The organism is Hufsiella arboris, from assembly GCF_009834875.1.
In the GTDB taxonomy this organism is placed as follows: Bacteria; Bacteroidota; Bacteroidia; order Sphingobacteriales; family Sphingobacteriaceae; genus Hufsiella_A; species Hufsiella_A arboris.
On record NZ_WVHT01000006.1, the window covers coordinates 1 to 57,671 of the forward strand.

Annotated in this window: 44 protein-coding genes and 1 riboswitch (1 of these 45 running past the window's edge); of the genes, 27 read left to right on the forward strand and 17 right to left on the reverse strand. The window is 44.2% G+C overall.

From position 1 onward, the window contains the following. The first annotated feature begins 295 nt into the window (after window positions 1-295). The 5 genes from GS399_RS13095 (at window position 296) to GS399_RS13115 (ending at window position 3,856) form a co-directional block, all read left to right on the forward strand. On the forward strand, window positions 296-1,318 hold the full coding sequence (locus tag GS399_RS13095; RefSeq protein ID WP_160845360.1) for an LLM class flavin-dependent oxidoreductase: 1,023 nt from the start codon (window positions 296-298) through the stop codon (window positions 1,316-1,318). A gap of 164 nt (window positions 1,319-1,482) precedes the next feature. After that, complete coding sequence (locus tag GS399_RS13100; RefSeq protein WP_160845103.1) at window positions 1,483-1,662, forward strand: hypothetical protein; 180 nt, start codon at window positions 1,483-1,485, stop codon at window positions 1,660-1,662. A 229-nt stretch (window positions 1,663-1,891) separates the two neighbouring features. Then, window positions 1,892-2,467 carry a dihydrofolate reductase family protein gene (locus tag GS399_RS13105; protein ID WP_160845104.1) on the forward strand — a complete coding sequence of 192 codons (576 nt, stop codon included), beginning with the start codon at window positions 1,892-1,894 and terminating at the stop codon, window positions 2,465-2,467. Between the two features lie 6 nt (window positions 2,468-2,473). Next, entirely contained in the window at window positions 2,474-3,334 is an 861-nt protein-coding gene (locus tag GS399_RS13110) for an aspartyl protease family protein (protein ID WP_160845105.1), read from the forward strand. A 48-nt stretch (window positions 3,335-3,382) separates the two neighbouring features. Next, entirely contained in the window at window positions 3,383-3,856 is a 474-nt protein-coding gene (locus GS399_RS13115; protein ID WP_237487946.1) for a YybH family protein, read from the forward strand. A gap of 426 nt (window positions 3,857-4,282) precedes the next feature. Here GS399_RS13115 and GS399_RS13125 read toward each other — a convergent pair whose 3' ends face one another. Beyond that, on the reverse strand, window positions 4,283-7,147 hold the full coding sequence (locus GS399_RS13125; protein WP_160845107.1) for a PAS domain-containing protein: 2,865 nt from the start codon (window positions 7,145-7,147) through the stop codon (window positions 4,283-4,285). A gap of 264 nt (window positions 7,148-7,411) precedes the next feature. Between GS399_RS13125 and GS399_RS13130 the strand changes: the two genes are divergently transcribed. The 6 genes from GS399_RS13130 (at window position 7,412) to GS399_RS13155 (ending at window position 15,106) form a co-directional block, all read left to right on the forward strand. After that, window positions 7,412-7,678, forward strand: a complete 267-nt coding sequence (locus GS399_RS13130) for a hypothetical protein (RefSeq protein WP_237487947.1) — start codon at window positions 7,412-7,414, stop codon at window positions 7,676-7,678. Between the two features lie 567 nt (window positions 7,679-8,245). After that, window positions 8,246-9,286 (forward strand): ComEC/Rec2 family competence protein, encoded by a 1,041-nt coding sequence (locus tag GS399_RS13135; RefSeq protein WP_160845108.1) that lies wholly within the window; start codon window positions 8,246-8,248, stop codon window positions 9,284-9,286. A 5-nt stretch (window positions 9,287-9,291) separates the two neighbouring features. Then, on the forward strand, window positions 9,292-10,590 hold the full coding sequence (locus tag GS399_RS13140; protein WP_160845109.1) for an ABC-three component system protein: 1,299 nt from the start codon (window positions 9,292-9,294) through the stop codon (window positions 10,588-10,590). Further along, on the forward strand, window positions 10,577-11,143 hold the full coding sequence (locus GS399_RS13145) for an ABC-three component system middle component 1 (RefSeq protein WP_160845110.1): 567 nt from the start codon (window positions 10,577-10,579) through the stop codon (window positions 11,141-11,143). Before GS399_RS13140 ends, GS399_RS13145 begins: the two co-directional genes overlap by 14 nt. After that, on the forward strand, window positions 11,124-14,234 hold the full coding sequence (locus GS399_RS13150; RefSeq protein WP_160845111.1) for an AAA family ATPase: 3,111 nt from the start codon (window positions 11,124-11,126) through the stop codon (window positions 14,232-14,234). The genes GS399_RS13145 and GS399_RS13150 overlap by 20 nt, the downstream gene beginning before the upstream one ends. 575 nt (window positions 14,235-14,809) lie before the next feature. Next, window positions 14,810-15,106: a hypothetical protein gene (locus GS399_RS13155; protein WP_160845112.1), complete on the forward strand. Its 297-nt coding sequence runs from the start codon at window positions 14,810-14,812 to the stop codon at window positions 15,104-15,106. Window positions 15,107-15,943: 837 nt separating this feature from the next. On the opposite strand, the gene GS399_RS13160 is transcribed toward GS399_RS13155, so the two are convergent. Beyond that, a complete protein-coding gene (locus GS399_RS13160; protein ID WP_160845113.1) occupies window positions 15,944-16,753 on the reverse strand; it encodes a class I SAM-dependent methyltransferase in 810 nt (269 codons plus the stop codon). 630 nt (window positions 16,754-17,383) lie between these two features. Here GS399_RS13160 and GS399_RS13165 point away from each other — a divergent pair. The 6 genes from GS399_RS13165 (at window position 17,384) to GS399_RS13190 (ending at window position 28,032) form a co-directional block, all read left to right on the forward strand. Continuing rightward, window positions 17,384-18,847, forward strand: a complete 1,464-nt coding sequence (locus tag GS399_RS13165) for a sulfatase (RefSeq protein ID WP_160845114.1) — start codon at window positions 17,384-17,386, stop codon at window positions 18,845-18,847. A gap of 142 nt (window positions 18,848-18,989) precedes the next feature. Next, window positions 18,990-20,390 carry a sialate O-acetylesterase gene (locus GS399_RS13170; RefSeq protein WP_160845115.1) on the forward strand — a complete coding sequence of 467 codons (1,401 nt, stop codon included), beginning with the start codon at window positions 18,990-18,992 and terminating at the stop codon, window positions 20,388-20,390. A 541-nt stretch (window positions 20,391-20,931) separates the two neighbouring features. Next, window positions 20,932-21,228, forward strand: coding sequence for a hypothetical protein (locus GS399_RS13175; protein ID WP_160845116.1), 297 nt, complete (start codon window positions 20,932-20,934; stop codon window positions 21,226-21,228). Between the two features lie 177 nt (window positions 21,229-21,405). Further along, window positions 21,406-21,609, forward strand: coding sequence for a hypothetical protein (locus GS399_RS13180; protein WP_160845117.1), 204 nt, complete (start codon window positions 21,406-21,408; stop codon window positions 21,607-21,609). A gap of 395 nt (window positions 21,610-22,004) precedes the next feature. After that, window positions 22,005-25,466, forward strand: coding sequence for an ABC transporter permease (locus tag GS399_RS13185; RefSeq protein ID WP_160845118.1), 3,462 nt, complete (start codon window positions 22,005-22,007; stop codon window positions 25,464-25,466). Between the two features lie 1,453 nt (window positions 25,467-26,919). Continuing rightward, window positions 26,920-28,032 carry a helix-turn-helix domain-containing protein gene (locus GS399_RS13190; RefSeq protein WP_160845119.1) on the forward strand — a complete coding sequence of 371 codons (1,113 nt, stop codon included), beginning with the start codon at window positions 26,920-26,922 and terminating at the stop codon, window positions 28,030-28,032. A gap of 675 nt (window positions 28,033-28,707) precedes the next feature. On the opposite strand, the gene GS399_RS13195 is transcribed toward GS399_RS13190, so the two are convergent. Beyond that, a complete protein-coding gene (locus GS399_RS13195) occupies window positions 28,708-29,259 on the reverse strand; it encodes an REP-associated tyrosine transposase (protein WP_160845120.1) in 552 nt (183 codons plus the stop codon). Window positions 29,260-29,754: 495 nt separating this feature from the next. Here GS399_RS13195 and GS399_RS13200 point away from each other — a divergent pair, with 495 nt between their 5' ends. The 3 genes from GS399_RS13200 to GS399_RS13210 all read left to right on the forward strand — a co-directional run bounded on the left by GS399_RS13200 (window position 29,755) and on the right by GS399_RS13210 (window position 33,336). Next, the gene (locus tag GS399_RS13200; RefSeq protein ID WP_160845121.1) at window positions 29,755-30,417 is read left to right on the forward strand and encodes a hypothetical protein; all 663 of its coding nucleotides are present in this window, start codon (window positions 29,755-29,757) and stop codon (window positions 30,415-30,417) included. A 10-nt stretch (window positions 30,418-30,427) separates the two neighbouring features. Further along, window positions 30,428-31,354 carry a hypothetical protein gene (locus GS399_RS13205; protein WP_160845122.1) on the forward strand — a complete coding sequence of 309 codons (927 nt, stop codon included), beginning with the start codon at window positions 30,428-30,430 and terminating at the stop codon, window positions 31,352-31,354. A gap of 83 nt (window positions 31,355-31,437) precedes the next feature. Beyond that, window positions 31,438-33,336: a serine hydrolase domain-containing protein gene (locus GS399_RS13210; RefSeq protein ID WP_160845123.1), complete on the forward strand. Its 1,899-nt coding sequence runs from the start codon at window positions 31,438-31,440 to the stop codon at window positions 33,334-33,336. A gap of 111 nt (window positions 33,337-33,447) precedes the next feature. Here GS399_RS13210 and GS399_RS13215 read toward each other — a convergent pair whose 3' ends face one another. The 3 genes from GS399_RS13215 to GS399_RS13225 all read right to left on the reverse strand — a co-directional run bounded on the left by GS399_RS13215 (window position 33,448) and on the right by GS399_RS13225 (window position 35,608). Continuing rightward, window positions 33,448-34,128, reverse strand: a complete 681-nt coding sequence (locus GS399_RS13215; protein WP_160845124.1) for a DinB family protein — start codon at window positions 34,126-34,128, stop codon at window positions 33,448-33,450. Window positions 34,129-34,486: 358 nt separating this feature from the next. Continuing rightward, a complete protein-coding gene (locus tag GS399_RS13220) occupies window positions 34,487-34,951 on the reverse strand; it encodes a VOC family protein (RefSeq protein WP_160845125.1) in 465 nt (154 codons plus the stop codon). Between the two features lie 456 nt (window positions 34,952-35,407). Further along, complete coding sequence (locus GS399_RS13225) at window positions 35,408-35,608, reverse strand: hypothetical protein (RefSeq protein WP_160845126.1); 201 nt, start codon at window positions 35,606-35,608, stop codon at window positions 35,408-35,410. Between the two features lie 550 nt (window positions 35,609-36,158). Here GS399_RS13225 and GS399_RS13230 point away from each other — a divergent pair. Genes GS399_RS13230 through GS399_RS13240 form a run of 3 tightly spaced genes read left to right on the forward strand, consistent with a single transcriptional unit; the run spans window position 36,159 to window position 37,432 of the window. Beyond that, window positions 36,159-36,638: an RNA polymerase sigma factor gene (locus tag GS399_RS13230; protein WP_202409461.1), complete on the forward strand. Its 480-nt coding sequence runs from the start codon at window positions 36,159-36,161 to the stop codon at window positions 36,636-36,638. After that, window positions 36,622-37,206 (forward strand): hypothetical protein, encoded by a 585-nt coding sequence (locus GS399_RS13235; RefSeq protein WP_160845127.1) that lies wholly within the window; start codon window positions 36,622-36,624, stop codon window positions 37,204-37,206. Before GS399_RS13230 ends, GS399_RS13235 begins: the two co-directional genes overlap by 17 nt. A 1-nt stretch (window position 37,207) precedes the next feature. Continuing rightward, complete coding sequence (locus GS399_RS13240; protein WP_160845128.1) at window positions 37,208-37,432, forward strand: hypothetical protein; 225 nt, start codon at window positions 37,208-37,210, stop codon at window positions 37,430-37,432. Window positions 37,433-37,768: 336 nt separating this feature from the next. Here the strand turns inward: GS399_RS13240 and GS399_RS13245 are convergent, their stop codons facing one another. Together GS399_RS13245 and GS399_RS13250 are read right to left on the reverse strand one after the other, a co-directional pair. Then, window positions 37,769-38,683: a hypothetical protein gene (locus GS399_RS13245; protein WP_160845129.1), complete on the reverse strand. Its 915-nt coding sequence runs from the start codon at window positions 38,681-38,683 to the stop codon at window positions 37,769-37,771. 811 nt (window positions 38,684-39,494) lie between these two features. After that, window positions 39,495-40,727, reverse strand: a complete 1,233-nt coding sequence (locus GS399_RS13250) for a sugar MFS transporter (RefSeq protein ID WP_160845130.1) — start codon at window positions 40,725-40,727, stop codon at window positions 39,495-39,497. Window positions 40,728-40,995: 268 nt separating this feature from the next. Between GS399_RS13250 and GS399_RS13255 the strand changes: the two genes are divergently transcribed. Next, the gene (locus tag GS399_RS13255; protein ID WP_160845131.1) at window positions 40,996-43,377 is read left to right on the forward strand and encodes an ABC transporter permease; all 2,382 of its coding nucleotides are present in this window, start codon (window positions 40,996-40,998) and stop codon (window positions 43,375-43,377) included. Window positions 43,378-43,558: 181 nt separating this feature from the next. Beyond that, window positions 43,559-43,942 carry a transmembrane 220 family protein gene (locus GS399_RS13260; protein ID WP_160845132.1) on the forward strand — a complete coding sequence of 128 codons (384 nt, stop codon included), beginning with the start codon at window positions 43,559-43,561 and terminating at the stop codon, window positions 43,940-43,942. 89 nt (window positions 43,943-44,031) lie between these two features. Here GS399_RS13260 and GS399_RS13265 read toward each other — a convergent pair whose 3' ends face one another. The 7 genes from GS399_RS13265 to GS399_RS13295 form a co-directional block, all read right to left on the reverse strand. Next, the gene (locus GS399_RS13265; protein ID WP_160845133.1) at window positions 44,032-45,147 is read right to left on the reverse strand and encodes an alpha/beta hydrolase; all 1,116 of its coding nucleotides are present in this window, start codon (window positions 45,145-45,147) and stop codon (window positions 44,032-44,034) included. A gap of 27 nt (window positions 45,148-45,174) precedes the next feature. After that, window positions 45,175-46,119: an ABC transporter substrate-binding protein gene (locus GS399_RS13270; RefSeq protein WP_160845134.1), complete on the reverse strand. Its 945-nt coding sequence runs from the start codon at window positions 46,117-46,119 to the stop codon at window positions 45,175-45,177. Between the two features lie 95 nt (window positions 46,120-46,214). Beyond that, window positions 46,215-46,778, reverse strand: coding sequence for a DUF6580 family putative transport protein (locus GS399_RS13275; protein ID WP_160845135.1), 564 nt, complete (start codon window positions 46,776-46,778; stop codon window positions 46,215-46,217). Window positions 46,779-46,793: 15 nt separating this feature from the next. Continuing rightward, window positions 46,794-47,867: a YncE family protein gene (locus GS399_RS13280; protein WP_160845136.1), complete on the reverse strand. Its 1,074-nt coding sequence runs from the start codon at window positions 47,865-47,867 to the stop codon at window positions 46,794-46,796. 8 nt (window positions 47,868-47,875) lie between these two features. After that, complete coding sequence (locus GS399_RS13285) at window positions 47,876-49,831, reverse strand: TonB-dependent receptor plug domain-containing protein (protein ID WP_160845137.1); 1,956 nt, start codon at window positions 49,829-49,831, stop codon at window positions 47,876-47,878. 112 nt (window positions 49,832-49,943) lie between these two features. Continuing rightward, a riboswitch (cobalamin riboswitch) is annotated at window positions 49,944-50,141 on the reverse strand. Between the two features lie 115 nt (window positions 50,142-50,256). Next, complete coding sequence (locus GS399_RS13290) at window positions 50,257-52,206, reverse strand: sigma 54-interacting response regulator (protein ID WP_160845138.1); 1,950 nt, start codon at window positions 52,204-52,206, stop codon at window positions 50,257-50,259. A gap of 449 nt (window positions 52,207-52,655) precedes the next feature. Further along, the gene (locus tag GS399_RS13295) at window positions 52,656-52,994 is read right to left on the reverse strand and encodes a zinc ribbon domain-containing protein YjdM (RefSeq protein ID WP_160845139.1); all 339 of its coding nucleotides are present in this window, start codon (window positions 52,992-52,994) and stop codon (window positions 52,656-52,658) included. 262 nt (window positions 52,995-53,256) lie between these two features. Here GS399_RS13295 and GS399_RS13300 point away from each other — a divergent pair, with 262 nt between their 5' ends. Further along, window positions 53,257-55,236, forward strand: coding sequence for an AAA family ATPase (locus tag GS399_RS13300; RefSeq protein WP_160845140.1), 1,980 nt, complete (start codon window positions 53,257-53,259; stop codon window positions 55,234-55,236). 180 nt (window positions 55,237-55,416) lie between these two features. Here GS399_RS13300 and GS399_RS13305 read toward each other — a convergent pair whose 3' ends face one another. Together GS399_RS13305 and GS399_RS13310 are read right to left on the reverse strand one after the other, a co-directional pair. Then, window positions 55,417-56,211 (reverse strand): phosphatase PAP2 family protein, encoded by a 795-nt coding sequence (locus GS399_RS13305; protein ID WP_160845141.1) that lies wholly within the window; start codon window positions 56,209-56,211, stop codon window positions 55,417-55,419. Between the two features lie 52 nt (window positions 56,212-56,263). Beyond that, window positions 56,264-57,025, reverse strand: a complete 762-nt coding sequence (locus GS399_RS13310; protein WP_160845142.1) for a phosphatase PAP2 family protein — start codon at window positions 57,023-57,025, stop codon at window positions 56,264-56,266. A gap of 211 nt (window positions 57,026-57,236) precedes the next feature. Between GS399_RS13310 and GS399_RS13315 the strand changes: the two genes are divergently transcribed. After that, on the forward strand, window positions 57,237-57,671 hold the beginning of the coding sequence (locus tag GS399_RS13315; protein WP_160845143.1) for a TonB-dependent receptor. It continues 1,956 nt past the right edge of the window; 435 of the gene's 2,391 nt are visible here — the first part of the coding sequence; the start codon lies at window positions 57,237-57,239; its stop codon lies beyond the right edge, outside the window.

Below are 57,671 nucleotides of genomic sequence, written 5' to 3' on the forward strand. Positions count from 1 at the left end.
TATAGAAATATTTGCGCCATGCCACTATAGCACGGCCTGCTTCGGCGCTTAGCAGGTCGGCGTGAAATCCGGGCGCGGTGGGCCGAAAAGAAATGCGGGCCATGCGTTAGACTGTGCGGCTGAAGCTTATTTCTTTTCTTGAACTTTTGGCAACTTTTGTTTCAAGACAAAAGTGGCTAGCCATCGGGCGGCAATGAGCCCGACTGACATTCATAAATCACTGCCGTTGATATTAAGCGAGCTCCGACAAAGCCGAGCATTTCTAATGGTCGTCGACGATCTTTATCTTTACTTTATGAAGAAAATCGGCTTCCTTTCTTTCGGGCATTGGTCTAACCATCCACAATATGAAACACGTACTGCCGGCGACACGCTGCTGCAATCCATTGAACTGGCTGTCGCGGCGGAGGAACTGGGTTTGGACGGTGCTTATTTCCGCGTGCACCACTTTGCGCGCCAGCTGGCCTCGCCCTTCCCTTTGCTGGCAGCCATCGGCGCTAAGACGAATAATATAGAGATCGGCACCGGTGTGATCGATATGCGCTATGAGAATCCAATGTATATGGTGGAAGATGCCGGCGCTGCCGACCTTATCGCGGGCGGGCGTTTACAACTGGGCATCAGCCGGGGATCTCCCGAGCAGGTGATCGAGGGCTGGCGCTATTTTGGTTACGAACCGGAAGCCGGACAAACCGATGCGGAAATGGGCCGCGAAAAAGCGCTGCAGTTTTTAGATAAGCTGAGTGGTGTTGGGTTTGCCAAGCCTAACCCCAATCCTATGTTCCCCAACCCGCCGGGCTTGTTGCGCCTCGAGCCGCATTCGCCGGGACTGCGCGAACGCATCTGGTGGGGCGCTGCCTCCAATGCTACCGCCGTTTGGGCGGCCGAGCAGGGCATGAACCTGCAAAGCTCTACCTTAAAGTTCGACGAGAGCGGCGAACCTTTTCATATCCAGCAAGCTAAACAGATTCGTTTATACAAAGAGGCTTGGAAAAAGGCCGGGCACGAGCGTGAACCACGGGTTTCCGTGAGCCGCTCTATTTTTGCCTTAGTAAACGACCAGGACCGCTATTACTTCGGACAGCAAGGCAGATCGGCTGATAGTTTCGGTTATATCGAAGCGGACACGCGGGCCGTCTTCGGTAAAAGTTATGCCGCCGAACCGGATCAGCTGATCAAAGAACTGGAGAAAGACGAGGCCATCCGGGAGGCTGATACGCTGTTGCTGACCATTCCGAATACGCTGGGCGTGGAATACAATGTGCATGTACTGGAGGCGATATTGGAGCATGTGGCACCGGGGATGGGTTGGCGGTAAGAGTAAATTATAACACTCGACTGCATTGTAATCGAAAGTACTATCCTACCGTTTCAAAGACTTACGTCGATTAAGTAAATGATCTTTCGGATGAGAGACGGCGGAATTCCATAAAAATTAGAACTAATATTTCGCTGCAATCGATACACGTTGAATCCTCGCAAATGCGAGGACTAGACGGCGTATTGGCAGCCATTGGACTTATCATCATCATGTTATCGGCCATTGGTGTTCACTTGAATAATAACGATCCTTTAGCTGATTCCTTCGATGCCATAACCCAGCTGGTGTACTTATTCATCTTATTAGGGATGTACAGAATCCATTCTATCTATTCAGAATAATAACTGTAAGCAGAAGATACAATGAAACGCTATTCTCGAAGTTCCACAATATGACGAGCTCTAAAATAGGTAAACAGCAAATATTACGCTATGAACGGTGTTCATGTTATCCCAAATGATTTAACGATTACCATCCTTACTAATCGTTGATATGATTTGAATCGATATCCTGTTGTTAGTTTCTTTAAGAACTTTTAAATCAACATTTAACCAAATAAACATTGCAAAAATGAAAAAAGTAATACTCAGTATTACCATGTCGCTTGATGGCTTTATTGCCGGGCCAAATGTGTCCAAAGAAACTCCGCTGGGTGTGAACGGCCTGTCGCTGCATCATTGGATATTCGGCGGCAAGCAAAAAGCCGACGGTGACACACTCTCAGATCTCGTAGATAATTGCGGTGCCGTGATAACCGGAAGCAAAACTTACAAAACCGCCATAGACGGCGCCTGGGAAGGTGAAAGTCCATTTAACGTGCCGGCATTTATTTTAAGCTCAAAACCGATAGATGCAGTAAAAGGATTTGATGTGGTTACCGACGGCATCGAATCCGCTTTATCCAAAGCAAAAAAAGTCGCAGGCGATAAAAATGTCTGGATCATGGGCGGGGCAAATGTAGCTCAGCAATATTTTTACAGCAACCTGCTTGATGAGTTTCATTTACATATTGCGCCGGTTATACTTGGCAGCGGAACTCCGCTTTTCAAGAGTGATAGCGCTCAAAATGTAAATCTAAAAAAAGAGAGTACTATTGAAACACCGGCTGCAACTCATTTATTTTTTTCTGTCGGAGATCCTAAATAAACCTGTATGAGCCTTAAGATAAAACATACCCTGACCTTACTCATCCTGTTCATTGGCTTTTCAGCCAGCTCGCAGGTCAGCTCTGTTCCATTTACGCTGATGGAGTCGGGGCACATAATTATTAAAGCTAAAGTTGATGGCGTAGAGGGGAAGTTTATTTTTGATACAGGCGCGGGCCTGAACCTGTTTTTCGACAAGTTCGCGAAACGGTTAAAAGCTCAGCAAACCAACAACTATTTTACTGCCCACCGGGCTACCGGCGAAAGTTTAACTGTCCCGCTTTACCACTCGGAGAGCCTGGCTATCGGGACGCTTAATTTTTCAAATCAACTATACACGACCTACAACATCGATGCCGGCGACATCGACGGCTTGATATCATTACAGCCGTTTCAAAACACGCCCGTTACTATTGATTTCGAAAGTAAAATAATTTCTTTTAACAACAAGCCGGAAGTTGGTAAGTCGAAGTTTATCGATATTCAAATAGCTGATTACGCAGGTAAATCGCTCGATATTTTTACCAATGTTAAGCTAAATGACCAGGTAACGATCCAGGTTCTTTTAGATTCAGGCGCAGGCAAATCTTCATTTTGGTTCAACTCCCGGTTGATGGACATGTTAAAGCTTGATAAAAATTCATTTGAGGTTTTAAAAAAGAAGGATGAGTTCGATGCAACTAAAACCCGGCTATTTTACACAGGTAAAATTAACACCTTGCGAACGGAAAATAACTCAGCGAGCATCGATAATCCGAAATCCATATTCGTTGAAAATTTAATCTACGAAGGCAAAACCGGTATTGACTGGTTGGGAAAGAAGATCACAATAAGTCTTCCGGATAAAAAAATATTCCTTATCGATTAACAATGCTGCTTAAGTGCGGAATCAAAAAGTAAACACTATAACTAACTCATGAAAATCATCATTCAATTATTAATTATGGCAGTTTTTTCAACCAATGCCTATACACAAGAGGTAACGGATTCCGCAGCATTAAGAGAGTCATTAGACAAAGCGACCGCTGCTATCAGAAATGCCTTCGAGAAAGGTGATGCGGCTTTAGTAGGGCGATTGCACAGTCCGAACGTTGTAAAATATTTCGGCGGGAACCATATGGTAAAAGGCAGGGAAGCAGTAGCAAAAGGTGCGAGCGCCTGGTTCCAAAACTCAAAAGTAGAATTTATTGAAAATACAGTGGAGAGCACAGAATTTATAGGAAAGATCGCCATACAGACAGGAATTTTTGCAATCAAATCAACTCCGAAAAACGGCGGCGACTCTTCAATAGTCAGGGGACGCTCAATGGTTGTTTACATGCAAGACAAAAGCAGTCCGACAGGTTGGTTGACCATACGTGAAATCACACAGGAAGCGCCGCCTAAATAATGGGGTAATGGTTTTTTTGAGCGATTATCCCCTACTCTGGCAAGCTTACGAACCGCGCAAGGGAAAGATGCCGCGCCGTTAACCTGAAGCGGGCCGTCTTCGGTAAATTTATACCGCCGAACCGGATCAGCTGATCAAAGAACTGGAGAAAGATGAAGCCATCCGGGAAGCGGATACGCTGTTGCTGACCATTCCGAATACTTTGGGCGTGCACTATAATGTGCATGTGCTGTCGGCGATATTGGAACATGTTCACCCGAAGATGAGGTGGCGGTGATAGATGGTTGGAAAACTAATATTTCGCAAGAAGCAAAGGGTTAGAAAATCCTCGCAAAATGCGAGGACTAGACGGGGAAGAAACAATCGCTATAAAAGATAATCATGTTTTACAAACGACTTAACCAGTAAGTCTAACCGAAAAAAAGTCTATACCTGACCGTTATTCGCCAAAGGAATGTCAAACAAAAAAGTTGAACCTTCATTCAAAGCACTCTTCACCAAGATGTTACCGCCATGCTGTTTGACAAGTTCGTTAGATAAATACAGACCGATACCAAACCCTGACACATGCTTAAGGTTAGGATTGTCTACCCGGTAAAAACGATCAAACAGTTGAGGGATGTTTTCTACCGTTATACCAATGCCTTCATCACGGATACTTACTTCTGCTTTTTGCTCAACTGAGCGGCACTTGTTGTTGATTTCTTTTCCTTTGGGTGAATATTTAATAGCGTTGCTGATCAGATTATGGATGACCTGGCCTATCTTCTCCCGGTCGGCCCACACCATAATGCCCGGACATTCTGCATAAATGATTTGATGGCTTTGTAAAACAACGGCTACTTCGGCTATACATTCTGTGATAAGCTCGCTCAAATCGAATGCTGTTTTAGTCAACTGTATCTGCCCGGATTCAAGGCGTGCTACATTTAAAAAGCCGTTTATCATACTGCTCATCTTGTTTACCTGCTTGTCGGCATTAGCAAGGGCATTGGTGGTAAACTGGTCATTTCCTTTTTGTGCATCGCGGTACAGCACCTGGATATATGACTTTAAGGAGGTAAGCGGCGTTTTTAACTCATGGCTCACCATACCAATAAACGTATCCTTTTTAGCCTCTGTTTCCTTTTGGGCGGTAATGTCACTGGTAACGCCGGCAATGGATACCGCATCGCCAGCATCATTATATTTCGGTTGTCCGTAAGCCGCTATCCAGCGAATTTCACCGTCCGGTCGCTGTATCTGATACTCTGCATGATAAATGACATGTTGAGCAATAGCCAAATTCACCCGTTGTTGCATATCATCCCGGTACTCCGGCCGGATTAAGTTTAATAAGTCGGGAAAGTCAAATGTGCTGGCGGCATCTATACCAAAATTCTTTTTACATTGTTCGGTACAGATCATTTTTCCGGTCAGCAAATCAAGCTGGTAAGAACCGAGGTTAGCTGCGCCTAAAGCCAGTTCCAATCGCTGATTGCTGGCTTCCAGTTCGGCTAAGGCATTTTTCTGCTCAGTAATGTCCTGTAAGGTGCCGCTGAGCCGAACAGGTTGTTTATTTTTGTTAAACAGCGCTTTGCCTTTCGCCCGTACCAACCGTGGAATAGGATTAAGCGTGTTTAAAATAGTATATTCCACATCATAACTTTTGCCTTTACTGTAGTCGAGCGCATCCTGTATAGCGGCGATCACCCGGTTCCGGTCTTTTTCTGCGATTACTTTCGTGGCCGCAGATAGTTCGAGTTCAGGAACATTTGGTAATCCAAACCATTCTTTCAGCCGCTCGTTTCCATTAAAGCGGTTGGTTAAAGGGTTATAATCAAAAGTTGCCAGTTCGGCTGCATCTACGGCAAACTTCATATCTTCCAGGTTACCTGCATTTAATTCCTCTAACCGTTTTTGAGCAGCCATCAACGCTTCGTTACTGGCCAGCAGTTCGCGGTTGGTTGCTGTTAACTGGATGTTTAAGTCCTTTTCGCGTTGCCGGCTTGAAGCGCGTTCTGTTCCATCAACGGCCGTCACCAAAATACTTTCAACTATTCCTTTCTCATCGAGTACCGGCGACCACACAAAATCAAGTATCTTGGGCACAATTATGCCATCTCTTTCCAGCAGGACACTCATTTCGTAAGCAAAAAACGATTTGCCGCTGACATAAACATCATCCAGCATCTGCAAAAACGGCTGCCCCTCTAATTCCGGCAAAGCTTTGGCCAAGGACAGCCCGATAACATCAGCAGTCTTGCCCCAAATCTGTAACATCAATTCATTTGCGGATTCAATAACCAGTTCACGTCCTTTGAGGAGGCTCATGGCTAATGGTGACTGTTCAAAGATATTTCTGAAAACAGCCTCGCTTTTGCTTAGCTCATTTGTCCTTTCAGCAATCCTTTGTTCCAGTTCGGTATTGAATGTCTGCAGGTTTTGCCTGGCCTCATCCAATTCTTCATTACTTGCATGTAATTCTTCGTTGGTGCTTACCAACTCCTCATTAATAGCTTGCAGCTCACCCGAACTTCGGGCCAAAGCTTCTTCTATCCGCTTACGTTCGGTGATATCACTGGCCATACCGAACCATTCAACAATTTCTCCCTGGTGGTCAAGGATAGGGACCGCCCGCGAGAACGTCCATCCCGGAGATCCGTCTGCGCGCAGTACTTGATGCTCTAACTGAAATATTGTTTTTGTCCGGATAGCTTTATTGATGGTTGCATCTACTCTTTCCAAATCATCCGGGTGAACGTTCTGAGCACGCCATCCGGTTATTGGCTCACTGGTATCCTTTAAAAAGCCCCGTCCATCCAGTTCATACATTAATTCCCAATCGGCACTTACACTGTAGATAACATCAGAGGTAGCTGTAACTAAAGCTCTGAGGCGAGCCTCATTGGCAGTAATAACTCGCTGTTCATTAACCCGCTTGGTGTTTTCCAGTACCCAAACGGCAATCTTGGTTATGGTACCTGCAGCATTGACTACTGGGGCATAAACGAAAGTAACGAAGATCTTTTCCTCCCTGCCATGACGTATCAGCATCATTTCTACTTCGTCTGCATGATATACTTCCCCGGTTACTGCCACGCTGCCTAGCGCCTCTTCATAATAAGGCCGCACTTCGGCAAAAGGTTCCCAATACCATTTGCCGATGATGGCTTCTTTGGGCTTCCCCGCGATCTCCAGAAATTTATCATTGAGCAATTCTGCTTTTAAAGAAATAGCATCAAGAATACAAATGCCGATGGGGGCACTTTGCACGATGATATTTAACTGCTCATTGTCCTGTAAACTCATACATTCAGAAAACCCGAAAATAAAGAATTATTTCATTCTTAATCATAGCAGGTCTCTCGATGTACTCTTGGGCTCCTGGTTACTCATGCCATGTCTGAAACTTAAGATAGTTCGGGCATTGGTCTGACCATCCACATGATAAAACACGTACGGCCGGCGACAGCTGCTGCAATACATTGACCTGGCTGTTGCGGCGGAGCCTGGAAAAAAGCCGGGCACGAGCGCGAACCCAGAGTTTCCGTAAGCAGGTCTATTTTTGCGTTAGTGAACGAGCAGGACCGTTATTACTTTGGACAGCAAGGCAGATCGGCGGATAGCTTTGGTTATATCGAGGCTGACACGCGAGCCGTCTTCGGTAAAAGTTATGCCGCCGAACCGGATGAGCTGATTAAAGAACTGGAGAAAGATGAGGCCATCCGGGAAGCGGATACATTATTGCTGACGATTCCGAATACTTTGGGGGTGGAGTATAATATGCATGTATTGGAGACTATATTGGAGCATGTGGCGCCAGGGATGGGTTGGCAGTAGCGGCGGGTTGAAGATTAATTATTTCGATGGATTCGAAGGGTTAGAGAATCCTCGCACATGCGAGACTAGACGGGGATATTGCAACTATCTAGGTTCAATTAATGGAACGGTGATAATGCCGACCATAGGTAAAAATATGTGTGCACAACAGGAATATCATTGGGATACAATAATTCGTCATAAGCCATAGCAAACGCCTTGATGAGCTTGCGGCTGTGTTATCCAGCGTTATTGCTAAGGCAGCGTGACATTAACATCGTCTGCCCTCGAAGATCGTGTTTCACAATCCCAACGAGTATACCCGAATTATCGCTGCCAAAGGTGATTGGGAGCCGTTTCAGTTAGCCCAAGAGGTCCTGCGCCAATAAATTCTTAGTGCCGAGGAAACGGCCAATATGGACTCATACCCTATGCATCATCAGAAAAATTCCAAGTTTGTAATGCGGCGGCTGATTTATTCGGCAGATTAACACCATTTGACATTCCATACGCTTGTTTACTTTTGTGGTTGCGTATTATTGAGAAAAATTGGTGTATTTTGCAGCAAGATTCTTATTATAACCGAATATGATCATCCGGCCGCTGCCCGCTTTTAACGGCGACGCTATCCTCGTTTCTTTTCAACATCATGACAAAACGGTTAACATCCTGATCGATGGTGGTGTGCCCCGTACCTATCAGCGTGCTTTAAAACCTTTACTGAAAGAATTGCAAGAAGCTGGACAACCGATCGACCTGCTGGTCGTGACCCATATCGATGATGATCATATCGGCGGCATCAAGGCACTTTACGAAGACACCGCGTTGGACCGCTCCCTGATCAAAAGGGTTTGGTTCAACTCCGGCAAATTACTGTCCCGTCACTTCCGGACGCCTGAAGACAAAAGCCGGGAAGTGGAGGTTATCCCCGATGATACGACAGAGATGAGCGTGCGGCAGGGCCTGACCCTGGAGGCCGAACTGGAAAAACAGTCGGGCTGGGTACAGCAAGTCATCCTGGCTGGCTATGCCGAAGCGTTTTACGGTGCCGAGATCAAGGTGCTGTCACCCCGCGAGCCGATGCTCAAAAAATTGAACAAGCGCTGGGAAACCGAAGAGGCCAAACAAACACAAATGTCAGGCGGGGACCACGATGATTTTCAGTATACCATCGCCGAACTACTGGCCCGTGATTTTCAGGAAGATACGGCCGTGCCGAATGGCAGCGCCATCGCTTTTTTGATAACGCTGAATGGTTTGCATTATTTGTTCCTGGCCGATGCCCACCCTAGTCAGATCGAGGCCAGTTTACGGGCACTGGGCTACAGTGAAGAGCACCGGCTTTGCGCAGAATTTGTCAAGGTCTCGCACCATGCCAGCAAGTTCAATACGAGCCCCGGATTGCTGGATATCATCCGTAGTCCGCATTTTTTTGTCAGCACTGATGGCGGCGCGCATGGGTTGCCCAACAAAGAACCGCTCGCCCGGATCATCGCGGCCAACCCCGGCGTGACCCTGCACTTTAACTATGAGGAGATCGCCGGAAAAATATTCTCTCCGGAAGACTACGGGAGCCATACCTTTACCCTAAAGCACAGTATGGGAATTGATTATTTATTTGAGGGTTGAAGGGCATGATCGCAGACCAGTTAAAACATTTCGCGGTGCAGGTGAACAAAGGCAGTGGCTGTATTTTTCAGCCGGATACGACCGAGTACACTTATATCTTGACCGTCAAACACAATATCGAAAAGGTGGAGGGGAAACCCGAAGTCCGTACCCTGCTGCCGGTTGACCAGATCCGGGTTATACGGACAGGCGCCGGCGAGGCGGAGCCGCTGGCCATCCAAGCGGTGCTGGCTCATCCCGGTATCGACATCGCCATCCTCGTTGCCAACTACATCGGAGCTGTCCCCTATGAACTGACCCATGCCCGGCCGGAGCGCGAGGAAAAGATGAAGGTCTATGGTTATCCCAAAATGGCCGCTGAGGCAGCAGTGACCTCGACCGATATTCCCTGCCAGTGCAATTTGGAGCATGTGCCCGGGGTCAATTACGAGGTCGTCGCCGATGTGGCGGCGCACACTTTCGAAAATAAAGCCGCAGCTTATATCACCGGCTTTTCGGGCAGCGGGGTCTTCTATATCGCCGGCGACCGGCTGATCCTGAAAGGCATTTTTCCGGCCCTCCATAATCCGGCAGCGGCGTTGAACAAATTGCTGGTCTTTTATACGGCGCTGTTCCACGAGCTGGCCGTAGCGAAGGGTTACGCCGGGATGCTAACGGCCGGGATGAAAAGTTTCGCCGCGCATCGAAAAGATGCCTTGAACAGTCTGGATAAGCCGATCAGAAAAAGTGTCCGCGCCCATATGGACAATATCGTGGGCAGTGCGATCACGCCGCTGGCCTTAGCAGAGCATTTCAAAGGGAACCTCCAAGTACCCTATCAGGCAAGCTATCTCAATATCGTCAATAACCCGAGGCTTTGGAAATCCTGGATCGAACTGCTGACTTTTCTGGATGTCGCCACCGACAACCCGGATTACACCCTACAGGTATTCCTGCGTAACGTCAGGCTTTACTATTCGCCCGACAAACTCATTATCGATGAAATGATCAAAGCGTTCCTGACCGATACCAAATCGATGGATTCCATTGAAGATAACAGCATCGTCGTGTTTTCCGGCGACCAGCCCTCGGCCAAGAAGTACCTGAATAAAGCGAAAGTGAAAAAGATCGTTAAATCGATCTATGAGGCCGACATCGAAAACATGCAGGTCGACCATCCCGACCTGGCCAAGAATTTCTGCTGTATCGATATCGCCCATTTTGCCGATAAGGTCGCCGAAATTGAAACGAGCCTTCAACCCGAGGAGATCAGGGAACTGGTCAGACAAGAAGTATTAAAGATCCTGGATTATGGAAATCATTAAATCGGACCTACCCGCCATCTTTACCGAACCGGTATTCGCCCCGGTCAGGCCGCGCCTGCAGTACCTGAAAAAAGAACTGGACCAGTATTTCGTGCACATGTTTGTTTTTCTGCCCAAAGATGAGGAAGAGATCGTCAAATTGTGGGAACCGCTGAACGCGCGGATCGCGGTCGGCTTTCAGACCGAACTGGCCGAGGGCATCGAGATGTGGAATATTTATTTTCTGATCCTATGCCCGTTCAAGGTCGCCCGTCAGTTGAAATACACCATCGAGCAAAATAAATTCTGCAGCCGCAAACTGGTGGAAGACCAGCTGGCGGAGGATTTGGATGATGGGCGCATCGCTAAACTGCTGGAGAAAAAACTGTTTACGCTGGTGATACCGGCTTTGCCACCGCCCAGTGAGCTGATGAACAAAACGACCGCGGAACTGATCGAAGCGGAAGACCCCGTTATCCTTACCGCTTTAAAAGATTTTAAAGCCAGTAACAAACAGTTCGATAAATTCTACAAACATTATAAAAAACTGAGCCATGGCAGCAAAAAACATTAAACTCAGCGGCGTCGAACTCGATGCCTTCCGGGGTTTTAAGGAGCATGTCAAATTCGACTTCATGACCGCGGATGGTCAGATGGCGAACCTGGTCGCGGTATTCGCACCTAACGGGTTCGGCAAGACCTCTTTTTTTGAAGGCGTGGAATGGTCGGTCAAGGGCACCATCGAGCGCTTCGACGAAAACCCGACCATTAAAAATGCAGCAGTCGAAGAAGGGGGCGATATCCTGAAAAACCGCGATGCTACTGCCGAACATGGCCGGGTGCGTCTAAACGACGGCGAAGGGAAGTTCTTCGAGCGCCGCACTTCTTCCAGTGCGAACTGGGACCTGCTGCCCGGGATCATCGAGAGGAAAAGCAATTCGGCGATCAAATCAGGCCTGAAAACGTTTAACTCGAACCAGTTGATCGAGATCATGCCACAGTCGCGAATCGATTCCTTTCTGAGTTCCAAAACCCCGCAGCAGAAATACGAGGCCCTGCTTGATTTTTGGGGCGGGAAAGACGATTCCGCCTATTTCGTCGGCATTTCACGGCTGTGCGAAGCCACCGCCAAGGAGATAGAAGAGCACGAAAAAGCTATTGCAGACCTTAAAGGGGAAATCGATGCCTTGGCCCAAACCAGCGACAAAGTCGCGTTTTTCAATCAATTGATCCAAGCCATCAACGACAGCCAGCAGTTCAAATTTAACCTGCAGCCTTTCACCGAAGAAACGACGGCCGCGGAACTGCATGAAACCACCAAACAGCTCAATCACTTCATTGTCAATTCGGAATTCGAGACCAGGCAGGAACAGGACCGGAAAAATGGTTTGCAGATCCTGGCGAATACCTATGAACTCTACCAAAAAAACTTAGCGGAAAAAAAGACCGTCACCGAACAGCTCGGTGTGTTCAGCCAGCAGGTCGCAGACATGGAAGACTTCCAAAAGCGGACCAAGGAAAGGGAGCGCCTGAACAAAGAACTGGCCCAAGCCCAGCAAACCCTGGCAACGCTCCGACAGATCGAAGCACTGCGCCAGGAATTTGTCCAAACCGCTGGGCGCATCACTACGGCCAATACCGAAAAACGCAGCCGGAATGAACTTATCAGAAATTTAGCTACCGAAAGCAGTAAAGCGACCAAAGACCTCAACCAGTACCAGGCCAATCTGAACAACTTAAGCCAGTCGGCGCTTTCTTTGCAGCAGAACCTGGAAAAAATAGCCGATATGGAAAAGCGGATCGCCGAAAATACGGCGATCATACAGCCAGCCCTGGACCGGGCCCAACTCGCCGAAAAGGTGAAAATGATCTACGATGGCGGCGCCTCGGAAATCATCAGGGAACTCCAATCCCTTCAGCAGACTTATAAGCAACCGATCGAATTGTTTGTCAAACAAGACTTCGGGTTCCCGGCATTTCAAGAACTGGCCGGTGTGATCACGAAACTGTATGAATCCAAAGAAGCCCTGAAAAAGAATTATGAGCAGTTCCGGGCGGATTTTTCCAAAGCTGGCAGTCTCGACGAAAACCTGCAGAAACTGATCCAGTTCGGACGCGAACATGTGCTGGAAACCCATACCGATACCTGTCCGCTATGTCAGACCAAACAGCAGAGTTACGAAGCATTGGTCGCTTTGATCGAAACGCAAAAGCAGGACATCCTAGGCCTGGCCGATCTGCGGCAGCAAATGGATACTTTAAAAAAGGAGATCGACGAACAAGAAGCGCTGATCGAAAAAACATATGCCGAGTTTATCGAAACGCTGAAAGACTACGAAGAAGTCCTGATGGCCGCATTAAGCCGCCGGGAGAAAAAAAGCGCGGATATGGCTGCCAATTTTCAGTACTACGATTCCGCAGCAGCCCTGGCTACCGCCGCCCACCAAAGACTCACCGCCGATGCCGACGAACTGCGGAAAGCGAACGCTGCGCTGCAAAAGCTGATCGGGAACGCCGAAAAGCAGCGCAACAAGCTGACGGAAGATATTACGAAGCTCACCGCGCTGCTGGCCGATCATCAATTTAAAATCGACAATGCCCAGGCACGCGTTTCCGAGCTGGACGCCCAAATCAAACTGGACCAGCAGCAGACCGATTATGTGACCGCGCAGGATTACCTGAACAAAAACAAACTCAGCGAGCAGGATTTCTTAAAGGACGGTTTTGCCGGCAAGATCGGCTCCCAGTCTTATCTAACTCGTGAACTGGAAAAACAACTGGAGGATAATGCGCACCTGCTCGCACAGTTGCAGGCCAAGGCATTACCAGCCGATGCGATCGGTCTGAAAAGACAAGTCAAGGAGATCGAAAAGACGCTGAACGGCTTGCTCAAATCGACCGAACAGTTCGAAGAAAGTTATCAGCTGCTGCTTCGGAGCGAACAGTTCGATTTGCCCACCATGCAGGAACAGCTGGCCGCCAGTGAACGTGTCCTGGCCCTACACCAGGCTAGCTATCTGAAATTAAAGGAGCTGCAGGAAAATATCAGCGTCATGCAGAACAACTTGATCGTCAACGAAAAGAAGCGTGAGCTGAAAAAACTGGAAAACGAACACGCCACGCTCGGGGCCTCTTTGTTGAAATTAGAGGCGCTGAAAAATAAGGTCTCCGAGTTTTTACTGGCTAAGATCAACGCCGTTTTCAATCAAAAGATCATCAACGAGATCTACCGCAAGATCGATCCGCACCCCGATCTCAAAGAGATCAAACTGGCACCCGAGTTCAACGATGTGAAACCCAAGTTGCATATTTACGCTGCTGAGGATGATGGCCGCAAAATGGTCAATCCATCGCTTTACCTGAGTTCCGCGCAAATCAATATTTTATCGTTGAGTATATTTCTGGCAAAGGCTCTGCAGAACAAGGACACGATGATCAACACAATTTTCATGGATGATCCGATACAGTACTTGGATTCGATAAACGTTTTATCCTTTATAGATCTGATTCGGACGATTACCACCGATAAGGACATCGACCGGCAGGTGGTCATCTCGACGCATGATGAAAACTTTTTCAAGTTGCTGCAACGCAAATTCGATAATACTTTCTATCCGTCAAAATTTATCCGCTTCGATTCCTACGGCAAGGTAGCAGCCCATTAATTCACCCTATGTCGAGCAAATTTACATAAGCTGAAAATTTTTCGAACTTATTAAATGAAAAATTATCAATAATATCGTTGGATTGCCTTTAAAATCAATGACTTACATGAATTTTATTTTGGTAATTTAGCTTTTGTACGCCAAATATTTCAGGATATGAATGTAAAGTTACTCCCCCTAGCTGCCGCAAGCGTCCCGCTTGTGTAATTCCGTTTAAAATTATTTCAAAGTATTGTTCTTTTTGGTATACGAGCTTACGCATCCCGGACTTTTGATAAAGGCAGGTTTGTCAGAATTGACTCCTTCGGAGAAACCCGAATTCAATTCTTAAAAATGCCTTTCTAAATATATCGAAGAGCGATATAATCAGTTTCGTTGCTTTCCAGGTTCCCGGAAAATTAGCTGTAATCATTTATACGCTAAACGTGTAACATCGTCATTCGTTTCCTCTTCCGTCCAAAGCTTCTTTAAATCGAACTACAAGCGGAAGACAATTAAACAACAAACGGCAGATCAACGGCAAATGAACGGCAAATGGGTATTGTTTGACCGAATCTAAGTACTATCTTTAAGCTATGGGAATAGTAAAAAGAAACGATATCACAACCGGCTTAAGTGGCGCTATCAACAAGCAGCTTGTTTTTAAGCAGTACAAGCACGGAACAGTGGTGACCAAATATCCTGACAGGAGCAAGGTAAAGCTCAGCGAAAAACAGGTAGCCGCAAACGAACGATTTAAGCTCGCCGTTGAATACGCCCGTGCAATACTCGCCGACCCGGAAAAGAAAGCCGCGTTTGCCAAAAAACTTCCGGAAGGAAAGACGGTGTATTACGCTGCCCTGTCTGAATACCTGAAGGAGAATAGGGGCTGAACGGTTAACATCTCCTGTCTCGTCCTCGCATGTTACCAGCCGTGTACCCACTTCTTTTAGCCACTCATGCCGTGGAGGCATTTACTTTTTTTCTGCAGTCAAAAAAAGTAAACAAAAAAGTCCGCGGCTGCCGGATATTTGTCGTTAATCCTCAATGATTTTTTAATGCGCTGTTCCGAGCCGTGTGAATTGTATTGCAACCATTAAACGGCTCTGCAACACTCGCGGAATGCGCTGACTGTCTGCGTCAATGAAAGGTCCTTCGAAAAAATCATTGGCCTTCACTTCCAAATCTCCGAAGGCCGTTCCTTGCTATCAGAGGTCGAAACGGTATGAACGATGGTTCCTGGCACTGCGCCAAATCCGTTCAGTAAGAATTGCCAGAACCGAAGTACGATCAATCCGCAAGTGCCGGCGTAGCATTAAAAAACAGGAGCAGCAAAGATCAAAAATCACTGCCAAGCCTATAGCGAATGCGGTTTTATGTTGGAGTTTGTAAATACTTTCATAACGCTGAGCCGAATAAAAATAAGCGCTGTTGTTTTTAAAGCGTGCTGATGGATATGTGTGAAAGGCACCTAAGCGGATTGGAAAGGCTTTTGTTTACTTTTGGCCTTTTCAAAAGTAAATGCCCTGCCGGCAGGAGGCTAACGAAAAACTTAAACTTGTAGGTACACTGTAGACATGTTGCGAGGATGCAAGACATGTCGAGACGAGTCGCATTCCCAACACTTCCATCTTTCTTTTCACCTGCGGTTGGTGTTCTCACCATACCGCGACTTTTAGAGATGAATACAGAAATGGTACGGTGCCAACACCGACCATATGGAAACCTATTTAACAATTAACCGTTACCCTTAAATAATTAGCCGTTATTGAGGTGGTATTGTCAGAGTTCTTGTTCTGACTGGTAAACAATGTTTCCAGTTCTTGATGCAAATCCTGTGCTCTGCCGCTTTGTTCAGCGGCTTCAAAAGCATTCATAGTAGGCCCGTAATAGTTTCGGAACAAGCCAACAAGTTCCTTAGGTGGTAAAGGGTAATTGAAGGTAAAGGTATCACGTATGAACGAGATGTTTTCTTTAGGCACACCCGCGTTCACAAAGCGTTCGGTTACATGTTCTTCCACTCCCCATAACATCGGGCTGATGAATCCTTCGGGCGGAGGTGGTGTATACGCCGAACTAACCTTTAATATTTGCGCCACCAGGGTAGGATCTCCTGGAATCCAGTTCCCCATCACTATTCTCCCACCCGGACGTGTTACACGAACCATTTCTTTAGCTACATCCATTGGCTTAGGAGCGAACATCACCCCGAAAATGCTTACCACCAGGTCAAAATGTTTATCCTCGAGTTCATGCAAATCGGTGGCATCACCTTCCTGAAAAGTACAATTTATGAGTCCTGCTTCTGTGGCCCTGCGGTTTCCTGCTTCCACCAGGTTGCGCGCTATATCCACCCCTAATACATTTGCGCCGAGTTTTGCCTCTGGCAGAGCGGTGGTACCATCGCCGCAACCCAGGTCAAGAACTTTCATACCCGGGGTGATCCCCAATTTGGCAACCAGTTCAGTACCGCTTTCGCGCATACTTTCGGCGATTCGGGTGAAGTCGCCTTTTTCCCATAAAGCTTTGTTTGGATTCATTTTTTTAGAAGTGAAGCTTGTCTTCTAAGTTAATCAAACTTTGTAAGAATTTTCAATCAATATACTGATTATCAATTGCTTTACATTAAACTACACTTGTCATGAGTACAATAATGCGGAGAAGGGCTTTGTATCAGCAACCCGCTGATACTCCGCAGATCTTAATCAGCTGGCCGGTATCCCAATGTCATTAAGTTAAGAGAATGCTTAATAAAAATGTCACATTGAGGCGCTCGAAATGCGACATTTTTATGAAACGAAGCAAGCAAATTACGGGACTTTGAGCGCCTCAGCCCGACCGTAATTTGCTTAACTTAATGACATTGGCCGGTATCCGCTTTTTCCCTACCGTGTATCCACATCTTTAAATCACTTACCACTCATACCGCAGAGGCTGATAGGTTCGGTTATATCGAAGCGGACCAGCGTACCGTCTTCGTTAAATTTATGGCGCCGAATCCATTAAAACCGCTATACCAAACTCTTAAACTACTCACGCGCTGACTAAAGTTGATCCACTCCTTTCTGAAGCTTTCTGAAAAAATAGGAATAATCAAATATAATTAAGTAATTTGACTTTATGTAGTACATAATGATATATGATGCACCGATCAACTAGATATGTTTTAAATGCTTACATACACTAAACACTTTTTAAACAGGAGATCTTGTAAACAACAGCGTAAGTTCTGGACACGTATAATCTTGTTTGGTTGTTTAAGTGTAGCGGCCAGATCAACCTTTGCTCAACAAAAGAAAAATGTACTATTTATTGTAGTTGACGATTTAAGACCCGCTTTAAGCTGCTACGGGGACGCTCTTTCTTTATCACCCCATATAGACCGTTTAGCCGAAAATGGCGTTGTTTTTAATCAGGCATATTGCCAACAGGCAGTTTGTGCGCCATCACGGGCATCTTTAATGACAGGTAAAAAACCGGATAATACACGGGTTTGGAATTTAACTACGCACTTCAGAAAAGCCTTGCCTGATGTTGTTACTCTGCCGCAGTACTTTAAAAATAATGGTTACTACACCCGGCAAATAGGTAAAATTTATCACGATCCGAAGGATGCTCAAGATCCTCCTTCCTGGAGTGTCGCCGAATTATTTGCAGTTACTTCCAAACTTGGAAAGTACGTTTTAGATTCTAACCTTCAAAAGGCTGACAAGGCTACTGCCATGGAACAAGCCGATGTACCGGACAGCGCGTATATCGACGGAATGGTGGCTGATGCAGCTACCGAAGAGCTTCGTAATATGGGAAGCAAACCATTTTTTCTCGCGGTAGGTTTTAGAAGGCCCCATTTACCTTACAGCGTGCCGCTTTCTTATTGGAAGAAAAACGCTGCTAAAAAAATTATTTTATCTCCTGATACGGCCCTTGCCACTGGCGTGCCTTCATATTCTTTACATAACTCAGTTGAACTCAGAGGATACACAGACATCCCAGACTTCGGCCCAATTAATGACAGTCTCGCCTCCGAACTTATAAAAGGTTATTACACTTCCATATCTTACGTTGACAACCAAATTGGAAAAGTGCTGGACGAGCTTAAACGGCTCAATTTAGATAAGAATACAATCGTTATTCTATTAGGTGACCATGGGTTTCATTTAGGCGAACATGGGCTTTGGGGGAAAACAACTAATTCGAAAATAGATACGCAGGTGCCATTGGTAATCTCTGTTCCGTCAAAGAAAAAAAATCCGGGATATTCAGATGAAGTGGTTCAGTTGGTAGATCTATATGCCACGCTATCCGACTTATGTAATTTGCCCCCGCCCCAAACCGATGGTACAAGTTTCGCTAATGTATTAAGAGGGAAACCCTTTTCAGGAAAAGGAGTTGCATTCAGCCAGTTTCCAGACGACATGAAGTTTGATAAGCAGCCTAAAGTGATGGGTTATGCAATACATTCTGTGCATTATGGATACACAGAATGGGTTGAATTACAAACCGGGAAAGTGCTTGCCCGTGAATTGTACGATTACGATTCAGATCCGGGAGAAAATGTAAACGTGTCTGAATCTCCAAAATATCAGAAGCAAATCAAAAAATTTCATGATCAAATAAAATCTTACAGAAATTAAAAATGGAAGGAAGTGTTGCGACAACACAGCTATCATAGAGGTGCGCTAAACACCGATATCATTCCCGTTTTAGTGGAGAACCAATATCAAATCAATCACCGTAAATAATTCTTTAATCACATAGTAATCTTTCTAATCGTAAATGAAAAATTACCAAGGTTTGTTATTATTAATCTTATTCGCTCTCAATGCGAAGGCCAAGATATTATTGCCATCAATCTTTAGTGATAACATGGTCATGCAACAAAATTCCAAAGTTGCAATATGGGGAAAAGCAAAAGCAAACGCTGCTGTAACCATGACCACTTCTTGGAACAACAAAAAATATATAACCAGGTCTGACGCTAAAGGAGAATGGAAATTATCGGTGATCTCAACCAAAGCTGGCGGACCTTACAGCATCATTATCAACGATGGTAATCCGCTGGTTTTGAAAAATATTTTGCTGGGAGAAGTATGGTTGTGTTCAGGCCAGTCAAACATGGGTATGCCTGTGAAAGGCTATCCCAATCAGCCTGTACTTAATTCTACAGACATTCTTCTTGATTGCGATAATCCTCAAATCCGCATTATACGATATGAAACAAGCATGTCAAAAACACCTCAATACGACTGTACTTCTACATCGTGGCAGCTTCCCAATCCGACCAACGTAAGTGAATTTAGTGCTGTTGGATATCAATTCGCGCAAATTCTTCAACGAAAATTAAAGATTCCGGTAGGAGTTATAATGTCTGCCGTTGGAGGCACCAGGATTGAAGCGTGGATGTCAGAAAACAGCTTGCAATCTTTTCCGGAGGTTAAAATCCCAGGTCTGAGTGACACCTCCAATATCACTAAAAATACTCCAACAGTTTTATTTAATGCCATGATCAAACCTTTTTCAGGATATACTTTGAAAGGTATAATCTGGTATCAGGGCGAGGCAAACCGTGACAATCCGCAGATTTACGACAAGCTTATGGGTGCGATGGTTAGTGAATGGCGCCAGTTATGGAACAGTGGTAAACTTCCTTTTTATTACGTCCAGATAGCTCCTTTTACCTATAAAGACAGGGTGGGCTCTGCAAGTTTGTTAAGAGAGGCACAGGCAAAGGCAAGTCTGCAAATTCCCAACTCCGGAATGGTTGTAAGTATGGATGTTGGCGAAGAAAATTCCATTCACCCGAGAGATAAAACTACGATAAGCAAACGCCTGGCAAATTGGGCATTGGCCAATGATTACGGGATGAACGGTTTACCGTTCGCAAGTCCTGTTTATAAATCCCATACCATTAATAAAAATGGTATCGTTATTTCGTTCGACAATGCGCCCAATGGACTTACTTCATTGAACAAAGCTATCAATGCTTTTGAAATTGCAGGCAGTGATAAAGTTTTTTATCCGGCAACGGCTAAAGTCACAGGAAAAGGTGTGCTGGTGCAAAACGACTTGGTCGAAGAACCTGTTGCAGTGCGTTATGGGTTTAAAGATTGGGTGGTTGGCGATCTGTTTAATACCGAAGGGTTACCGGTAGCACCTTTTAGAACGGACAACTGGTAGATTTTACTGCGAACCTTTCTTGAGTTGGCAGCAAATAATTTGTCCAAGAGGCTTTACAGTATCATTTTTCAGAGCCTCTTAAAGAAATGGTTCCCTGAATGCCCGCCTCAGGAGCCATACAGGGCAAGCACAAATCTCGTGGCTTGCCCTTCATTTAAGCCCTAAGAAAATAAAAAGCGTCTTTGACTCTTTAGATACAAATAGCTTAAAATGAAAAGTTCCTAACTGGTTTAAGTCTTCCGAAGAGCGACTTAAATCTTCTTACGGCACCAGGACTCTGTCCGGCTCGTGGCGCTACAAAAGTTCAACCGGCACAACATACAGAAGAGTGATATAAGCAGTTTTGTGCTTTCCAGGTTCCCGGAAATAAGCTGTAAGCAGTTAAGTACTACGTGTAACATCGTCATTCGTTTCCTCTTCCGTCCAAAGCTTCTTTAAATCGAACTACAAGCGAAAGACAATTAAACAACAAACGGCAGATCAACGGCAAATGAACGGCAAAGAGTATTGTTTGACCGAATCTAAGTACTATCTTTAAGCTATGGGAATAGTAAAAAGAAACGATATCACAACCGGCTTAAGCGGCGCGATTAACAAGCAGATTGTTTTTAAGCAGTATAAAAGCAAGACGGTGGTTACCAAATATCCCGACAGGAGCAAAGTAAAACTCAGCGAAAAACAGGTTGCCGCAAACGAACGATTTAAGCTCGCCGTTGAATACGCACGTGCAATACTCGCCAACCCGGAAAAAAAAGCCGCGTTTGCCAAAAAACTTCCGGAAGGAAAGACAGTGTATTACGCTGCCCTGTCTGAATACCTGAAGGAAAATAGGGATTAAACGGTTAGCGTCCTCCCGCCGTCACTGTCTCCTCCTCGCATGTTGCCTACTGTGTACCCACTTCTTTTCGCCACTCATGCCGTGGAGGCATTTACTTTTTTCTACAGTCAAAAAAGTAAACAAAAAGTCCGCGGCTTCAGATATTTGTCGTAAATCCTCAATAAATCTTTTAAGCGCATGTTCCGAGCCGTGGGAATGTTTGTGCAAAATTTAACGGTGCTGCACCACTCGCGGAAAACGCTGATGGTTGTGATTTTTGATCGTGTTATGCAGAAGATTTATTGGTCTTTACTTCCAAATCTCCGAAGGCCGTTCCTTACTATCCAATGTCTGAACGGTATGAACGATGGTTCCTGGCACCGCGCCAAATCCGTTCAGTAAGGACTGCCAGAACCGAAGTACGATCAATCCGCAAGTGCCGGAGTAGCATTAAAAACAGGAGCAGAAAAGATCAAAAATCACTGCCAAGCCTATAGCGAATGCGGTTTTATGTTGGAGTTTGCAACTACTTTCATAACGGCTCTGCCGAATAAAAATAAGCGCTGTCGTTTTTTAATGCGTGCTGATGGATATGAGCTAACGGCACCTAAGCGGATTGAAAAGGCTTTTGTTTACTTTTGGCCTTTTCAAAAGTAAATGCCCTCACGGCATGAGTGATGCTGCTATAACACTTATTAATTCCACAACCGCACAGTCACCCGTTCGTTTTTGTTACAAATTTCCACAAGCCTCAAATTCTAATTTCCTATTTTTCAAAGTGTTACTAATCTGGAACAATGATTGAATCGAACACCTCATTGAATTTACATCTTTTTCATACCAGCCTGTACGATCTGGCATCCCTGGCAACCCTGTTCGTTGGGCTGGCGTTTGCGTTGCTCTTAGGATTTGCTAAAAAGTCCGGCAAAGCCGCTAACCTGTTTCTGAACCTGGCTTTAGTTGTGATTACATTAAAAACCGGCGGACTTACGCCGCTGCTGCTACCGGCACTGGGGCCGCTGCTGTATTTTTATGTCCGGCAACTAACAAATCCCGATCATCAATTCAGCCGTACCGATGCGCTGCATTTTTCCCTGTTGCTCCCGGGATACTGGATGCCTGCCTGGCTGATTTCGATTTCGGTCATCATTTATTTATACCTGGCGCACCGGCTGATCACGTCTTTTTACAAAAGGCTGCAGCCTGTGCTGATGGACAGGCCGCGATTTGCGTTCAGGCAATTGGATCGTGCCTTGTTCCTGCTTGGCGGACTATGCCTGTTATCTGTATTGAATGCTGTTTTCTTTTTCGGAGGTGCTTTTGCCCTGATATTAATGACTGCAAAGGCAATACTGAACCAAGTCAATGGTATTGAACTCGCCACGCCGGTACTAACAGACAGATCGGACGCACGGGAGAAAGGACGGAGATTAAAAGAAGCCGTTGCCGCCAATGGTTTGTATAAAGATGCCGAACTCACTTTAAACACACTGGCGGTAAAACTGCTGGTGCATCCCCATGAATTGTCGCGCATCATCAATGCGGGGCTGGAAAAGAACTTCAATGATTTCGTCAATGAATTTCGGGTTCGTGAGGTAACGCGTAAAATGCGTGATCCCGCTTACGACCGGTTTACATTGCTGGGCATTGCCTACGAATCGGGTTTCAATTCAGAAAGAACCTTTCATCGCGTTTTCAAAGAGATAACCGGGAAAACTCCTTTGGAGTACAAAAATGGCCTGAGAAAACAACTGCCAAATCATAAGTTGGCACCCGACTTCCAGGTAAAGCCGGTAAGCTTGCGTCAGAAAAGCCCTTTTGAACGGACTGTTGAAACCGCTAAGCGCACGATCATGATTGGAAATTATTTTAAGATTGCCTACCGCAGCCTGCTAAAAAACAAGGCTTTCACCTTACTTAATGTGTTTGGGCTCTCCGTCGGACTGGCCACTTGTTTACTGATTGTATTCTACGTAACTGACGAACTCAGCTATGATAAATATAATGAAAATGCAGGGCAGATCTACCGGGTCACCATAGACGCAAAGCTGAATGGGAACGCTAATCAATACGCGACTTCTGAAGAACCTTTACCTGCAGCCATAAAAAACACTTTTCCGGATATACAGCAAATGACACGGATGATCGATGTCCAGGGGTTGTTCCTCTCACCTCTAAAGTTTTATATCCGTAAAGGGAATGAAAACATCGAGGAGAAAAAGGTCGTGTTTACTGAATCTTCGCTTTTTAAGGTCTTCACCCTCCCGATGATCGAAGGCATACCGGCTAATGCGCTTGATGCCCCGAATTCAGCGGTGATTACCGAAAGCACTGCAAAAAAATATTTTAATCGTACCGATGTTGTCGGGCAGGTGCTGACCATTAACGATACCAGTGGTTATAAGATTACCGGCGTTATCAGGGATATCCCAACACAATCGCATTTTCATTATGATTTTTTCCTGTCGTATAGCTCGCGCCCGGAAAGCGTTCAGCACGGTTGGGGTTACAGCGGCATGCATAATTATTTGCTGTTGCGGTCCGGAGCCAACATACACCTGTTGGAAAAACAAATTGCGGCGGTCGAAATTAAAAATTGCTATAATCCTGCCGCCTTTACCAACGGAGTTAATTACCTGAGGACGATTTTGACGCCGGTAACGGATATCCACTTGCGTGACCATGCGCAATACCAATTAGAAGCCGGCAGCAATATTCAATATGTCTATATACTTTCAGTGATTGCCGCTGTTATCCTGCTTATTGCCTGTGTCAACTTTATGAACCTGAGTACGGCCCGTTCTTCAAACCGGGCAAAAGAGGTAGGTGTAAGAAAGGTCTTGGGTTCTGTACGCAGATTTCTTATTGCACAATTTCTCGCTGAATCGATGCTGGTGACGCTGGTCTCGGCGGCGATCGCGGCATTAATGGCTTTGCTGCTGCTGCCCTTATTTAATCAATTGTCGGGAAAGCAGTTGGCGCTCAGCTGGACCGCGGTTACCTGGTTATTGCCAGCTTTGCTGATCATAGCGGTAGTGGTTGGTTTTCTTGCCGGTGCTTATCCCGCTTTTTTCCTTTCCGCTTTTCAGCCCATCGATGTATTAAAAGGCAAAATTGCAAAGGGTTTCAAAAGCAGTTTCCTGAGGAGTTTTTTAGTGGTTTTCCAGTTTTCGATATCTATTTTTCTGATCATCAGCACCCTTGTCATCTACAATCAATTGACCTTTATTCGCAATAAAAGCCTGGGCTTTGACCGCAGTCACGTATTGGTTATTAAAAACACGGATGTATTGGGTAAAAATGCCGATCTGTTAAAAAACGATTTAAGACAAATGACGGGTGTAGTGAATGTGACCATGAGTTCATTTCAGCCAACGGGTGAACTCCGCTCAAAAACAGGTCTGTTTCCATCGCTGCCGATTGATATTAAAGAAGACCTCTTAACTGAATTCTGGCCGGTTGATGCAGATTATATTCCCACGATGGGATTGAAACTTTTAGCAGGGCGTAATTTTTCTGAGGACATGCGCACTGATAGTGCCGGCATAATCGTAAACGAAGCGTTTGTTCGTAAGCTCGGTTCTAAAAGCCCGTTAGACAAAACGTTATACAGGGACACATACGGAATTCAGCCGTATCACATCATTGGTATTGTAAAAGATTTTCACTTTGCCACGCTTCATGAAGAAGTAATGCCGCTGGCTTTATATTATGCTACAGATAATGGCGCTATTAACGTACGACTGAAAACCAGTGATATTTCGAAGGCACTCTCCTTGATTAAAGACAAATGGAAGCAGTTTTCGCCAAATCAGCAATTCGATTACTCTTTTATGGATGCTGATTTCGATGCCAGTTATCGTGCCGAAGAGCGCGCCGGAACAATTTTCCTATGCTTCAGTACACTTGCCATATTAATCGCCTGCCTGGGGCTATTCGGCCTGGCTGCTTACGCCGCCGAACAACGAACGAAAGAGATCGGCATTCGCAAGGTACTAGGCGCCAGCGTCTCAACAATCACGGGTATGTTATCTGCAGATTTTGTTAAGCTGGTGCTGATCTCTATCCTGATCGCAACGCCAGTTGCCTGGTGGGCGATGCAAAAATGGTTGCAGGATTTCGCTTATCGCACCACGATCCATTGGTATGTGCCGGTTGCCGCTGCGATAGTGGCCATTGCTATTGCGCTGATAACTATTAGCTTCCAGTCGATCAAAGCGGCCTTGGCTAATCCGGTTGAAAGCCTGCGTGATGAGTGAAAGAAGGGAATGAATAGGACTGACTTGTCATTTGCGTCATGCAGGTAGGCGTGAAATCCGGGCGCGGTGGGTTGAAAAGAAATGCGGGCCAAGCGTGTGACAGTGCGGCTGAAGCTTATTTCTTTTCTTGATTTTTGGGTACTTTTTATCAAGAAAAAGTACCTAGCCATCGGGCGGCAATGAGCCCGGCTAACATTCAATGTTTGCAAAAGTCGCTCATCAGAACGCTCGCTGACATTCATGAATGTTTAGCCTTCATAGCCAGGCAGGCCTAGATACTTTTTTCTACAGCAAAAAAAGTATCCAAAAACGCCGCGGCTGCTGAATCTTTGTCGTAAATCCTCAATAAATTGTTTGGGCGCATAGTTCGACTCCGCTCACCATGACAGGCACCGCACAATAAGTATTTTGAATGCTGAGCGGAGTCGAAGCAGGTCTTTACTTCCAAATCTTCAAAGGCCGGATCGTGCTTCGGAAAGGAACTGAATTGGAATGAATGTTTGTTTCCTACCGCTGATTAATGATTGTACAATTCCGTTATGGCATTACGTTATTCGGCGCCATGCAAGTAGGCGTGAAATCCGGGAGCGATGGGCTGAAAAGAAATGCGGGCCACGCGTGTGACAGTGCGGCTGAAGCTTATTTCTTTCCTTGAACTTTTGGATACTTTTGTTTCAAGACAAAAGTATCTAGCCATCGGGCGGCAATGAGCCCGGCTGACTTTCAATGTTTGCAAAAACCACTCATCAGAGCACTCTCTTACATTCATAAATAGTTTAGCCCTCATAGCCGGGCAGGCCTATTTACCTTTTCCTTCAGCTGAAAAGGTAACCCAAAAAGCCGCGACTGCTGAACCTTTGTCGTAAATACCTAATAAATTGTTTTTTGCGCATGTTCCGAGCCGTGGGAATGGAAGTGCAATTTGAAAGAACCCGCAACACTCGCGGAAAACGCTGATGCCTGTACGGACTTGAAAGGAACTGCAAACAATTTACTGGTCTTTACTTCCAAATCTTCAAAGGCCGGATCGTGCTTCGGAAAAGGTCTGTAATCATATAAGCGCTTGTTTCCTGCTGCTGATGAATGATCGTGCATTCCATTTTGGCACTGTTTCATTTGGCGCTTAGCAGGACGGCGTGAAGTCCGGGCGCGGTAGGCTGAAAAGAAATGCGGGCCAAGCGTGTGACAGTGCGGCTGAAGCTTATTTCTTTTCTTGAACTTTTGGCAACTTTTGTTTCAAGACAATGCCGAGCGTTAGCGAGACCATGAACACCAATAAAAAAATAAATGCTAGTGAATAACTGGCTAGCCATCGGGCGGCAATGAGCCCGGCTAACGTTCATTGTTTGCAAAAGTCACTCATCAGGCTTAATTTACCCTTCCCAACGCTGATACCTGAAACTTAAACAAGTTCGGGTAAGTTTATTAACTTGGGATCTGGAAAGCTAACCCAATGGAACCATTCGTATTAAATTTCGCTTTAAGTGCCGGCAGTGCATTAATGCTATGCTTTTTATTTCTATCTGATATACCCAAGGGAAACATCGGGGCAAACAAATGGCTGGGTGCGTTTTATTTTTGCCTTGCCTGTACTTTTTACCAGCTTTACATTGATAAGGCAGGATTGTCTAATGGTTTTCAAATACTGGTTTACTTTCTTGAACTATCCAGGTGGGCCGTTATGCCCTGCTTTTATTACGCCATTATAAATTTCACGGATCCGGAATATAGCAACAAAAGAGCTTGGGTGCATTTTATTCCGAGTTTAGGCTATCTTCTATATTCATTGAGATATATCGTACCTGGTTTTTTCGGATATCCTCAGCAACTTCCCGAATTTCCTTTTCTAATATTCATCCTTCGTTATTTCTTTACAGGTCAGCTTATCTTTTATTGGCTTTTATCGTTTCGGAAGCTTTCTGCTCATAGAAAATACCTGCTCCAGGTAGCATCGTCTATTGAACGTATCGATCTGAATTGGTTAAAGAACCTGATGCTGATATCGCTTGTGATGATTTTGTTAAGGTTTATCCCCGACAAAGGAGGTTTCGTAAACAATTTTATTCCTTTGCTCTATTTCTCGGGGATGATATTCCTTGCTTATTATTCAATCCGGCAACAGCCAATTTTTGCTATAGCACTTCCGCAATCTGCTCCTTCAAGTGATCATCAAAGTACGAAGGAAGTTTTTGAGAGGTTGGAAGTACAGCAAGTGGAGGCGCTTCGGGCACGGGTAACGAAAGTTACCAGGGAGAAAAAGCTCTACCTTGATCCTTCGCTTTCCCTGCCAGCTTTGTCAGGTCAAATAGGGATTGGTGTTCAGGATTTGTCGTATGTGCTTAACAACGGACTGGGGAAAAATTTTTACGAGTTTATAAATGAATTACGGGTGGAGGAAGCAAAAGCACTTCTGGAATCAGAAAAGGTAAAAAGCCTGGATATGCTCGGTATTGCTACGCATGCAGGGTTCAACTCAAAAACCACTTTTAATACTACCTTCAAAAAGCTTACAGGACTTACTCCTACTGAGTATCTAAAATCCCGTTCTCAATCAATGACTTTATAGAAAAGATCCACTATTAGGTCGCAGCGAGACGTTACGACCAGTTAAGACTTTATTTTTATGTTAGCCTTCATAGCCAGGCAGGCCTAGTCCTTTTTCTACAGCAAAAAAGGACCAAAATACCGCCGGCTTCACCGGTCTTCAGCTAAAAGTTCATGCTGATGGCAAGAGCGCAGCGAAGAACCGTGGGAATGGAAGCGGTTATTGATCGTTACTACTCCACTCGCTTCATCTGCTTGGCAATGCAAAATTAATGTATTTGCATCGCGTGGCACTGCTTTGGCGCCATACAGGACGGCGTGAAATCCGGGCGCGGTGGGCTGAAAAGAAATGCGGGCCACGCGTCGACTGTGCGGCTGAAGCTTGTTTCTTTTCTTGAACTTTTGGCAACTTTTGTTTCAAGACAAAAGTGGCTAGCCATCGGGCGGCAATGAGCCCGGCTAACATTCAATGTTGCAAAAGTCGCTCATCAGAACACTCTCTAACATTTAAATACGTTTGACCCTCATGGCCTGGCAGGCCTATTTCTTTTCTCTTGAAAGAAAAGAAACAAAAGTTCAAGGCTGCTGAATCTTTGTCGCAAATTCTAATTAAATTGTGTTTTGCTAGGCTGGTTTAAGTCTTCCGTAGGGCGACTTAAATCTTTTTATGGCACCAGGACTCTGTCCGGCTATCTGACTACAAAAGTTCAACCGGCACTAAACCCGCCTGTTGCCCGCAATAATCAACGGCACTGCTGTATTTATAATCCCAGGCATTCCAAACAATACCCGCTCTAACCGGATTCTCATGTAAGTAATTCAGACGCTGCTCGAGCATCAAATTAGTACTCAATTCTATAGGATGATTATCTTGTTGCCAAAACTGGTAGACCTTGTTGTTTGTGTTTCTCGCTCCAGCGCGTTTAAACATCCATATAAGCCAATCTTTGCGACTTTCTTGGACGTTCTCTTCAACTGCCGCTATGATCATCCTGCTTGTGTATTTTTTGAAGTCACGAACGATGGCCGCGAGTTCAAATCCTTCTTTGGCTGAAATAATCAAATGCACGTGGTTACTCATAATCACCCAGGCATGTAACCGTAATCCTTTTTCATTTGTACAAAATCTGAGACTTTCAACCAGTATTTCTTTATAGCATTCTCTGCTAAATACATCAATCCAGTTAACTACTGTACAGGTGATGAAATGAACTCGCGTATTATCGCCGAACCGATATCTTGTTGCCATGTTGAAAATGAGAACCCAATTTACTCTTTTCCTGCAAAAGAAGCCGGACGGAGTCCTGTTGTCATTTAAATCATTTAAGAGCGCTGCGCTGAACTCTTAAACGAGCAAAAGCAGGTCTGCTTAAAGCGTCCACCCACTGGACAACACTGAAAGTGATGAAGTGAACATCCTGATGATCCGATATTTTGTATTTTGATGACAAGGTTAGTGAAAGTTACAAACTTTCTTTTATTTGCAGGGCTTAAGTTACCTATCGCTAAGCCGGCACCTGAAACTTAAGCCAGTAGGCTGAACTCTTAAACGAGCATGGGGTTTAATTCAAAACTACTTTTAACACTACCTTCAAAAAACTTACAGGGCTACTCCTAGCCTGTATCTAAAATCTCGTTCCCAGTAACTCCTTCATAGGGAGATCTTCGGTTAAGATGTTCGTTTGGATACAAACGAACGGACTTCGAGCCTCGCCAACCTACTATTGCTTCATAAAAATTAATTATGAAAGCAAAATCGTATCTCAGTAACGCTAATTGGAATTTCATCCGGTTGGCAATTTTTTCTGCAATCTTCGTATTTCAGCAGATGCAGACTTCCTGGGCCCAATCGACGGCCAACGTTTCAAAAAAATCAGAAATCACTTTAAGTTCATTTGAAGGTTTCTACAGATTTCCTAACCAGGTGGCGTACGTACAGTTCTATCAAAAGGATGGCAAACTGATGGCAACGCAGTTATGGGACAAGAAGCAATATGAAATGATCCGGAAATCGGAGCTTGAATTCGAAACCAGTGAGGGATATACAGCAAAGTTTATAGCAGATAAGGGAGATGTCAACGCAATGATGTTAAACGGTCGGATTTTACTTAGGAAGGTGAATTATAATCCTGAGCAAAAAATGGCTTTGGAAATTGAGCAGTTGAAAAAGCTTGAAGGTCGTTACCAGTTTCAGAAAGACGCTAAGCTGAGCATTGAGGTCATTGCAGAAAAAGGAGGCTTAATACTTCATCAATTGTGGGATGGAAAAAACATGTCATTTTACCCCAGGTCGGAGGTTGATTTTTTCAACGATGAGCTGACTTTTCCTTTACATTTTGTAGTGGAAAATGAGCAAGTAAAGCAAATGACATGCTTCGGTAACGATAAATGGAATAAACTGAACTAAGAATATGGCTATGAAAACGTTATCGAAAACCAAGTTGTTCCTGGTCATATTATTGAGCATTGGCGGATCAGTTTCCGCCCAGGACCTGCCCGACACTGATTACCATACTAAAATCGCCTCTCCTGCATATAAGGACAAGAAAGGTCCTTTGATCTTATTTGATGAAGGTCATGGAAATCCCGTCTCATTGAAAAACAACTATTCGGGTTTCAATAAACTTTTGTCTGATGATGGCTATTTATTAACGTCAGCAAAAACAGCGGTTAGTAAGAATATGCTTTCTGACGCGAAGATTTATGTATCAGTGAATGCACTATCAAATCCAGCTATCTGGAGTTTACCAACTAGTTCTGCCTATACAAGCGATGAAATTAAAACATTAAATGAGTGGGTAAAAAACGGCGGAAGCTTGTTTTTGGTTACCGATCATTTCCCTTGCGGAGGTTCTGTTAATCTGTTAGCACAAACTTTTGGGTTTAATATCATCAACGGTTATGCTAAGAGAGATGACCGGAAGACAGAAATTTTCTCGCTGAAGACGGGGAATTTGTTAAAATCTGTCATTACTCAAACTCCGGGTAAAGTGATCGACAGCATTCGTATTTGGGGAGGAACCGCTTTTGTTCCACCACAACCCGCGCAAATTCTTACTACGCTGGGGTCAGGATATACCGTCTATCTCCCGGCAAAAGAAGAAGATATGAATTGGCCGATTGTCGATTCAGTTCCCCGTATTTCGGGATTAGGGCTTGCAGACGGAGCATTTATGAAATACGGAAAAGGCCGTCTTGTTATATTTTGTGATGGAGCTGGTTTCACCGCTCAGATAGAAGGAACTAAAGATACCAAACGAGGGTTCAACCATCCGGATGCGCATCAAAATGTACAATTTCTATTGAACCTTATTCACTGGCTCGACAAAGGAACCGTGAATTAAAACCAATGGATCAGGAAGCATTAATTTCAATTCCTGATCCTTTAAAACCTATCATAAAATTTCTGATATAAATCTCGTAGTTAATGAAAATTTCGACTTCAATCTTAAAACGCTCGATCTCGAGCCTGATTTTCTTTTTTACCATTAATGTGTTCGGCCAGGTTTCTCAAAATCACCCGAATCCGTCCGAATCACGGACCGTCCTGCTTCACAAGCTAAAAGAAGTGATGAAGGAAGAACATATTCCAGGTCTGATGATTTCAATTGTAAAAGGGGATTCAATATATGCGGGTGGACTAGGTTACGCTGACGTAAAAAATAAGATACCCGTTAGTTCGAGGACTCTTTTCCTCCAAAATTCAGTCACCAAGATGTTTACCGCGATGGGAATCCTTCAACTGGTTCATCAGGGTAAATTCAAATTAACTGACGAATTGAAAAAAATCGCACCGGAGATTGAATTTCAAAACAAATGGGAGGACACAAATCCCGTTAAGGTCGTACATCTGCTTGAACATACTGCAGGCTTTGATGATGTTCATTTGAATAACATGTATTCCAATAAATCTGAAAAGCATAAGGGTTTAGAGGCGGCTATGATCTTTAAGAACAGTTATGTTTCAAGATGGAAGCCGGGTCAACGGATGTCATATTCCAATCCGGATTATGCAATACTGGGATATTTAATAGAAAAGTTTAGTGGAAAGTCCTGGAGCTCCTTTATAAAAGAGTCCGTTCTTAGTCCCATTGGCATGCACGATTCAAACTGTGAACTGAAAGTACAAGACCTTACGAACTACGCAATAGGTTACCGTTTCTCCAATGGCGATCCAATTCCTTTCCCGTTTAATTCCCCTGCAGGTACCGGATCAGGAAGCGCCTTAAAAGCTGATGCTCAGGACATGGCGAAATTTGTACGTTTCTTTCTAAACGACTGGCGCACCGATTCTTCCAGGTGGCTTCCGCTCTCCTACCTGGAGCAAATGGAGACGGTGCATAGTACCCTTGCAGCCAAAAATGGCCTGAAGTTAGGTTATGGTTTTGCAAATGAGAAATTTCCTAATAACTCTAAAGTAACGTTCCGCGGTCATTTTGGCGGTGATAACGGCTTTAATTCACTTGTGCTGTATAACCGTGAACATAAACTAGGTTATGCAATTTGTAATAATGGTTATAAAGGAATGTGGCGACTATCCCAATTGATTGAAGAGTACTTGACTTTAGACCTGCCTTTACCAAAAGTAGATCAGCCTATTTCATTAGGTAGAAGTGCCGACGCCTACCTCGGATACTATCAGTTTCTTAACACACAACGAAGTAAGTGGAATTTTTTACAGAAGATTACTAATGGCTTCAAGGTGGAAAAATCCGCAGACAAGCTGATAGTGCATTGGATGTTTGGTCGACAGGATGATACCCTATACCGGATGAAAAATATGTTGTTTAAGCGAAAACATGATCTTGATCCTTATTATGTTTTCGGTAAGGATGATGAAGGTACCCCATTTTTTCAGGGCGAACGAAATGAGTATTATCAAAAAACAGCTTACTTTCCGGTATTAATGCAGCAGGTTTTCCTCGGCCTGACAACTTTAGCAGTCTTACTTAGTATACTTCTTGCTGTTATAACACTGATTCCAGCCTCGTTTAAAAACTCGAAACCAGCTGTCAGAGGGCCGGTTTTCTTTCCAATACTTGCATTTATTTCAGGATTTCTCGCATATCGCACACTATCCGTAACAGACGAAACAAATAAGCTTTTATATAATGATTTTAATATTTCTTCTGGTACCATCTTTTTTGGCTCACTAGGCTTCGCTGTATATATTTTCTACGCGATATTTCTATTATACCGTAAATGGAATAGTCTTCGAAGCTGGGGTATCAAGGGCATGTTATGCTTTAATCTCGGTGTTTTAGGTTGCTTCGCTTTTTATCTGGCAGTGCATGGCTGGATTGGCATTTGTGTCTGGAATTTGTAATGTCCCAACTGGTTTAAGTCACCGAAGGGTGGCTTAAACCTTTTTATGGAATCAAACTCTGAGCGGCTATCGGGCGCTGTGCTGAACCCTTAAACGAGTAACGGTATGATCTCAACGCTTTGGAAAACCTGAGCTGGCTTTTATTTCCTCAATCTGTTGAGTATGCCGGTTACTGTGAGCTGAAATCAGTAAAATGAACTGATAAGCATCATAAGTACCAACAGGAAGTACCGATACGTGATTGCGCAGATCGGCCTGGGTACTTTCGACAAAGGCGACCAGCTTTTCGCGATTTGCTTTAAACGCCGCAAGAGCTTCAGACACGGTTGCATAAGGAGAATTGGCCGGTTCCAATGCTGCAAAGGTTTTCGTTTTGTGTGAATGATCTTCGACAGCCCTGATCAGTTCCTCGTCACTGAACTTGATTCCGGCTCTTTGCTCCGGATTTGCCGGCTGTTTTAACGAGGCGTCCACCATTGCCCAAAGCTCCTTCTCTGCAGCCGCAATATGCTTAATGCATTCTTCTATACTCCATTTACCGGTCGCCGGTTTAAATGTCAATTGCGCCTGAGTGAAATCTTTTACCGAAGCGAATACCATCGATCCGGTTTCTTTTAAAAAGCGGCTGGCAAAATCTCTTTCGGAAGCTGTAAGGGTGCCTTGTTTGCTTGAAGATTGTGTGGTAGTCATCGTTTTCCTTGTTTGGTGGTTTATATTTTTGTGGTTTGCATGGCCATTAACGCCAGTTATAATGAATGCCGCTGTGATCAGGCAAGTCGCGACTGTTTTCATACACCAAAGATATTACTCAGATAGCGGCTCCGATAGGTTCCATTTAGACAATCTGATGGGTGGATTTGGACGTGCCGAAAGTTCATCCGCCTCGGTTCGTGTTTTCACCAGATGTTAAGTTATTCAGTTAAGGGGATAAAACGAGCGATCAAAACTGTTATATGCATACCCCACCCGGTTTCAATCTTCCGTAGGATGACTGAAATCTTCTGTTTATTTAGTTACCCATTGCAACGCCGAAAACTGAAACTTGAGCCAGTTTAAGGAGATTTGGAATCCGTATTATCTATCTTCGAGATTCCCTGCGAAACATATCGAAGAGCAAATTCAACTTTGTCTGTATAGTCAATAATTTAGTTTATTTGAGCTCTGACAAAATCAATTTTTTCTGCGTCAACGTGTTCTTCATTGCTTTATCCCTTACTACTGGGTCATCGCTGTGGATTAATTCAAAATATTCAGTTGGTACCACTTGCCATGATAATCCATATTTATCCTTACACCATCCGCAAGAGCCCTCCTCTCCACCATTTTTAGTAAGGGCTTCCCAATAATAATCGGTTTCAGCCTGGTCTTTTGTATTGATAACAAAGGAAACTGCTTCATTAAATTTGAATAGCGGACCTGCAGCTAATATGCTAAACTCCATTCCTGCTATTTCAATTACAGCTGTTTCTATGCCTGCATCATTTCCACTTTCGTCGCTATCGAACTTGCGAAAATCTTTCAGCTTACCGTCTTTAAAAATGGATAAGTAGTAATCTGCTACAGCTTTGGCGTCTTTTTCTACCCACAAATAGGGTGTAATTTTTTGAATAGTCATAATTTTAATGTTTTTACTGATGTCATTTGAAACTATGGTATTGGCTGCGTTATCGAAGTTATCTGGCTGATTATGATCTGATATTTTGTATTTGGATGATAAGGCTAACGAAAGTTACAAACTTTCTCGTATTAAAAAGCTTAAGCTACCATTCCAACCGGCTGACGTTCAATGATTGCAAAAAACCACTCATCAGAGCACTCTCTTACATTCATGAATACGTTTTGCCCTCATGGCCGGGTAGGCCTATTTCTTTTCTCTTGAAAGAAAAGAAACAAAAGTTCAAGGCTGCTGAATCTTTGTCGTAAATACCTGATAAATTGTTTTGGCGCATGTTCCGAGCCGTGGGAATGGAATTGCAAACTGAGCGTTTGTACAACACTCGCGGAAAACGCTGATGCCTGTGCGGATTCGAAAGGAACTGCATACAATTTATTGGTCTTTACTTCCAAATTTTCAGAGGCCGGTTCGTGCTTGGGAAAGAGCTGTGGTGTTATGGGCGTTTGCTTCCTGCCGCTGATTGATGGAACTACTGATATTATCGGCACTGCCCCGACCGGCGTTTGTGGCGTTAAGGAAACACGGTGATGCGGCTTTGTAAGAATGCCCAAACCGGGTAAAAGTCAAGCGATCAGCGAGCGTAGCAGAATCGGCCATAAAGCAGTTTCATTTCTGCGGCTCTGATTGCGCCAGCCGGATCAACGGGTTTTTAGTAACAAAAATTTGAAGCCTTGACTTTTTCGGCACTTTGTTTCAAGACAATGCCGACCGCAGGGAGACCATGAACACCTTTAAAAATATAGATGCTTGAATAACGGGCTAGCTATCGGGCGGCAATGAGCCCGACTGAGGTTCATTAATCATTTGCCCTCATCGCCGGCGGTCCTATTCACGTTTTAATAATTTATTCATTGTTTTTCAACAGTGCTAAAGCTGCCTTCAGCTGAAAAGATAACTCAAAAAGCCGCGGCATCTGAACCGTTGTCGAAAATTGTCGGTAAATCTCTCGAACGCATGTTCCGACGCAGTTAATCTGAGTGTGTCTGATTTTAAAAATGCCGTACCCTGAGGTTTCAATAAGATAATTTTTTATTTCCTATTAAGGTAACGACCTTGGCTTACATTCCTGTAATTATACTATTGTAACATTTTTCAAACGACTGTATCTAACCGGCCAAAATGATGAATATAATGGTTCAACTGACCTATGATTGCATTCGAAGACCTGTATAAACAGTACTCGCCGCAGATATTCCGCGTATGTTTAGGCTACACGAATAACCGTGACCAGGCTAAAGACCTGGTGCAGGAGACATTTGTATCGGTTTGGAAAAGCCTGCCAGGATTTCGCAACGAGTCACACATCAGTACCTGGATATTCCGGATAGCGACCAATCATTGCCTTCGCGCTATTGAAGTCGCTAAACGCATGCCTGCCGCGGAATTGCCCTTTGATCTGACTGAAACACAGGAAGAATCACCCGAAGAAAAGTTAACTTTTCTTTATCAATGCATCGCCGGATTACAGGAAACGGACCGGGTCATTATTTCACTTGAGCTGGAGGGGCTGCCGCAATTGTCGATAGCGGAAATAGTAGGACTGAGCAGCGGGAATGTACGAGTAAGGATTCACCGGATAAAAGAAAAACTCACTCAAAAATTTAAGGCAAATGAACAATTTAGATGATCTGAGAACGATTTGGCTGTCGGCGAAAACTGACGGCTTGCCTGATCCGGATGAAATGAAGCGGATTGTGAAAAAATTCAGGAGTCAGAAGCTGAGAAAAAAATGGCTGGTCATCGTTATGTCGTGTTTATTGTCGTGCCTGATCATGGCCGTGTTGGCCGTCATGCACTTTAAATTTATCACGACCTATATTGGCGGCGGATTAATGGCCGCTTCTGGACTGTTGCTTGCATTTACGAATTTCAGATCGCTTAAGCGCTTTTATGAACTTGATGATTGCAGCAACCTGGAATTCCTTGCCTTTATTGAGCAAACCCGGCGGAACCAGGAATTCTATTACAAAAAAACGATGGTGGCCATTCTGCTGCTTTGTTCTATAGGCCTCATTTTATATCTGTATGAGCCTGGTTCCCGGCACCTGCTGTGGCTGGCCTGTATGTATGCGGCGCTTTTTTCATATCTCGGCATAATGTGGTTCGTCGTGCGGCCGCGCATGTTCAAACGGGATGCTGAAAAACTTGAAGCTACGCGGAAACGACTGGAAAATATATCAAAACAACTTAACTAATATGAAACGCAACAATCTTTCAAAACGCTCTGTAATCTTATTAATCATCGGGTTGCTCATGACCTCGCTAACGTCCGTTGTTGGCCGTTATCTTCTAATGCCTGACTTTTTAAAAGGTTTTCTCAACGGCCTTGGACTCATGCTCGAGGTAATTGCTTTGGTCGGCATACGACGGAGCAGGCGGGAAACTGGATGTTTTTTATCTACTAAGCTTCACGATATATAACCCCCTTGCGGTTAATATTATTGTACCCTATTGGTTTAGTAGATACGGATTTTCATAACCAAGCCCGGTTGACTTTATGACATCCTTTGCCCTCATAGGCGGGCAGCCCTAGTTCTTTCCTTCAGCATGGAAAGAACCATGCCGGCCGCAGGGAGACCATTCATGCCTTTAAAAATTAATAAATCACAGATGAATAACAGCCGCCGGCTTCACCGATCTTCAGCTAAAAGTTCATGCTGATAGCGTGAGGGCAGCGAAGAGCTGTGTGAATGGCAGCGGTTGTTGAACGTTGCTGCAAAAACGAGAGGCGAACGGTTTGGCAACAACATCGGCCCTTCAGCCTTGCTTCTTTCCGGTTACGTCAACAATGATCATGCTGGTATGCGGAATCCCCAGCGTTTTGCCCGGGGTGATCGTTAGCAGATTCTGCAGGTAAACGCTCATTACACCTTTCATGATCTCCTGGTAATGTTCAGCGAAATCATCCGACAGCATAATCTCTGAACGGTTGAAATGCATGACACCCTTCGCGTCAACGAACACCGAAAACTCGTAGTGGAAATCCCGGTAGGCTTTGCTGATCATGATCTTAAATTCCGGGAGGAGGTAAAAGTCGCTGGTTTTGTCATCGCTGAGCGGACCGGTTTCCGGCAATATTTTTTCCACCCGGATGATCGGGCTTTTACTGGTCAGGGTAACAGGTTCGATCGCTATAAATGCGCTGTCGGGAATTTTAGCGGCCTGCATCGTACGCTGGCGGATATACAGCGAATCTGCTGCAGGTGGTTGTTTCAACTTCTGGGCCGTAGTATGAAGCGAATCGTTAATATATGATTCGGAATAGAATTTCATATAAGCGTTAGATCGTGTACGAGAGATCTCCTTATTCGCCACACGCAGGATCTGGAACATCATGCTGTCCTTCGTCAGGTATTTTAGCCTCAGCCAGGTACGCGCCATATTGAAGACCGAATCATGGTCAAAGAAATACGGGTAGTTCACATAAGCCTTTTCAAACGGGCTGTAAATTCTTACGGTGCTGTCGTTCAGGATGAACAGGTCCCATTCCGGTTTCAGCATGTAACCATCTTTATTGAAAGATAATCCGCCAGGAAAGCGCCGGCTAACTTCGATAAAATGCTTGCCTTTAACGATTTCGAAAGAAGGCTTGCCGTTGGGAAAAACAGTAGACCTCGGCTTGCAGGAAAATAGTATTAACGCGTTTAGCAGGAAAAAGAGATATCGGATCATTGGACTGCCGAAAGATAGCTTTTTGACCCTGAATTTGAAAAAAATTAGCTGCTTGTGTAAAGTAGGAAGAAAAAATGCTTTCCAATCCGCATGCAAAGCTATAGCGAGTAACAAGACAAATATAATAACCTGCATTGCCGTGCATTCGAGAAAAACAGATCTTCAAATTATTTGAAGCGCAAAGCTATTGCTGCTGTTATAGCCTGTTCCGCGTTAGCTGCTAGTCCTTATCCTGGACAACCGTACGCTTCATTCCGGCCGGTTTTGAAGCTGTGACGTTCATTTTAAACCCGGTTGAAGCGGCAGCTTTTTGCTTGTATAAACTTTCATTGGGCAGATCCGCTGATGCAAAAACTACAGCGGAAAACGGGACTGCTTTATCCGATTGGCACTGCAGTACATTTTCAGATATGACAAATAGTTTTCTTAGTCGTGCGTTACCTTATAAAAGCAGGTGTTTTGGATTAAATGGTCTGTATATATTATATCATTTACACTTCATACGCGTCTTAGAAAAATGGTAAGGTCATCTCATTTTAAATTAATTTTGAAAAGCAAATACTGTATTTCCATTAACAGCAGCCCGGCTTTTCATTCATACGCCTTCAGGCATTAACCAAAGGCCGGTATCCATTGCAATCCGGTTTAAGACGAACGGACATTGCACTAAAAACCCCGTGCCAGACACTCAAGTTCCAATCGGTACGGTAGTGAAACCAGCCAGCAGGCCGCCGGCGGAACTGCTTTATCCGCTTCGCAACGCAGTGCATTTTTAATTTCAAATGATAGTCAATAGTTGATGAGCGGCGTTTTAGTCGTGCTTTACTTTATAAAAATAAGCGCCAAATAAAAATATGACCGTATAGCAAATTATTGGCAAATAGTAAGCTTTAGCGACGTCATGATTCGCTACGGACCCCATGATCAACGGAAAAATAGCGCCTCCAACAACTCCCATCGAAATGAATGAGGAAGCCTGCTGCGTTTGTTTTCCAAGGTGCTTCAAACCAAGGCTGAAGATCGTTGGGAACATAATGCTGAAAAAGAAATTAATCATAATAAGCGCGATATACGATACCCAACCCATGCTTTGGGCAACGATCAGGCACATCACGATATTACCAAGTGCGAATGCCGCCAGCAATTTATTTGGCGCGATAAAGCGCATGAGTAAAGTACCGATGAAACGGCCGGCAAGCATCATAAACATAAAAATGGTCATATATCCGGCAGCGACGGCATCTGTAAAGCCCATTTTTTCGTGGCCATAATTGATAAAAAACGCCCAGGTTCCCCCCTGCGCCGCGACATTAAATAACTGAGCGATCGCCGCCCATACAAAATGCCGGTGCTGGTAGAGTTTCTTTGAGGGGGCAAAATCTACATTCAGAGCTTCAGGATCATTTGTGTCTGGCACAACAGCATGCGGATCAGTTGTTTCGGGTACCTTAACAAAGGTAAATGACAAGGCGACCAGTAAAATAACCGTTCCGATAATGATATAAAGGGTTTTTATTTTATCCAGTCCAACGCCCTCACTCCCACCGAAAATAAATAATGATCCGATCGCCGGCCCGACGATGGTCCCGAGCGCGTTAAACGACTGCGCAAAATTTATCCGCTGATCACTGGTCCGCTGATCTCCCAATGATGCCACAAATGGATGCGCCACCGTTTCGAGCGTTGACAAACCGCAACCCAGGATAAACAGTGCAATCCTGAAAAAACTGAATGATTGGGTGTTTGCAGCAGGAACAAAAAGGAACGCGCCCAGTGCAAAAAGTGACAATCCCAGCAGCACACCGTTTTTATACCCGAACCGCTTCATGAATAATCCTGCGGGTATTCCCATGATAAAATAAGCGCCGAAGATGGAAAATTGAACGAGTCCGGACTGGGCTTTCGACACATTCAAAACCGCCTGGAAATGCCGGTTTAAAACATCACCCAGTGAAATTGCAACGCCCCAAAACATAAAAAGGGAAGTGACAAAAATCATTGTAATTAAAAATTTCTTCTCAGTAAATTTTGCTTTCTGTAACATACATTTATAAATAGGTTATTGGATAGTCGTCAATTCCAAGCGGCTCGACTTAACCAAAGTAGATATTTTATATCGAATTTCAACAAGTTTAAAACACGAGAATTTACGGGTTAGCGCAGCTGGTTTGACAAATGATGCAACAGTTTCGCACGGTGTACGTTCGTTTTCGATACAATTACTCAGCTCGGACCATGCGTTATTTATTGATTTTCAGCGATTTAATTTTTTAGCATTCTTTTAGCCCGGTTAAAACACGTATTTATAAGCTATGATTAAGAACTATCTGAAAACTGCCTGGCGGAATATCTTAACGAAAAAATCGACTTCGTTTATCAATATCAGCGGCTTAGCGGTCGGGATGGCGGTCGCTTTACTGATCGGCCTTTGGATCAATAATGAGCTTTCGTTCAATAAATATAACGAACATTATGACCATGTGGCCAGGGTGATGCAAAGCAAGACGATCAGCGGGACGATCAATACCAATGAAAACATACCCGTTCCCTTAGCTGCCGAATTACGCACGACGTATAAAAATAATTTTAAAAATGTGGTGCTGGCATCCGGTACCTGGAATCACATTCTGAATAGCGGTGATAAACAGCTGCTCAAAACCGGGAGTTTTATGCAGCCCGAAGCGCCTGAGTTGTTAAGCCTGCATATGATCCGAGGAACCAGGAAGGGATTGAATGATCCATCTTCCGTGCTTTTAGCCGCTACAACAGCCAGGGCACTGTATGGCAATGTTGATCCCACAGGGAAAATGCTAAAACTTGACAATAAAATGCCGGTTAAGATCAGCGGAGTTTATGATGATTTACCTAAAAATTCAAGCTTTAATGACTTGGCCTTTATCGCAGCTTGGCAGCTCTATTACGCCGCTGACCCTAATCTTAAAAAGGCAGATACCGACTGGGGCAATAACTCCTACCTGCTTTATGTACGGCTAAATGATAATGCCGACGTAAACACTGTTTCCTCACAGATCAAAGATGCTAAATTGCACAGGGTCGACCAGGGCAGTGCAAAGTTCAAGCCGGTAATCCTGTTACAACCCATGAGTCGCTGGCACCTGTATGCCGAGTATAAAAACGGCGTTAATACCGGCGGCCAAATCACTTATATTTGGCTATTTGGGCTAATTGGAGTATTTGTATTACTGCTGGCGTGTATTAACTTTATGAACCTGAGCACAGCCAGAAGTGAAAAGCGGGCGCGGGAGGTTGGGGTTCGAAAAGCGGTAGGCTCGCTTCGTAGTCAGCTGATCATGCAATTTTTTACGGAATCCATCGCTGTTTCTTTATTATCCTTTCTGTTTGCTATTGTATTTGCCTGGTTGGCGCTACCTTTATTTAACGAGGTAGCCGGCAAACAAATCAACATACCATGGGGCAATCCCTTGTTTTGGCTGCTTTGTTTAAGTTTCAGCACTTTTGCCGGATTGCTGGCGGGTACTTACCCAGCGCTATATTTATCTTCCTTTAACCCGGTCAAGGTGTTAAAAGGCGCCGTCAAAGTCGGGCGTTTTTCAAAGCTGCCCCGGCAGATGCTGGTGGTAATGCAGTTCGCCGTTTCGATTATCCTGATCATAGGCACCGTCATCATTTTTAAACAGATCCATTATTCCCAAAACCGGGCAGTTGGTTATAACAGGAACGGTTTAATTACCATAGAAGTTAATTCAGGAACAATTCATAAACAATTTGAGGCCTTTCGCAATGATTTGATTAATAGCGGTGCCATTGTTAACATTACAGAGTCCAGCAGTTCGACTACTGGTATATTTGGTGGTGTCGGCGGCTTGAAATGGTCGGGCAAAGACCCGCAAATGAATGACGAGTTCGGCATGGTCGGAGTCAATACTTCTTATGGAGAAACGGTAGGCTGGCAATTAACACAAGGCCGTGATTTTGCGGCATCTGCCGCAGATTCTTCTTCGGTTATCTTGAATGAAGCCGCCGTTACTTATATGGGCTTGAAACATCCCGTCGGAGAAACTATTGATTGGTGGGGTAAGAAGTACCAAGTAGCAGGTGTAATCAAAAACATGGTCATGTCATCTCCATACGAACCGGCTAAACAAACCATATTCTTAATGGACACTAAACCGGGAAATTTCCTGATCATCCGGATTAACCCGCGGCTCAGCGCAAATACGGCGATTAATAAAATACAGGGAATCTGGAAACAATACGCACCGGCAGAACCTTTAGATTTCCGGTTCGCAGACCAGGAATACCAAAAGAAATTTGCCGATGAACAAAAGATCGGAACATTAGCAGGCATCTTTTCTGTGCTGGCGATATTTATCAGCTGCATGGGTATATTTGGTATGGCGATATTTGTTGCCGAACAACGTATCAAGGAAATTGGTGTCCGCAAAATACTGGGAGCATCAACATTTAACCTCTGGCGTATGCTGTCAATGGATTTTGTGGTGTTGGTAGTTATTTCCCTGATAATCGCTTCGCCGATCGCCTGGTATTTGATGTACAACTGGGTCGGCCGTTATGTTTATCATACAGAACTGTCCTGGTGGATATTTGCCATTACGGGCGTCGGTACAATAGTGATCACATTGTTAACGGTCAGTTACCAAAGCTTAAAAGCTGCAATCATGAATCCCGTCAAAAGCTTGAAAGCGGATTAATTGACGAATATAGAAACATGCGATAATTTCCGGAGCACTTTCGCTACGCCAGGCCTCGAGTGTTATCACCGGGCTTATTCTTCATTGGTTTGAATACCTGTTTTAGGAAGAGGACAAGAAAGAATTTATTTAGTTGCTGATATTGCCGAATTATTAAATTAGCTGACTAATCATATTCTGAATGAAAATTTTCAACCTGACCTTTTGCTTTCTGTTTATTGTTTTCGCGGCCCTTCAATACAACGACCCGGATCCTTACGTTTGGATGCCGATTTACCTGTATGCCTCTTTACTTTGCTGGCAAGCGGCAAGGAACAAATTCAACCAGGTGGCATACATAGCAGGATTCGTTGTTTATGGAATCTACGCCGTTTACAAAATTTTCGATGCGAATGGTTTTATCGACTGGATAACAAAACATCATGGCGAGAACATCGCCGAGACCATGCATGCCGATAAGCCCTGGGTTGAAGAAACGAGGGAGTTTTTCGGGTTGGTAATAGTAATTGGAGTTTTAGCGATAAATTACGTTTACTTTAAAAAGAAAAGGAAAATTCTTTCCTAATACTCAGAGCGTTTCGTATGGACCGACACAGCCTATTCTTTCCGTTGCAGATAACTGCTTTCATAGATTATTAGATCCGATAGGTCTTATTAATGCACGTTTTTTAATGAACGCATTATCTTAAGCTGCGTATCGACCACGGAGGAATTAAAACCGTGAGCCGTATTTGGCAGCAGAATAAATTCCTTTGCAGGCGCCTTAATTTTATCAAAATACACTTTAGTAATTTCTTTGGCTGTTAAAATATCTTCTTCTCCCTGGATCAGGTATACGGGGATCTTAAAGATAAAACTATCCTTCAAGAAGTTGACAGTTGTATTCATGGGCTTTACACCCAATCGCTTGTCGCCGACATAATTAACAAAGGAATAATCGTCGCCATCCTCACGATGCTGATTGTCTTGCAGATTGTCATACTCGGGTGACAGTATAAACCATGAAGCCGGTGCCGGTGCGGAATTTTCACGTTCGTACTTTTTTATTATCCGCAACAGTCTGCCTGCATTCCTGGCAATATCGTACGGAGGTTTCCCAATCGAGTCCAGGACACTTAAAGATTTTTGATCGCCGGCTTTTTGCGCCATTTGATATACTTTCTTATAGGCCGATATCAAATCTTCTGCAGCGTTCACAACCTGCGAGTGCCCGATGTAAGCGTAAAAAAGATCCGGGCGCTTCAAAGCCATCTTTGCGCCGATAATTGAACCCCACGATGTTCCGAAAAGAATTACTTTATTCTTGTGAAGGTATTTCGTAAGGTATTCAGCAAGCTGGATCCCGTCTGCAGTTATCTGGTCTACTGTTAACGGATGTGCCTGTAAATACGCCGGGCTCAGTTCCTCCGGTGCATTCCGGCCGAAAGTTCTACCTGCTCCACGCTGATCCCACTGAACGATTACAAAATCTTTTTCCCAGCCGCCATATACTGCATCACTATACGGGCTCATGGTACTGCCGGGGCCGCCATGAATAAATAAAATCACCGGCTTTGCGCTATTCCCTTTTATGGTAACCCACTCATCAATACCGTTTATTTCGATAAACCGTTCTTCCCGGACGTGCTTGTTTGTTGTCGAATCTTTTAAAATTTGGTCGGCCGCTGTATTCCTAGATTTTCCGAAAAACGAGGTCGCTGTAAAAAATAAAACAACGAAGGATAAGTAAAAAAATGCCAGACATGTTTTGGCAGTAGTATCTTGATTCATAAAGAAATAAATGGCGATAAAAATGTATCAATTACCATGAAGCGGTTTGTTTTCCACCAGTTCCAGGTGTAATAGCTTACGCTTCAAATTTTCAGGAATGTGAAAGATCTCAGGATGAAACATGCAGGAAAGCAGCGTTATACCATCGACCAACGTTCCAATACTTGGTTGCGTAAATAAATCGTAGTCTGCAATGTAAACGCGGTTATCTCGTACAGCCTTGAGATTATACCAGCCTTCTTTCTGGTACAGCAAACTCATTTCTTCCATTGTACGCTCAACTGTAAATCCGCAGGGAGCGATTACCAGAATTTCAGGATCGTATTTCAGGATCTTGTCCCAGGACGTGACAATTGAATCTCCGGCAGGATTAGACAGCATATCGACACCGCCGGCATGTGCAATTTGAAAAGGTATCCAGTGGCCACAGTTATAAACCGGTTCAATCCATTCCATCAGCATCACACGTTTTAAAGGCGCCCGGTTTCGCCTTAATTCGTCGATAATGAAATCAGTTCGGCTTTTAAGTTGTGCCAGGTATTGATACGCGACTTCTTCCCTGCCTAATGCTTTTGCTATAGTTATTGCACAAGCAAAAACATCATCCAGGTTATTGGGAGAAAGGGGAACAAGTACCGGCTGTTTAGCTAATTGAGAAACGGCTGAATGTGTGCAGGCTGTATCAATCTGGCATACTTCGCAAACATCCTGTGTGAAGATGATATCAGGTTCAATTTCCTTCAGCAGGTCAATGTCGACGTAATACAGGCTTTTTCCTTCCGCTTTTGACGCAGAAAACATTTTATCGATCTCATTACTGCTATAATTCTTTCCTTCAAGAACACAGCGTACAGCTTTTGGAAGATGTAACGACTCCTGTGGACATTCGAATGTTACGGCATGCAGCATATCCTGAAGCCCCATTTCGTAAATCATGCTGGTAGCTGCAGGGAGAAAAGAGACGGCTTTCATGAGCGTGAGGAAGGGAAATGGATAGCAGGAAAGAAAGAATAGGAAATGGATAGCGTACTCATACTATTCCCCATTTTCTATTCTCTCCTTATCTTCTATGCTAATTGCAAAGAATGTACTTTGGTTTTCGCAAGCTCGAATCCTCCGTACATTAAACCGCCGAATACAAGATTGCCAAGCATTAAATTACGCTCAAACGGAATTGCTGCAACCAGGCACTGGATATAACCAGCAAATGTTTTCGGGTACATCGCTTCGAACAGCCACGGCTGAATGTCAGAAATCAGCCAATGAATTACAACGCAAATAATAGATGCACTTATAACTTCGATTGCGTTTACCTTTTTTATCAGGCTTCCCACGTAAACCATAGCTGCGAATGCGAGGTAAACGAACAAAAATCCGCTATAGAAAAACTCTACCTTACCAAAATAGGCGTATGAAATGATCCAATCGGTGGCCATCAGGGTTATTAATGGAAAAACGTAAGCCTTCCACTTATTCTGGAAGTAAGTGCCGCCAAACATGGCGATTGCTCCTACCGGTGTAAAATTTGCCCAGGTGCTGAATTTGCCAAGGTCAACCAGGCGCAATGCACCGGCTGCAAGGATGATCAGTATTAAAAGACTGTTGCGAATGTTCAGTTTAGATATTGACATAAAACAAATGTATAGTTAATTAGAAAAAAATGCAAAGTGTGCCGGAGCGACACCAGTTTCAAACGAATATTTTCTTTTACCGTCACCGCCAAAACAATACACCTTACCGGCGCCTGAGTAATCGGTCGCGTCAGCTATAAAAATATCCCCTGAAACGGGATCTGCCGCAATACCATAGGGTGATATAAAATCTTTGTCCGATCCGTCAGTAATGAAATTATCTTTTAAGGTCTCGGTGTTCACATCAACAGTTTTGTAGGTTGTAACCTGCGAATAAGGCGGTAACAAACTGTAATCTGTATTGATGATATACAAGTTGTCGCCGTGAACAGCAATCATTCCCGCCGGTATATTGAAATTCTTTTTAATGATGTCGGTTTTCGTATCGATCGCGTATAAATTAGGCTTAATCGCCCCGTAATCTCCCCTTGACGTAACATATACATCGCCATATTTATCGGCGACGATATCAGACAAGTTCACATCAACTTTTATCTTTTTTAATTCAGTAAACGTTTTTAAATCAACCACCGATACCGTGTTGTCGTAATGAGGATAATCAAAACCGCCGGAATTAGCAACGTAAAGTTTGTCGCCAACTACAACCAGGTGTTCCGGATCACGCCCTACCTTAATAGTGCTTTCAATTTTTATTGTGGCCGTATCTACAACGTAAACATGGTCATCCGAGGAAGTAATAAGGGCCTTGCCGTTGTAAAAAGCTATGTTGCGGGGCTGGGAAATAGTAACGCCTCCGGCAGATTTCAAGGTAGTGGCGTTTGCTATGATCAGCAAATTCGAATTGTTAATTACCGCATACACTTTCGATCCATACGTTTGAATATCATTTCCAACATCCCATTTAGTAGCGCCATTTGCCGCGGCATATACATTCTTGTTATTCTTCTGCGTGGCATAATCAAAGTAATCGATTGAAGAGTTGGATGCATTAAAACCGCCTTCATTCAATATAAATAATCCTTTGGTTACTTTGGGAGCTTCTTTCGGCTCGTCAGGTTTATCCTTTCTGCATGAAGATGCAAGGGCAGCGGCTGTAAAAATGAGCAGGTAAGTGATCTTTGTTTTCATATTTCTATCTAGTAATTTGCTTTTAAACTGATCCGGAAGTTCCGGCCGGGCATCGGGTAGTTCCTCACTATCTCGTACGACTGATCGAAAATATTATTGACTTCGGCCAGTAATTTCAACCGGGTTGTTTTCACGCCGAAAGTTTTATACAGGCTTAAGTCATGCGTGTAAGACGGCTCCATGTAGTTGTCTTCGATATTCGGTCTCAAATTATAGCGCCAACCTGTATAAAGATAATTATAGGAGAATCCATAACTCCGGGCATTCAGCGACAAGTTCAGCGAACCCGAATTATGCGGCGCATAAGGAATCTGGTTTTCATAATAATCGCCGGTCGTCATATCCCTGGCATCCTGGTAAGTGTAATTCAGGCCAAGGTTCAGGTTGAACGTCTGACTAAGTTTAACTGCCGAGTTAAGAACAACATCAACACCTTTTATTTGAGCCTTCCCAAGATTCACCATCGTCCACCGGAACATATTCCCTGTCGGAAGGGCAACTATTTTATCCTTTACATCATTAATATAGATATCTAACTGAAATACAATATATTGAAACCATCCTGATGAACCTTTAAAATATGTAAAGCCGAGATCATATTGCTTTGAATATTCGGGTTTCAGGGATGCGCTGCCGGCTAAAGTATAATATAGGTCGTTAAAGGTTGGCAGCCTGAAAATATCTTTATAAAATCCGCGAAGTCTAAAATTTGCACTCTCGAATGGTTTATATGAAACTGATAAGGAAGGTGATAAAACCTGTTTGCTCCCGGCTGAAATTCCTGATTTTACCTTGTCGTTAACTAAAGTAGCGAGTGCAACGGCTTGGATCTCCAGCGATTGGAAATGGATAACCGGATTCAATGCGATCAGCCCGGTATTCCGCAATGGCTCGGGAAAAGCAAAAACGTTTGAATTCATCCTGTTAAGAAAATAATCGCCGGAAAAATTCAGATCAAACCAGTTGGTAATGCGGTATAAATTAGCGAGTGAAACGTAGAATTCATTTTGCGTATAATTATTATCCAGTTTATGCTGGCTGTTTGGATAATCCGGATCCAGGTAACGCGTATAGTTGTAACTGTACTTTCCTGAAAACTTTAACTCGTATCTGTTTGAGAAAGGTTTCAGATACGATGCCTGCACAAACAGGTCATCGTCCCAGATATTCTGATTAGAATACAATTTATTGCTTACCGCGGCGCCAGGCAATCCCCTGTCTGAATGGTAGTCATAAAAACGGGCCGAAAGTTTACTGCTATCCGCAAAATTCCCAAGAAGGGCGAGTTCGGTTCTGTAATTGTTAACGGCACTGTTTTTCCGGGTAGCTGTAGAGTCGGCCTGGCCATCCTGGAAATGAAACTGATACTGTCCGTTCGAGTTCAATAATTCAGTACTCAGTGAAGCACTGAAAACGTCATTTATCTTTTGCTGAAGGTTTATTGCAGGATTGACAAGGCCAAACGACCCGCTAGTGATTGAGGCGTCAATGTTGGTTTTCTTGCCATTAAAAACCGGTTCAATAGTTTCAAGAGAAAGTATGGAGCCCGAGGAAAAAGCCCTGGCAGACTGTAAATTCCGCGAACTGTTTCCATTAAAAAGGCTTACTTGCGAAAGGTTTTCAAGAGAAAATTTTCCAAGGTCAATTTGCCCGTTTTGTGCATTGGAAACCTGGAATCCATCATAAAATACCCCGGTGTAGTTGGCACCAAGACTTCGCACATTAACAGTTTTCAAACCGCCGATGCCGCCATAATCTTTTACCTGAACTCCCGACAGGTGCTTAACCGCATCAGCGACAGACAAACTGTTTAAGCTTTGCAGTTGAGCCGCCGAAAGGGTTTGTACGGGGTTTACAGAATGTTGAAGCGGTATTTTCGCGCCTTTTACATTTACTTCTTTCAGCGTGTCGTTTTTAACAACAGGATTCGTCTGGCAAAAAGCAGCGCTTCCGGTTAAAGTCAAAAAAACACAAATAAAGTAAATGCCTTTAGTCAATTTAATTACGATAAAAGCAACGGAGAGAAAAGATAGTCGAAAGAGAATATCTTATTCCAGCTTCAATCCCCGAAAGCTATGAATTTATGTTGCTATGGCAGGTCTTCTGACTTTGCTCCCCTCAACCCTGTCTTCCCGTCCCGACTTGTCGGGACAGTGACTTTTAAGAATGGGTTTCAGTTTTGGAGCTTACAGCTGCGGGACAGTTTTGGATTTACACCAAATTCCCTTTTAATCGTCGAACCAATTTCGGCGAACCAAAAGCAAGGCAAAGTTAGTTATTGAGACGAGAAACCAAAATCTTTATTTTCAGTGAACTCGCACGTTGGTTTTCGATTTATATATTGCTTTGCAAATAAACCGTTAACGAGAACCAGCCTGCAAGATACTGGCTAACTTGCGAAATTCTTGCGGATACCGAGCTTTTTCATCTTAGAGTTAAGCGTGGTGGGTGGCAGGTTCAATAAGCTGGCCGCCCCGCCTTCGCCCCATATTTTGCCGTTACATTTTTTCAGCGCGGCCAGGATGTGAGCACGTTCGCCTTCGCTCATAGTTATAACGCTTGATTCGGGAGGCGCCGAGCTTGTTGATTGCTCCAACTGTGTAGGCAGCACCATATTAGTGATCATATCGTCGCGGGTAAGCAGCACATTGCGTTCTATCAGATTTTCTAACTCCCGGATATTTCCCGGCCAATTGTAACGCTTCATATTTTCCAAAACCTCCGGGGAAATACCTCGTACCGTTTTGCCCGTTTTCCGGGCATAGATGGATAAAAAGTGCTCCGCCAAATCGGCAATATCTTCTTTGCGCTCACGAAGCGGCGGCATAAGTATCGGAAAAACATTAATTCGGTAAAACAGGTCCAGCCTGAATCGGCCTTCGGCTACCTCTTTATCTAAATTTCTGTTTGTGGCCGCAATAATGCGCACATCGGTCTTAATAGTCGTCCGGCCGCCTATACGTTCAATTTCTTTTTCCTGCAAAACCCGAAGCAGTTTTGCCTGTGATTCAAGCGGAAGCTCACCTATTTCATCTAAAAATATAGTGCCCGTATGTGCCTGTTCAAACCGGCCGATCTTTTTTTCGTGGGCGCCGGTAAACGCGCCTTTCTCGTGGCCAAATAATTCTGAGTCGATTAGCGAGACAGGCAGCGCGGCGCAATTGATCCTTACAAAAGGCTTATCTTTTCTAAGTGATAATGAATGTATACGCTCGGCTATTTTCTCTTTGCCGGTGCCGCTTTCACCCAAAATAAGCACTGACGAACTTGATTTGGCTACCTGGATAACGTGATCAAATACGGTTAACAGCAAATGACTGCTGCCAATTATACCGCTAAAAGGGCTTGGCTGATCCAAAGAGCTGACTTGTTGTTTTACCGTATAATTACTCAGCTTACTGACCAGCGGACTGTTTGCAGTATCCATCATGCCCTCCATAAAACCGGCTAACAAGCGCTGCAGCCTGTTACAGAGCACCAGGTGATCAGCCTGGTAAGCATCAGGCCGGCGACTGTAAAAGTTAAAATAGCATGTTTTTTTATTGCTCAATGGAATAGGGAAAGACAAGTGTGACTTTAAGCTGTAGGTATCAGCGAAAAGTTTTTTTAACGACGGTTTTTTCAGCAACGCTTCCAACTCATTCTCATTGTACCAGGTGGCCATTACCTCGGCAACGTCGTTTGTTTTCAGCCTGGCTAATTCATGCTGTTTTCGCCTGGTAATAACCATTAGTTCCGGGCAGCCTATCAGCTGGTATTCATCAAACCCTATCCTTGAAAATCCGATTTCGTAAAAGTCTTCTTCATTTTCCTGCTTCATTCCAACAGATAAAAATTCGAATGGAATATAAGGCTGTAGTGTTTTACCCATCTCAAGTATTTTATGCTCCCAATCAAGGGCCGATGATAAAATTTCCGCAGTTTTTTTTTGCATTACCGCACTTTGCCGCAATCCGTTTTCCATATGCTTCTCATGACGATAAAAAGCTATATCTAATGCGATCAATACATCTTTTTCGCGAAAGGGTTTAATCACAAATCCGTATGGATTGGTAACTTTTGCCTCTTCCAATATTTTCTGGTTGGAGTTTGCTGAAATATAAATGAATGGAATATTTATTTCGGTTAAACGGTGTGCAAGATCGATGCCGGTTAATTTCTCTTTAAGGTAAATATCCAGCAGTACGAATTCAGGCTTAAACTCATCGATCATTTGAAGTGCTTCCTTTACACTGTCGGCAATACCGCAAATATGATAACCGGCTGTCTCTAGAATATTAGATAATACATCTGCTATGATATATTCATCCTCAACGATCAGGATCTTCTTTTTATCCATACTTCCTAAATTAAACCTATATTTTACAATAAATGAGAAAAATTATTTAATCAAATTAAGTGCGTCTAAGCTAAAATTACGAATTGGAACTTGCTTTACTGCTTAGATAAATCATAGATCCTGCCAGTATTGCTTAGACACCACATTTATGTTAGAAAGACGGGCAACGATGTACAAATCGTAATATTTTTATTTAGCTCTTTTGCAAAGATTAGCTAACCAATAAATTTACAACGATATATCGTTGTTATTGCAACGTTATATCGTGTCGACGTAAACTTTTCAGATATAGAAGGTCGTCACCGTTCTCGTTTAAAATATTTATAAAATGTTATTTTTCACTGCCGGATCTGCCTGCATCGGCTGGTTGCGAAGTACTGCGGCGTTATGCTCCGCTGCCGCATATTCTCCTGCAATGAAAACGACGCCAGGTAGGTCACCTCAATTCTTCAGGCTTTTTTAACAAATTCTGACTTAAGCGCCATGACACCGAAACCCTCGATCCTGCAGTCGATGTTGTGATCGCTATCCACCAAACGAATATTCTTCACCTTCGTTCCAGCTTTGATGGTTTGCGAGGTGCCTTTTACCGGGAGGTTTTTAATAGTCACCACCGTATCCCCGTTCCGTAGAGTATTGCCGTTACTGTCTTTCACCATAAAGGCTTCATCATCTGCCGACACTTCCGAAAGGTTCCACTCATGCCCGCATTCCGGGCAAACCAGTAAGCTCTCCAGTTGATAAGTATAAGGTGACCGGCAAACCGGACAAGGGGCAAGTTCACTCATAAAAATCAAGTTTGCTGAAGGACAAAGGTAACAATTGTTCATAACGCCGGCAGACGCGAAAACAAGCCTATCGGTATAGTAAATCTACCTGTCCGTTCGCCGAATACCACATCCAGGGTTTTCTGGTAACTGCCTGCTGGCGCGTGGTGATAAAACCGTTCCGGGGCAATTGTGTATGACGTTATACACACCGGCTATACAGACGGAAAGAGCTTTCCACAAAGGCTAAAATTTTCATTGATAATAATCATATTGCAAGCCGATGAGCGAATTCAATCCATTCATGCAGCTGGCCTCCGATTACCTGGAATCGACCAATACAGTTGTATTCTTAACTGGGAAAGCCGGTACAGGCAAGACTACCTTTCTGCAAAAGCTGCGGCAGACCTCTAAAAAGAAACTGGCCGTAATCGCGCCCACTGGTGTGGCAGCGATCAATGCGGGCGGCATGACCATACATTCCTTTTTCCAATTATCCTTTGCGCCCGTCATTCCTGGCACCACGGGCCAGGATAGTTTTTACAGTGCGGAAAAGCGTGAACTGCTGGTGAATCTTGAATTACTCATTATTGACGAGGTGAGCATGGTTCGGCCCGATGTTCAGGATCAGATCGACCTGATTCTGCGCAGCGTAAAAGACTCGGCTCATCCGTTTGGCGGTGTACAACTCTTATTGATAGGCGACCTGTCACAGCTGAGTCCGATCGTCCGTGATGAAGAATGGAGCGTTTTGCGGCCTTATTATACCACGCCCTATTTTTTCAGTAGCCAGGTCTTACAGCGGGCGCCTTATGTGCGAATCGAGCTCGACCATGTCTACCGCCAGAAAGAACAGACCTTTGTCGATATCCTTAACGAGGTACGTAACCAACACCTCAGCGCCGAAAACCTTAACTTACTAAATACCCGCTACGTGCCCGACTTCCGGCCCGCTCCCGAAGATCCGTATATCACCCTTACTACGCACAACCATATCGCCCAACAGATCAATACCGAACGGCTGGAAGCGCTGCCCGGGCAGGAACAGGAATTTACAGCGGCCATCCGCGGTGAATTTCCTAAAGACGCCTACCCCACCGAAACGAACCTCAAACTAAAAACCGGTGCACAGGTCATGTTTGTCAAAAACGACAGCTCAGCTGAAAAGCTGTTCTACAATGGCAAGATAGGAACAGTTACCCGTATTGAAGATAAAACGGTGTTTGTGTTGTCGGAAGAAAAAGAGATCATGGCGGAAGCCCTGGAGTGGACAAATGTGAGATACGAAGCAGCCGAACAAGAGATCAGGGAAACCAATGCCGGCAGTTTTGCACAAATACCTTTGAAATTAGCCTGGGCGATCACTATCCATAAAAGCCAGGGCCTGACCTTTGATAAAGCCATCATCGATGTGTCTGAATCCTTCGCGCATGGCCAGGCTTATGTCGCACTAAGCCGTTGCCGCAGCTTGTCCGGCATGATACTGCGTAACCCGGTAGCCATACGCAATATCATCGGCGATCCGGCGGTGGCCCGTTTTAATGAACAGGCCGCCGGCCGCCCGGATACTCAAACATTAGAACGCGACCAGGAACGCTACCGCCTGTATCTACTGACTGAATTGTTCAACTTTGTGCCGCTCCAAACGAAACTCAAAGGCTTTGCACTGATGCTGCCAACATTTGAGACTGAGATTTTGAAAGTCGCCGAAAAGTTTGTCAGGCAGCTCAATCCCGAACGCAGCACACAAGCTGCTGCTTATTTTTCAGAGAAACTACACTTAGCGGTTGAAAGCCTCCACTTACAATTACCTGCGTTGATCAACCAATCCAAGGATAAAGCCGCTAAAGCCGACCAAATGATCACCTGGCTGATCAACCGCATCCGTTTGCTGGAATATTTTTCCTTAAGTCCTTTTACTACAGTCGATTACCTGGCAATTGGCAAAGATAAACTCCAAAACCATGATCGTTCGTATCTTAAAGCGCTGAACGCAGTGCCAAACGAAAAGTTATATGAGCAGATATTAGCCTGGCGGGAAATCAAAGCATCGACGGAAAATGTGATGCCGGGTATGATCTTATCGGAAAGAACATCGGCAGCAGTGGCTGAGAAATTACCGGCTACGCTAAAAGCCCTCGGCGCGATCAAAGGTGTCGGTGCCCATAAAGCCACGCAATATGGCGCAGAGCTGATCGGCCTGATCCGCGCCTATCAGCAAGGGGCATCAGGTTCGTCCGCTGAACAGGTTAGTTTGTTTTAGGCCCCGGAATAATTTCTTTGAAAGGGAATTACCTTTTATGTTCCGATTTAGCTAAATGCCTTTCACTATAGTAGCGCGCATTTCTCTAAAACTTTTCCCGGTACATCCAGGTAATTATGACTATGCCTGATGGTAACGGATCGCCGGCGTTCGAGTAGCGGCATCATAAACATAACCTAACTACAATTGTCTGCTGTAAGTTAATACGAAACCATGCTGGTAAGATGGTATTAAAACCGATTTCAATGTTTTATTACCTGCAACGGCTCTTTTTATGTATGGATACATCAGATATGTCAGCTTTGTAGAGACAATACCAATTCCGGCGCCGGCAATAATGTTACTAAACCAATGTTCATTATTATAGACTCTTAACACTCCTGTTGCCGTAGCCATTGCGTAGCCTGCGGCTCCATACCAGAAAGAAACATCTCCATATTCCTGATTTAAGAATTCTGCCCCGGCGAATGCCGTTGCCGTATGGCCCGATGGAAACGAGTTATTATTTGATCCGTTAGGCCGGAGCTGATTGGTATGGTTCTTCAGAACGAAAACAGAACTACTCATTATTGCACTGGAAATCAGCAACAAGGCTGTTTGATCGCCTGTTGCATGTCTGCCTTTCACACCAGCTATATTTAAACCGTAGACTGCCATCGCCGGTGCAAATTGCAAATAGTCGTCAATATGCACCTGGAACTGCGGATGGTCTTCCTGCATGTCGTTGTAAACAAAGTGATCAACCTGCCTTAACGATGGGCTGTTCAATGAGGCAATTCCATATCCAACACAGATAGCCGGAGGTATAAAGGTTATTGCAGCTAAAGCCGGATTGTGTCGTACATTAGCTGGTCTTTGGAATGTCACAGTATCGGGCAAATTATCACTCGTATGTTGCGACGTAATTCCTTGTGAAAAACCAAATACCGAAATAACCGACAGGTACACTGTCCAAATACTTTTCAAAGCCTTCATTTTTAAATATTTATCAAACACTAACCCAACTCAAATATTGATTGATGATAGTTCAGAATTGCTTTGTAAAACACAAGCCAGGTATCCCATCTGTATATGTTGGCAAGAGCAAACTATTATTAGTTTTCTTTGGGAAGACCGCGTTCTTTAAGATAGGATAAACGAGATAACTGAGCTTGGTCGATAAAATACCAACGCCGGCACCGGCAATAATATCACTAAACCAATGTGCATTATTATAGACCCTTAATATACCTGTTGCAGTTGCTGCTGCATACCCCCCAACTCCATACCAGATGGAGATATCACCGTATTCCTGGTACATAAATTCGGCACTTGCAAAGGCGGTAGCTGTATGCCCGGAAGGAAAGGACGTATTGGAACCGCCATTCGGCCGTAACCGATGTGTGCTTTCTTTCAGAATTGTAACGGATGAACTTACTATCGCTGTTGTCAGTAAAAGCATTGCAGTTCTGTCAACAAAATTATTTTTCCCTTTAACACCAGCAAAATTAAGGGCATAGACAGCAACAACAGGCGCATAGCGGAGGTAATCGTCCAGCTTAGTCGAGAAACGGGGGAAGTCTTCCTGCATATCGTTATAAACAAACCGATCCACCTTTTCCAATGCCGGATTATTTAATGCAACAAGGCCATATGTCAGAAAAACAACAGGCGGAATGAAAGAAATCAAGTCATTCTTACTTCTGGCGTCAGACGATGCCGCAATGGTGTCTGATCCTTGCGAAAACGCGCTTAGTGATAAAAATAAATAAATGAAAAATAATATCCAGGACTTTCTCCCTCCGATCATTTGCAAATAATATTTGCAATGAAAGTAGCCGGGGATTTTGTAGAAATTCTGTATTATCTAAAATTAACAGACTGTCGGCTGACCAATCAAATGAACCGCTGACTACCAAACTATTACTGCAACCGGCGGATTTCCTAATACAAACCAATCCATTTTCTTTGTTTGTAATTAGTCTAAATAAGTGTACTTTTGCCGAAATTTCTTGAATTTAATGGGCACCAAAGGCTTCAAAACACTTTCTCTTTTTATACTAATACTAACAATAACTTTTCGGGCAAAATCACAGACCAGCATACCATCCGTTTCCGGCATCGTGAAAGATTCAAAATCGCAGCCGGTAAGTGCCGTGGTAATTTACCTGAAGGGAACGGGCTATAAAACAGAAACAGACGCAGCCGGAAACTTTAAGATTAATGCACCTGCCGGAAAATATAAGCTCAGTATATCAAGATTGGGCTTTATCGAGCAAACACAAAATATCGAATTATCCGCAGGAAACACTCTTTTGCTGCAAGACATTATCCTTTTGGATAAAGGTGACATGCAGGAAGTAAGGATTACCCGTAAAACGAAGTCTACGGAAGCAAAAGAGCAGGCATATAACCTGAACGTTCTGGACACGAAAAAACTGTACAACAGTGCTTCG

What these genes read in the sequence shown, in the direction of transcription:
- GS399_RS13095 (WP_160845360.1), top strand. Translation starts at nt 296, where the DNA reads ATGAAGAAAATCGGCTTCCTTTCTTTCGGGCATTGGTCTAACCATCCA.
- GS399_RS13100 (WP_160845103.1), top strand. Translation starts at nt 1,483, where the DNA reads ATGCGAGGACTAGACGGCGTATTGGCAGCCATTGGACTTATCATCATC.
- GS399_RS13105 (WP_160845104.1), top strand. Translation starts at nt 1,892, where the DNA reads ATGAAAAAAGTAATACTCAGTATTACCATGTCGCTTGATGGCTTTATT.
- GS399_RS13110 (WP_160845105.1), top strand. Translation starts at nt 2,474, where the DNA reads ATGAGCCTTAAGATAAAACATACCCTGACCTTACTCATCCTGTTCATT.
- GS399_RS13115 (WP_237487946.1), top strand. Translation starts at nt 3,383, where the DNA reads ATGAAAATCATCATTCAATTATTAATTATGGCAGTTTTTTCAACCAAT.
- GS399_RS13125 (WP_160845107.1), bottom strand. Translation starts at nt 7,147, where the DNA reads ATGAGTTTACAGGACAATGAGCAGTTAAATATCATCGTGCAAAGTGCC.
- GS399_RS13135 (WP_160845108.1), top strand. Translation starts at nt 8,246, where the DNA reads ATGATCATCCGGCCGCTGCCCGCTTTTAACGGCGACGCTATCCTCGTT.
- GS399_RS13140 (WP_160845109.1), top strand. Translation starts at nt 9,292, where the DNA reads ATGATCGCAGACCAGTTAAAACATTTCGCGGTGCAGGTGAACAAAGGC.
- GS399_RS13145 (WP_160845110.1), top strand. Translation starts at nt 10,577, where the DNA reads ATGGAAATCATTAAATCGGACCTACCCGCCATCTTTACCGAACCGGTA.
- GS399_RS13150 (WP_160845111.1), top strand. Translation starts at nt 11,124, where the DNA reads ATGGCAGCAAAAAACATTAAACTCAGCGGCGTCGAACTCGATGCCTTC.
- GS399_RS13155 (WP_160845112.1), top strand. Translation starts at nt 14,810, where the DNA reads ATGGGAATAGTAAAAAGAAACGATATCACAACCGGCTTAAGTGGCGCT.
- GS399_RS13160 (WP_160845113.1), bottom strand. Translation starts at nt 16,753, where the DNA reads ATGAATCCAAACAAAGCTTTATGGGAAAAAGGCGACTTCACCCGAATC.
- GS399_RS13165 (WP_160845114.1), top strand. Translation starts at nt 17,384, where the DNA reads ATGCTTACATACACTAAACACTTTTTAAACAGGAGATCTTGTAAACAA.
- GS399_RS13170 (WP_160845115.1), top strand. Translation starts at nt 18,990, where the DNA reads ATGAAAAATTACCAAGGTTTGTTATTATTAATCTTATTCGCTCTCAAT.
- GS399_RS13175 (WP_160845116.1), top strand. Translation starts at nt 20,932, where the DNA reads ATGGGAATAGTAAAAAGAAACGATATCACAACCGGCTTAAGCGGCGCG.
- GS399_RS13180 (WP_160845117.1), top strand. Translation starts at nt 21,406, where the DNA reads ATGTTCCGAGCCGTGGGAATGTTTGTGCAAAATTTAACGGTGCTGCAC.
- GS399_RS13185 (WP_160845118.1), top strand. Translation starts at nt 22,005, where the DNA reads ATGATTGAATCGAACACCTCATTGAATTTACATCTTTTTCATACCAGC.
- GS399_RS13190 (WP_160845119.1), top strand. Translation starts at nt 26,920, where the DNA reads ATGGAACCATTCGTATTAAATTTCGCTTTAAGTGCCGGCAGTGCATTA.
- GS399_RS13195 (WP_160845120.1), bottom strand. Translation starts at nt 29,259, where the DNA reads ATGGCAACAAGATATCGGTTCGGCGATAATACGCGAGTTCATTTCATC.
- GS399_RS13200 (WP_160845121.1), top strand. Translation starts at nt 29,755, where the DNA reads ATGAAAGCAAAATCGTATCTCAGTAACGCTAATTGGAATTTCATCCGG.
- GS399_RS13205 (WP_160845122.1), top strand. Translation starts at nt 30,428, where the DNA reads ATGAAAACGTTATCGAAAACCAAGTTGTTCCTGGTCATATTATTGAGC.
- GS399_RS13210 (WP_160845123.1), top strand. Translation starts at nt 31,438, where the DNA reads ATGAAAATTTCGACTTCAATCTTAAAACGCTCGATCTCGAGCCTGATT.
- GS399_RS13215 (WP_160845124.1), bottom strand. Translation starts at nt 34,128, where the DNA reads ATGAAAACAGTCGCGACTTGCCTGATCACAGCGGCATTCATTATAACT.
- GS399_RS13220 (WP_160845125.1), bottom strand. Translation starts at nt 34,951, where the DNA reads ATGACTATTCAAAAAATTACACCCTATTTGTGGGTAGAAAAAGACGCC.
- GS399_RS13225 (WP_160845126.1), bottom strand. Translation starts at nt 35,608, where the DNA reads ATGGCCGATTCTGCTACGCTCGCTGATCGCTTGACTTTTACCCGGTTT.
- GS399_RS13230 (WP_202409461.1), top strand. Translation starts at nt 36,159, where the DNA reads ATGATTGCATTCGAAGACCTGTATAAACAGTACTCGCCGCAGATATTC.
- GS399_RS13235 (WP_160845127.1), top strand. Translation starts at nt 36,622, where the DNA reads ATGAACAATTTAGATGATCTGAGAACGATTTGGCTGTCGGCGAAAACT.
- GS399_RS13240 (WP_160845128.1), top strand. Translation starts at nt 37,208, where the DNA reads ATGAAACGCAACAATCTTTCAAAACGCTCTGTAATCTTATTAATCATC.
- GS399_RS13245 (WP_160845129.1), bottom strand. Translation starts at nt 38,683, where the DNA reads ATGATCCGATATCTCTTTTTCCTGCTAAACGCGTTAATACTATTTTCC.
- GS399_RS13250 (WP_160845130.1), bottom strand. Translation starts at nt 40,727, where the DNA reads ATGTTACAGAAAGCAAAATTTACTGAGAAGAAATTTTTAATTACAATG.
- GS399_RS13255 (WP_160845131.1), top strand. Translation starts at nt 40,996, where the DNA reads ATGATTAAGAACTATCTGAAAACTGCCTGGCGGAATATCTTAACGAAA.
- GS399_RS13260 (WP_160845132.1), top strand. Translation starts at nt 43,559, where the DNA reads ATGAAAATTTTCAACCTGACCTTTTGCTTTCTGTTTATTGTTTTCGCG.
- GS399_RS13265 (WP_160845133.1), bottom strand. Translation starts at nt 45,147, where the DNA reads ATGAATCAAGATACTACTGCCAAAACATGTCTGGCATTTTTTTACTTA.
- GS399_RS13270 (WP_160845134.1), bottom strand. Translation starts at nt 46,119, where the DNA reads ATGAAAGCCGTCTCTTTTCTCCCTGCAGCTACCAGCATGATTTACGAA.
- GS399_RS13275 (WP_160845135.1), bottom strand. Translation starts at nt 46,778, where the DNA reads ATGTCAATATCTAAACTGAACATTCGCAACAGTCTTTTAATACTGATC.
- GS399_RS13280 (WP_160845136.1), bottom strand. Translation starts at nt 47,867, where the DNA reads ATGAAAACAAAGATCACTTACCTGCTCATTTTTACAGCCGCTGCCCTT.
- GS399_RS13290 (WP_160845138.1), bottom strand. Translation starts at nt 52,206, where the DNA reads ATGGATAAAAAGAAGATCCTGATCGTTGAGGATGAATATATCATAGCA.
- GS399_RS13295 (WP_160845139.1), bottom strand. Translation starts at nt 52,994, where the DNA reads ATGAGTGAACTTGCCCCTTGTCCGGTTTGCCGGTCACCTTATACTTAT.
- GS399_RS13300 (WP_160845140.1), top strand. Translation starts at nt 53,257, where the DNA reads ATGAGCGAATTCAATCCATTCATGCAGCTGGCCTCCGATTACCTGGAA.
- GS399_RS13305 (WP_160845141.1), bottom strand. Translation starts at nt 56,211, where the DNA reads ATGAAGGCTTTGAAAAGTATTTGGACAGTGTACCTGTCGGTTATTTCG.
- GS399_RS13310 (WP_160845142.1), bottom strand. Translation starts at nt 57,025, where the DNA reads ATGATCGGAGGGAGAAAGTCCTGGATATTATTTTTCATTTATTTATTT.